This is a genomic window from Spongiibacter sp. (genome assembly GCF_984394615.1).
Window position 1 is genome coordinate 1 of sequence record NZ_CFHTQA010000023.1, and the last position, 54,606, is coordinate 54,606.

General features: G+C 58.6%; 58 protein-coding genes. 34 read left to right on the forward strand and 24 right to left on the reverse strand.

The genetic code is table 11. The features are described from left to right. The 5 genes from AC5DB9_RS09965 to AC5DB9_RS09985 form a co-directional block, all read left to right on the forward strand. A partial coding sequence (locus tag AC5DB9_RS09965; protein WP_483151577.1) for a hypothetical protein occupies positions 1-198 on the forward strand: 198 nt, incomplete at its 5' end. A gap of 38 nt (positions 199-236) precedes the next feature. After that, complete coding sequence (locus tag AC5DB9_RS09970; protein WP_272992045.1) at positions 237-884, forward strand: hypothetical protein; 648 nt, start codon at positions 237-239, stop codon at positions 882-884. A 95-nt stretch (positions 885-979) separates the two neighbouring features. Then, on the forward strand, positions 980-1,303 hold the full coding sequence (locus tag AC5DB9_RS09975) for a hypothetical protein (RefSeq protein WP_272992047.1): 324 nt from the start codon (positions 980-982) through the stop codon (positions 1,301-1,303). A gap of 80 nt (positions 1,304-1,383) precedes the next feature. Next, a complete protein-coding gene (locus tag AC5DB9_RS09980) occupies positions 1,384-1,875 on the forward strand; it encodes a hypothetical protein (RefSeq protein ID WP_272992049.1) in 492 nt (163 codons plus the stop codon). Positions 1,876-2,091: 216 nt separating this feature from the next. Further along, complete coding sequence (locus tag AC5DB9_RS09985) at positions 2,092-2,811, forward strand: glutamine amidotransferase (protein ID WP_272992051.1); 720 nt, start codon at positions 2,092-2,094, stop codon at positions 2,809-2,811. Between the two features lie 11 nt (positions 2,812-2,822). Here the strand turns inward: AC5DB9_RS09985 and AC5DB9_RS09990 are convergent, their stop codons facing one another. Genes AC5DB9_RS09990 through AC5DB9_RS10000 form a run of 3 tightly spaced genes read right to left on the reverse strand, consistent with a single transcriptional unit; the run spans position 2,823 to position 8,444 of the window. Continuing rightward, complete coding sequence (locus AC5DB9_RS09990) at positions 2,823-4,244, reverse strand: efflux transporter outer membrane subunit (RefSeq protein WP_272992052.1); 1,422 nt, start codon at positions 4,242-4,244, stop codon at positions 2,823-2,825. Then, on the reverse strand, positions 4,237-7,314 hold the full coding sequence (locus AC5DB9_RS09995; RefSeq protein ID WP_272992053.1) for an efflux RND transporter permease subunit: 3,078 nt from the start codon (positions 7,312-7,314) through the stop codon (positions 4,237-4,239). Before AC5DB9_RS09995 ends, AC5DB9_RS09990 begins: the two co-directional genes overlap by 8 nt. A 2-nt stretch (positions 7,315-7,316) precedes the next feature. After that, positions 7,317-8,444 carry an efflux RND transporter periplasmic adaptor subunit gene (locus tag AC5DB9_RS10000; RefSeq protein ID WP_272992055.1) on the reverse strand — a complete coding sequence of 376 codons (1,128 nt, stop codon included), beginning with the start codon at positions 8,442-8,444 and terminating at the stop codon, positions 7,317-7,319. Positions 8,445-8,649: 205 nt separating this feature from the next. Here AC5DB9_RS10000 and soxR point away from each other — a divergent pair, with 205 nt between their 5' ends. Next, positions 8,650-9,111: a redox-sensitive transcriptional activator SoxR gene (gene soxR / locus AC5DB9_RS10005; protein WP_022957936.1), complete on the forward strand. Its 462-nt coding sequence runs from the start codon at positions 8,650-8,652 to the stop codon at positions 9,109-9,111. A gap of 18 nt (positions 9,112-9,129) precedes the next feature. Here the strand turns inward: soxR and AC5DB9_RS10010 are convergent, their stop codons facing one another. Then, positions 9,130-10,131 carry an adenosine kinase gene (locus tag AC5DB9_RS10010; protein ID WP_272992056.1) on the reverse strand — a complete coding sequence of 334 codons (1,002 nt, stop codon included), beginning with the start codon at positions 10,129-10,131 and terminating at the stop codon, positions 9,130-9,132. A gap of 78 nt (positions 10,132-10,209) precedes the next feature. Here AC5DB9_RS10010 and mrcB point away from each other — a divergent pair, with 78 nt between their 5' ends. Then, positions 10,210-12,510, forward strand: coding sequence for a penicillin-binding protein 1B (mrcB, locus tag AC5DB9_RS10015; RefSeq protein WP_051151241.1), 2,301 nt, complete (start codon positions 10,210-10,212; stop codon positions 12,508-12,510). A 17-nt stretch (positions 12,511-12,527) separates the two neighbouring features. Here the strand turns inward: mrcB and AC5DB9_RS10020 are convergent, their stop codons facing one another. Together AC5DB9_RS10020 and AC5DB9_RS10025 are read right to left on the reverse strand one after the other, a co-directional pair. Continuing rightward, the gene (locus AC5DB9_RS10020) at positions 12,528-13,991 is read right to left on the reverse strand and encodes an ATP-binding cassette domain-containing protein (protein ID WP_272992057.1); all 1,464 of its coding nucleotides are present in this window, start codon (positions 13,989-13,991) and stop codon (positions 12,528-12,530) included. A gap of 73 nt (positions 13,992-14,064) precedes the next feature. Then, complete coding sequence (locus tag AC5DB9_RS10025) at positions 14,065-14,940, reverse strand: LOG family protein (protein WP_272992059.1); 876 nt, start codon at positions 14,938-14,940, stop codon at positions 14,065-14,067. A gap of 194 nt (positions 14,941-15,134) precedes the next feature. On the opposite strand from AC5DB9_RS10025, the gene AC5DB9_RS10030 reads away from it, so the two are divergent. Genes AC5DB9_RS10030 through AC5DB9_RS10040 form a run of 3 tightly spaced genes read left to right on the forward strand, consistent with a single transcriptional unit; the run spans position 15,135 to position 19,014 of the window. Beyond that, positions 15,135-16,724, forward strand: a complete 1,590-nt coding sequence (locus AC5DB9_RS10030) for a cation:proton antiporter family protein (protein ID WP_022957931.1) — start codon at positions 15,135-15,137, stop codon at positions 16,722-16,724. Between the two features lie 54 nt (positions 16,725-16,778). Then, positions 16,779-18,083, forward strand: a complete 1,305-nt coding sequence (locus AC5DB9_RS10035; protein WP_022957930.1) for a DUF2157 domain-containing protein — start codon at positions 16,779-16,781, stop codon at positions 18,081-18,083. Further along, entirely contained in the window at positions 18,073-19,014 is a 942-nt protein-coding gene (locus tag AC5DB9_RS10040) for a GDYXXLXY domain-containing protein (protein ID WP_272992062.1), read from the forward strand. The genes AC5DB9_RS10035 and AC5DB9_RS10040 overlap by 11 nt, the downstream gene beginning before the upstream one ends. 68 nt (positions 19,015-19,082) lie before the next feature. Here the strand turns inward: AC5DB9_RS10040 and AC5DB9_RS10045 are convergent, their stop codons facing one another. Beyond that, positions 19,083-19,688 (reverse strand): hypothetical protein, encoded by a 606-nt coding sequence (locus AC5DB9_RS10045; protein ID WP_272992063.1) that lies wholly within the window; start codon positions 19,686-19,688, stop codon positions 19,083-19,085. Positions 19,689-19,858: 170 nt separating this feature from the next. Continuing rightward, complete coding sequence (locus tag AC5DB9_RS10050) at positions 19,859-21,076, reverse strand: fatty acid desaturase (protein ID WP_272992065.1); 1,218 nt, start codon at positions 21,074-21,076, stop codon at positions 19,859-19,861. A 230-nt stretch (positions 21,077-21,306) separates the two neighbouring features. Here AC5DB9_RS10050 and AC5DB9_RS10055 point away from each other — a divergent pair, with 230 nt between their 5' ends. Next, complete coding sequence (locus AC5DB9_RS10055) at positions 21,307-22,314, forward strand: 2-dehydropantoate 2-reductase (RefSeq protein ID WP_272992067.1); 1,008 nt, start codon at positions 21,307-21,309, stop codon at positions 22,312-22,314. On the opposite strand, the gene AC5DB9_RS10060 is transcribed toward AC5DB9_RS10055, so the two are convergent. The 4 genes from AC5DB9_RS10060 to AC5DB9_RS10075 form a co-directional block, all read right to left on the reverse strand. Further along, positions 22,300-23,049 (reverse strand): hypothetical protein, encoded by a 750-nt coding sequence (locus tag AC5DB9_RS10060; protein ID WP_022957923.1) that lies wholly within the window; start codon positions 23,047-23,049, stop codon positions 22,300-22,302. The two genes, AC5DB9_RS10055 and AC5DB9_RS10060, sit on opposite strands and share 15 nt — an antisense overlap. 107 nt (positions 23,050-23,156) lie before the next feature. Continuing rightward, positions 23,157-23,402, reverse strand: a complete 246-nt coding sequence (locus AC5DB9_RS10065) for a DUF6868 family protein (RefSeq protein WP_272992069.1) — start codon at positions 23,400-23,402, stop codon at positions 23,157-23,159. A 23-nt stretch (positions 23,403-23,425) separates the two neighbouring features. Next, positions 23,426-23,746 carry an Mpo1-like protein gene (locus tag AC5DB9_RS10070; RefSeq protein ID WP_272992072.1) on the reverse strand — a complete coding sequence of 107 codons (321 nt, stop codon included), beginning with the start codon at positions 23,744-23,746 and terminating at the stop codon, positions 23,426-23,428. A 16-nt stretch (positions 23,747-23,762) separates the two neighbouring features. Further along, the gene (locus AC5DB9_RS10075) at positions 23,763-24,518 is read right to left on the reverse strand and encodes a class II aldolase/adducin family protein (RefSeq protein WP_272992074.1); all 756 of its coding nucleotides are present in this window, start codon (positions 24,516-24,518) and stop codon (positions 23,763-23,765) included. A 138-nt stretch (positions 24,519-24,656) separates the two neighbouring features. Here AC5DB9_RS10075 and AC5DB9_RS10080 point away from each other — a divergent pair, with 138 nt between their 5' ends. Next, positions 24,657-25,340, forward strand: coding sequence for a Crp/Fnr family transcriptional regulator (locus AC5DB9_RS10080; protein WP_157581116.1), 684 nt, complete (start codon positions 24,657-24,659; stop codon positions 25,338-25,340). Positions 25,341-25,343: 3 nt separating this feature from the next. Here the strand turns inward: AC5DB9_RS10080 and AC5DB9_RS10085 are convergent, their stop codons facing one another. The 5 genes from AC5DB9_RS10085 to AC5DB9_RS10105 form a co-directional block, all read right to left on the reverse strand. Continuing rightward, entirely contained in the window at positions 25,344-26,069 is a 726-nt protein-coding gene (locus AC5DB9_RS10085) for a DUF481 domain-containing protein (protein ID WP_272992077.1), read from the reverse strand. Positions 26,070-26,224: 155 nt separating this feature from the next. Further along, entirely contained in the window at positions 26,225-26,737 is a 513-nt protein-coding gene (locus AC5DB9_RS10090) for a hypothetical protein (protein ID WP_272992079.1), read from the reverse strand. Beyond that, entirely contained in the window at positions 26,731-28,956 is a 2,226-nt protein-coding gene (locus AC5DB9_RS10095; RefSeq protein ID WP_272992081.1) for a YadA-like family protein, read from the reverse strand. Before AC5DB9_RS10095 ends, AC5DB9_RS10090 begins: the two co-directional genes overlap by 7 nt. Positions 28,957-29,291: 335 nt before the next feature. Further along, positions 29,292-30,119, reverse strand: coding sequence for a mechanosensitive ion channel family protein (locus tag AC5DB9_RS10100; RefSeq protein WP_272992084.1), 828 nt, complete (start codon positions 30,117-30,119; stop codon positions 29,292-29,294). Between the two features lie 135 nt (positions 30,120-30,254). Then, on the reverse strand, positions 30,255-31,025 hold the full coding sequence (locus AC5DB9_RS10105) for a glucose 1-dehydrogenase (RefSeq protein ID WP_272992086.1): 771 nt from the start codon (positions 31,023-31,025) through the stop codon (positions 30,255-30,257). Between the two features lie 248 nt (positions 31,026-31,273). Between AC5DB9_RS10105 and AC5DB9_RS10110 the strand changes: the two genes are divergently transcribed. The 11 genes from AC5DB9_RS10110 to AC5DB9_RS10160 all read left to right on the forward strand — a co-directional run bounded on the left by AC5DB9_RS10110 (position 31,274) and on the right by AC5DB9_RS10160 (position 41,152). Next, on the forward strand, positions 31,274-31,750 hold the full coding sequence (locus AC5DB9_RS10110; RefSeq protein WP_022957913.1) for a hypothetical protein: 477 nt from the start codon (positions 31,274-31,276) through the stop codon (positions 31,748-31,750). Positions 31,751-31,862: 112 nt separating this feature from the next. Then, the gene (locus AC5DB9_RS10115; RefSeq protein ID WP_022957912.1) at positions 31,863-32,129 is read left to right on the forward strand and encodes a DUF4404 family protein; all 267 of its coding nucleotides are present in this window, start codon (positions 31,863-31,865) and stop codon (positions 32,127-32,129) included. Positions 32,130-32,245: 116 nt separating this feature from the next. Then, positions 32,246-32,653: a DUF1330 domain-containing protein gene (locus tag AC5DB9_RS10120; protein ID WP_022957911.1), complete on the forward strand. Its 408-nt coding sequence runs from the start codon at positions 32,246-32,248 to the stop codon at positions 32,651-32,653. Positions 32,654-32,728: 75 nt separating this feature from the next. After that, positions 32,729-33,733 (forward strand): AraC family transcriptional regulator, encoded by a 1,005-nt coding sequence (locus AC5DB9_RS10125; RefSeq protein WP_272992089.1) that lies wholly within the window; start codon positions 32,729-32,731, stop codon positions 33,731-33,733. A gap of 128 nt (positions 33,734-33,861) precedes the next feature. Beyond that, positions 33,862-35,037, forward strand: a complete 1,176-nt coding sequence (locus AC5DB9_RS10130; protein WP_272992091.1) for an acyl-CoA dehydrogenase family protein — start codon at positions 33,862-33,864, stop codon at positions 35,035-35,037. A 22-nt stretch (positions 35,038-35,059) separates the two neighbouring features. Next, positions 35,060-35,725, forward strand: coding sequence for a glutathione S-transferase family protein (locus AC5DB9_RS10135; protein WP_272992093.1), 666 nt, complete (start codon positions 35,060-35,062; stop codon positions 35,723-35,725). Between the two features lie 37 nt (positions 35,726-35,762). After that, entirely contained in the window at positions 35,763-36,917 is a 1,155-nt protein-coding gene (locus AC5DB9_RS10140) for an acyl-CoA dehydrogenase family protein (RefSeq protein ID WP_022957907.1), read from the forward strand. 40 nt (positions 36,918-36,957) lie between these two features. Further along, on the forward strand, positions 36,958-37,785 hold the full coding sequence (locus AC5DB9_RS10145; RefSeq protein WP_272992096.1) for a helix-turn-helix domain-containing protein: 828 nt from the start codon (positions 36,958-36,960) through the stop codon (positions 37,783-37,785). 103 nt (positions 37,786-37,888) lie between these two features. Further along, positions 37,889-39,691, forward strand: coding sequence for an acyl-CoA dehydrogenase (locus tag AC5DB9_RS10150; RefSeq protein ID WP_272992098.1), 1,803 nt, complete (start codon positions 37,889-37,891; stop codon positions 39,689-39,691). A 63-nt stretch (positions 39,692-39,754) separates the two neighbouring features. Then, positions 39,755-40,213, forward strand: a complete 459-nt coding sequence (locus AC5DB9_RS10155; protein ID WP_022957904.1) for a MaoC family dehydratase — start codon at positions 39,755-39,757, stop codon at positions 40,211-40,213. Between the two features lie 24 nt (positions 40,214-40,237). Continuing rightward, positions 40,238-41,152: an SDR family NAD(P)-dependent oxidoreductase gene (locus AC5DB9_RS10160; RefSeq protein ID WP_022957903.1), complete on the forward strand. Its 915-nt coding sequence runs from the start codon at positions 40,238-40,240 to the stop codon at positions 41,150-41,152. Positions 41,153-41,248: 96 nt separating this feature from the next. Here the strand turns inward: AC5DB9_RS10160 and AC5DB9_RS10165 are convergent, their stop codons facing one another. The 3 genes from AC5DB9_RS10165 to AC5DB9_RS10175 all read right to left on the reverse strand — a co-directional run bounded on the left by AC5DB9_RS10165 (position 41,249) and on the right by AC5DB9_RS10175 (position 42,416). Beyond that, positions 41,249-41,809, reverse strand: a complete 561-nt coding sequence (locus AC5DB9_RS10165; protein ID WP_022957902.1) for a BON domain-containing protein — start codon at positions 41,807-41,809, stop codon at positions 41,249-41,251. A gap of 160 nt (positions 41,810-41,969) precedes the next feature. After that, positions 41,970-42,170 (reverse strand): CsbD family protein, encoded by a 201-nt coding sequence (locus tag AC5DB9_RS10170; RefSeq protein WP_022957901.1) that lies wholly within the window; start codon positions 42,168-42,170, stop codon positions 41,970-41,972. A 69-nt stretch (positions 42,171-42,239) separates the two neighbouring features. Next, complete coding sequence (locus AC5DB9_RS10175) at positions 42,240-42,416, reverse strand: DUF1328 domain-containing protein (protein ID WP_022957900.1); 177 nt, start codon at positions 42,414-42,416, stop codon at positions 42,240-42,242. Positions 42,417-42,626: 210 nt separating this feature from the next. On the opposite strand from AC5DB9_RS10175, the gene AC5DB9_RS10180 reads away from it, so the two are divergent. Genes AC5DB9_RS10180 through AC5DB9_RS10190 form a run of 3 tightly spaced genes read left to right on the forward strand, consistent with a single transcriptional unit; the run spans position 42,627 to position 43,672 of the window. Further along, entirely contained in the window at positions 42,627-42,929 is a 303-nt protein-coding gene (locus AC5DB9_RS10180; RefSeq protein WP_272992102.1) for an ElaB/YgaM/YqjD family protein, read from the forward strand. Positions 42,930-42,975: 46 nt separating this feature from the next. Next, the gene (locus AC5DB9_RS10185) at positions 42,976-43,359 is read left to right on the forward strand and encodes a hypothetical protein (protein WP_272992104.1); all 384 of its coding nucleotides are present in this window, start codon (positions 42,976-42,978) and stop codon (positions 43,357-43,359) included. Further along, positions 43,346-43,672, forward strand: a complete 327-nt coding sequence (locus AC5DB9_RS10190; protein WP_272992107.1) for a hypothetical protein — start codon at positions 43,346-43,348, stop codon at positions 43,670-43,672. The genes AC5DB9_RS10185 and AC5DB9_RS10190 overlap by 14 nt, the downstream gene beginning before the upstream one ends. A gap of 20 nt (positions 43,673-43,692) precedes the next feature. On the opposite strand, the gene AC5DB9_RS10195 is transcribed toward AC5DB9_RS10190, so the two are convergent. Together AC5DB9_RS10195 and AC5DB9_RS10200 are read right to left on the reverse strand one after the other, a co-directional pair. Beyond that, complete coding sequence (locus AC5DB9_RS10195; protein ID WP_272992109.1) at positions 43,693-45,681, reverse strand: SDR family oxidoreductase; 1,989 nt, start codon at positions 45,679-45,681, stop codon at positions 43,693-43,695. Between the two features lie 146 nt (positions 45,682-45,827). After that, the gene (locus AC5DB9_RS10200; protein WP_022957895.1) at positions 45,828-47,213 is read right to left on the reverse strand and encodes a wax ester/triacylglycerol synthase family O-acyltransferase; all 1,386 of its coding nucleotides are present in this window, start codon (positions 47,211-47,213) and stop codon (positions 45,828-45,830) included. 254 nt (positions 47,214-47,467) lie between these two features. Here AC5DB9_RS10200 and AC5DB9_RS10205 point away from each other — a divergent pair, with 254 nt between their 5' ends. The 6 genes from AC5DB9_RS10205 (at position 47,468) to AC5DB9_RS10230 (ending at position 51,027) form a co-directional block, all read left to right on the forward strand. Then, complete coding sequence (locus AC5DB9_RS10205) at positions 47,468-48,313, forward strand: redoxin domain-containing protein (RefSeq protein WP_272992112.1); 846 nt, start codon at positions 47,468-47,470, stop codon at positions 48,311-48,313. Next, a complete protein-coding gene (locus AC5DB9_RS10210; protein WP_272992114.1) occupies positions 48,304-48,987 on the forward strand; it encodes an NUDIX hydrolase in 684 nt (227 codons plus the stop codon). The genes AC5DB9_RS10205 and AC5DB9_RS10210 overlap by 10 nt, the downstream gene beginning before the upstream one ends. A gap of 129 nt (positions 48,988-49,116) precedes the next feature. Further along, a complete protein-coding gene (locus AC5DB9_RS10215) occupies positions 49,117-49,545 on the forward strand; it encodes an EF-hand domain-containing protein (protein ID WP_022957892.1) in 429 nt (142 codons plus the stop codon). Positions 49,546-49,569: 24 nt separating this feature from the next. Continuing rightward, the gene (locus AC5DB9_RS10220; protein ID WP_272992116.1) at positions 49,570-50,115 is read left to right on the forward strand and encodes an RNA polymerase sigma factor; all 546 of its coding nucleotides are present in this window, start codon (positions 49,570-49,572) and stop codon (positions 50,113-50,115) included. Further along, entirely contained in the window at positions 50,108-50,527 is a 420-nt protein-coding gene (locus tag AC5DB9_RS10225; protein WP_272992119.1) for a hypothetical protein, read from the forward strand. Before AC5DB9_RS10220 ends, AC5DB9_RS10225 begins: the two co-directional genes overlap by 8 nt. Then, positions 50,524-51,027, forward strand: coding sequence for a periplasmic heavy metal sensor (locus tag AC5DB9_RS10230; RefSeq protein ID WP_272992121.1), 504 nt, complete (start codon positions 50,524-50,526; stop codon positions 51,025-51,027). The genes AC5DB9_RS10225 and AC5DB9_RS10230 overlap by 4 nt, the downstream gene beginning before the upstream one ends. Here AC5DB9_RS10230 and AC5DB9_RS10235 read toward each other — a convergent pair. After that, positions 51,006-51,614, reverse strand: coding sequence for a transglycosylase SLT domain-containing protein (locus AC5DB9_RS10235; protein ID WP_272992122.1), 609 nt, complete (start codon positions 51,612-51,614; stop codon positions 51,006-51,008). The genes AC5DB9_RS10230 and AC5DB9_RS10235 overlap by 22 nt on opposite strands. Continuing rightward, entirely contained in the window at positions 51,595-53,325 is a 1,731-nt protein-coding gene (locus tag AC5DB9_RS10240) for a proline--tRNA ligase (RefSeq protein WP_272992124.1), read from the reverse strand. The genes AC5DB9_RS10235 and AC5DB9_RS10240 overlap by 20 nt, the downstream gene beginning before the upstream one ends. Positions 53,326-53,420: 95 nt before the next feature. Between AC5DB9_RS10240 and AC5DB9_RS10245 the strand changes: the two genes are divergently transcribed. Beyond that, positions 53,421-53,849, forward strand: a complete 429-nt coding sequence (locus AC5DB9_RS10245; protein ID WP_286846633.1) for an HIT domain-containing protein — start codon at positions 53,421-53,423, stop codon at positions 53,847-53,849. Positions 53,850-53,853: 4 nt separating this feature from the next. Continuing rightward, positions 53,854-54,606, forward strand: a 753-nt coding sequence (locus AC5DB9_RS10250) for an FAD-dependent oxidoreductase (protein WP_491732050.1), incomplete at its 3' end; no start/stop codon positions are given.

Consider the following 54,606-nt stretch of genomic DNA (forward strand, 5'->3'; position numbering starts at 1 on the left):
CTCCTATACGGAAGCGGCTCCTTGAAACCTGACAACCTATGTCAGGACGGGACACTCGAAACAGCACGGCAACGCTGGCTGAATTTCCATTGGTATTTTTCAAAACCAGCCTCTATGCTCATTATTCCTGCAAGCGATACGTGTTTATCCAGCGCCGTCTTCAGGGAAGCTCAGAAAATCAGCCACATGGGGAAATGAGGCAAGAGATATGATGCCCCTCTCCAAGAAATGCGCGCATGTACGCTTTCTCAGCGGCCTATTTTTTCAATTTCCAGTTATTTGCTAAGGAAGCTCTGCACAACTTCCCTAGACAGGGAGTGATCGTGGCTGAAAAGGAAAGGAAGAAACACGGGGTTTTGGCGTTTATTTTTTCGCTGACCTCGTTTATCCCGATGCTCGGGATATTCATCGGGATTATCTGTATTGTTATCGCGGCGACAGCGAAGAAGTCTAACTCCTTGCTGCTCGGCCTGATTGGTGCTGGCGGGATACTGTTCAGTGTGGTCCTGTACGGTTCCTTGGCCTACAACATGTTCAAGGATGACAACTTCTCGAAGGCCTTTGAGCCTCATGCCAAGAGCGCTATGACGTCGTTGATTAAGCATATTGAGTACTACAAGCTTCAATATGGCTATTACCCTGAGTCGATGGACGCATTGCGAGAGAATTTCAACGAAGGAGAGATGGTCTTTGCCTTCGATATGTCTGCGCCCAGACCTATGGGCGGTAAGCCGCGTGATTTTTACTATGAGGTGATCAATGATGGCAGCAATTATTTGCTGTTCGGTATTGGTCTGGACGAGCAGCCGTTTACGGCAGACGATATTTTCCCGCTGATCGATCCGGAGAAGGACAAGAATATAGGCTGGGTCAGGGAGCCCTGAGCTTCGTTGTTATCAGTCGCCGCCATCGCGCTCGCTTTCGGGCTACGACAGTGGTGCTTGAGTGGAAAGCCATCCGTTTTTAATCAGGAGTTCCCATGGCAGAAATTATTCCCTTAATTGTTATCTTCGCCGTACTGGGCATTGTGCTGTTTGTCATGCTCACCCGACGCGGGAAAGGCATGCTGTTCGGCGGACGTATTATCAAGACTTATGACGGCGTGTCGGCGAAACGCCGGATGATCGCCAGCAAGATCAAGGTGCATGTGATTGATGGCGGTGGTGAGAACAAGGTAGGGCTGGAGCTGGTCACGACGTCGCTGGGCAGCTATCAAATGATGCCCGCCACTCTGCCTGCGGCTGAGGCTCGCAAGTTGGCGGCCTTGCTGCTGGAGGCGGCGGATTACCACGTCAAGCATTGAGGCGTTTCCGGCGAGCATTGAATGTCTATGTTTGCCTCAGGCCTCTCCCTTGGCGGCGTTTACTATGGGAAGAATGCCTTATGAACGCTCGCGCACTCGCGCTGATCATACTGATTCCACTATCTCTTCCTGCTTCAGCGGATGAGCAGGCGACATTGGAGCGTATCAGCACTTGGGTTCGGGAGCTGTTTCCCCTTTCTTTCCCCACCAGTGAGCAGCAACTTGCTGCGTTTGGCGACCTCACTTCAAAAACCGTCTCCAGTTACACCATCAATGGCGGAGGAAATCCCGGCCACTATGTGGAGTGGGGACTTGATGGAATAGTGCTGCGTGCTTTTGTCGCCGAGTCAGCGGCGCCGAATATCTATGTTTACGCGATTGAATTGACCTCGTCGTCCTGGCCGCTGAGTAACGGTATCGCGGTGGGCATGTCGTCGTCGGTATTGGCGCAACTGCCGTATGCGGCCAATGACGGTGACTACGGTTACTGCGGGGTTGCTGAGACCTGTGTCCACTTCATCGTAGAGGATGGTTTCATCACAGCCATTCGTTTTCAGTTCTACATCGGCTAGCGCCGGGGGCTTGTATTTTGTCCATTCTAACGATTTTCGTAATTGGTGATGCCTGAGCCTGTACATTCCGCCGTTTTCCTTTATTTTGCTATGGCTGCCCTGCGTGAATACGCTGTGTTGATGCATTGAGGGCAGCACGGCGCCGACTCGCCGCGTTGGTGGTCATCCCATTGCGGTCGGGCGGGTGGTGATAGCGAGCATAGTGTCAGGACAGCAATGAAGCAGATCGTGATTCTCAAGGTGGGTACGACGTTTCCGGCGACCGGCGAGCAGTTTGGTGATTTTGATGACTGGACGCGTGCCGCGCTGGGTGATGCGCTGCCGGTGCGGAGCGTGGATGTTGAACATGGTGAAGCCCTGCCTGCCGTCGCGCAATGCGCGGGCGTGGTGATTACCGGCTCGCACTCGATGGTTACTGACGAATTGCCGTGGAGTGTGGCGACGGAAGTCTGGTTGCGAACATTGCTGGAGACCGGAACGCCGATTTTCGGCGTGTGCTACGGGCACCAGTTGCTGGCAAAGGCCGCCGGTGGAGAGGTGGGCTACCATCCCCAAGGCAAGGAAATTGGCACGGTGCCCATTGAGTTGCTGCCTGCGGCACAGGACGACGTCATCTTCGGTGACTTGCCTTCCTCGTTCCTTGCTCACGTTACTCACTCGCAGACGGTGCTGCAGTTGCCTCCCGGCGCCACGCGTCTGGCTTGCAATGCCTTCGAGCCCAATCACGCCTATCGACTCGGTGAGGTCGCCTACGGTGTTCAATTTCACCCGGAGTACTCCGCCGCCATTATGCGCTCCTACATTGAGCAGCAGGCCGATGCACTGACGGCGGCAGGCCGTGATGTGTCGGCGATACTCGATGGCGTGGCGGACACGCCCGTGGCGGCGAGTCTGTTACATCGTTTCGTTGCCATGGTGATGCACGCCGCCGATTGAACGCTCCGACGTCAGCGCAATGCGGTGCGTTGCGCGCTATCTTCAGTTTCCCAGCCACCGCCCAGTGCGCGGAATACCGCGACGCCTTGGGTCCCCAATTGCCGCGCTGCGGCCACGCTTGAGCGCTGCGCCTCGATTAATGTGCGCTGGGCATCCAGCACCTCGATAAAGGTGGCGGCGCCCGCAGCATGGCGCTGTCTGGCTAGTGTGTAGGCGGTACTGGCATAGCGCTGTGCATCGGCCAGCGTGGCCTGCTGTTGCAGGGTGGCCTGATAGTGGGTCAACGCCTGTTCCACTTCTTTCAGTGCGGTAAGCACCGTGCCATCGAATTCCGCCAGTGTGGCGGCAATGCGCGCCTCGGCCTGCCGGATTTGCGCCCGCGCTGCCAACTGGTTGGGGAAGTGCCAGGACAACAGTGGCCCGATGCTGAAGGACCAGTGCTCGTTGCTGGGCAGAGTGTCGTTGCGGAAGTAGCTGGCTGACGCGCCCAGGGTGATTTGAGGGTAGAGGCTGGCAATCGCCACGCCGATGCGGGCGGTATCGGCCTTCAGGCGATACTCTGCCGCGCGCACATCCGGCCGACGGCGCAACAGGGCGGCCCCGTCGCCCACGGGAATGCTGCTCAGCAGCGTGGGGATTTGTGCGCAGTCCCGCGCGGCGGCAGGAATGTTGGCGGGGGTTTCAGCGAGCAGGGCCGCAAGTTCGAGCAGGCGACTCTGACGATCGGCGCTCAATGGTGAGAGTGTCGAGGTGGTGGCCGCCAGATCGGCAGCCGCTCGGGCCACATCGAGTTGGGTTGCTGCACCGGCGGTCTGGCGTTGTTGAGTCAATTGCAACTGCTTGTCGGCGATCGCCACGGCCTGCTCGGCAATATGCAGCGACTGGCCGAGACCGCAGGCATCAACGTAAGCGCGGGTGGTTTCGGCGACAACGGCGAGACGGGCGGCATCGCGTGCTGCCTCGATGGCGTCGCGGTCTGCATGGGCGGCCTGCACATCCCGGCGCACTCGGCCGAAAAGGTCGACCTCATAGGCGATGTCCATGCCGCCGCTGTAGCTCCACTGCGTCGGCGCGCGATCGGGGCCGCTCCAAACGCGCTGATCGCGCCCATAACTGGCGCCCGCATTGGCGGTGGTCGACGGCACATACTGGCTGCGTGATTCGCGGAAGCGGGCGCTGGCCTCCAGCAGATTGGCCTCCGCGACCCGAAGGTCGGTGTTGGCGGCCAGCGCCTGTTGAATCAGCGTGTTCAGCGCCTCGTCGTTGTAGAGCTTCCACCAGTGTGCGCTTACCGGCGCATCGCTTGCGGGCCACGGCGTGGTGAATGCCGTGGTCGCGGTGTCGGGCACCGCAGGGGAATGGAAGTCCGGCCCGCTGGCGCAGGCGCTGAGCAGGACCGTGGCTACGACCGCGAGGCCAATAGGCTTAGACATGATTGAGTTCTCCTTCGGCCAGTTCCCGCGCGCGACTGGAGGTACTGGCGGCGCGGTGGTCCTTGGCGATAAAGCTGTAGACAGTGGGCAGAATGAACAGGGTGAACAGGGTGCCGATCAGCATGCCCATCACCACGACAATGCCGATGGCGAAGCGGCTGGCCGATCCGGCGCCGCTGGCAAACAGCAGCGGGATCATACCGGCGACCATGGCCGCTGTTGTCATCAAGATCGGGCGCATTCTCACCCTTGCGGCTTTGCGAATCGCCGTGGCGCGGTCGACCTGGTCGTGCACCTGAATTTCGTTGGCGAACGCCACCATCAGAATGCCGTGCTTGGAGATCAGGCCGATCAGCGTTACCAGACCGATCTGGGTGTAGATGTTCAGTGTGGTGAAGCCCAGATACAGCGGAATCAGTGCTCCGCAGATCGCCAGCGGGACAGTGACCAGAATCACCAGCGGATCGCGGAAGGATTCGTACTGCGCCGCCAGAACCAGAAAGATGACGATAAGCGCGAAGACAAACGACACCATCAGGCGGTTGCCTTCACTGACGTATTGCCGACTGTCTGACAGCCAGTCGATACTCGCGCCGGGCGGGATTTGCTGATTTTGCAGAAACGTCACGGCCTGCCCCATGGTGACGCCGGGCGCCAGTACGGCGGACAGGGTGACCGAGTTCATCTGATTGAATTGCGGCAGGCGATTGGCCTGCGGACGAATGCTCACGTCGATGACCGTGGACAGCGGGATCAGCTCACCGGAACCGGCTTTAACGTAGTACTGGCCGAGCTTGTCCGGGGTCAGGCGCTGGGCGGCGGGAACCTGGGTAATCACGTCGTAGGAGCGGTCGTGCCAGTTAAAGCGGTTAATCAGATTTTCGCCCACCAGAATTGCCAGCGTGTCGGCGATGGCTTGCATGGTCACGCCCAGTTCGCCCGCTTTCGCGCGGTCGATGGATACCCGTGCTTCCGCACTGTCGAAGGCGAGGTCGCTGTCGACGAAAACAAACAGGCCACTGCCCCAGGCTGCGCCTTTGATCTTTTCCATTGCCTGATACAGGGCGGAGAAGTCATCGGAGGAGCGCACGACCATCTGCACCGGCAGACCGCCGCTGCCTGCGGGCAGGGGCGGCGGTGGAAAGATCGCCGCGAACACCCCGGTTAATCCGGCCACGCGGGCGTTCAGTTCACCCTGTATTTCGGCGGAGCTGCGTTCGCGTTCCTGCCACTCCTTGAGGACCACACCGCCGAAGGCATTATTCTGCCCGCCCGCACCGTTCACCATGAAGCTGTTGAGGTGTTCGGGCAGGCTGCTGAAGATATCCACGATCTGCTGTGTGTTGCGCTCGGTGTAGTCGGTGTTGGCGTACTGCGGTGCTTTCACCGAGGTGAAGATGTAGCCGTGGTCTTCCTGTGGGGCCAGTTCGCGTTGGCTGCCGGTGAACAGGACGCCGATGCCGGCGAGCACCACCGCGCCCACGGCCAACACGGCCGGGCGCGCAGACAGAGTGTGGTGCAAGACCCTGTCGTAACGGGCTTCGAGGCGCCCCACGTTCTTCTCGATCAGTTTGGCGAGTCGGCCTTCGTGGACTTTGTCGCTGAGCAGCCAGGAGCTCATCATCGGCGACAAGGTGAGGGCGACGATGCCCGAGACAAAGACGGAACCGGCCAGCGTAAAGGCGAATTCCTTGAACAGGGCGCCGGTGAGCCCTGCGGTGAGACCGATGGGGGCATAGACGGCGGCCAGCGTAATGGTCATCGCGATCACCGGGCCGACAATTTCGCGGGCGCCGATGAGCGCGGCCTTGACTGGCGACAGGCCTTCTTCAATGTGGCGGTGAATGTTTTCGACCACGACAATGGCGTCATCCACTACCAGCCCGATGGCCAGCACCATCGCCAGCAGGGTGAGCATATTCAGCGAAAACCCGAAGGCCAGCATCAGAATCGCGGTGCCGATCAGCGACAGGGGAATGGTGACCACGGGGATAATCACCGCCCGGAACGAGCCAAGAAACAGGAAGATGACCAGTACCACAATGATCACGGCTTCGATCAGCGTGTGAGTCACTTCGTCGATAGAGGCGTTGACGAAGTGGGCGACGTCGAAGTTACTGAAGACCTCTAATCCCGGTGGCGCTGAGCGCTGAAGGTCGGGGATCAAGGCTTTTACGGCTTTGACGATCTCCAGCGGGTTGCCGTCCGGGGTGGGCGAGATTGCCATGGAGATCGCCCGGCGACCGCTGCTGGCAAACGTGGAGTCATAGTTCTGCCCGCCAAGCTCAATGGTGGCGACATCGCCGAGGCGTACCAGACCACTGTCGCTTTGCTTGATGACTAGCTGACGAAATTCCTCAATGCTGCTGGCGTCGGTGCCTGCAGTAATATTGATAACGGTCTCGCTGTCTTTCAGTTGTCCCGGTGCAGCCTGAATATTGTTGGCGCGCAGAGCGGCGGCGACCTCGCCTGCGGACATGCCCCGCGCCGCGAGGCGGTTGGGATCAACCCAGATACGCATGGCGAGGGTCTGTGCGCCGCCAAAGTCGACCGAGGCCACACCGGGAATCGAGGTGACCAGGGGCTGCGCCACGCGCGTGGCGAAGTCGGTGATGATGGGAATCGGCAGCTCTTCTGAGACGAAGGCCAGATACTGCACCGCCGAGGCGCCGTCGGTAATCTTGTTGATCACCGGGTCGAGGGTGCCTTCGGGCAGGCGGTAACTGACCTGCTGGACCTTGGCGAGAATTTCCGTCATCGAGCGGTCGGAGTCGGCATTCAGCACCAGCTTGGCCTTGATTTCGCTGTTGCCCTGAGTCGACGTTGAGGTCAGGTATTCAATGCCGCTGGCGGTGGATACCGCCTGCGCAATGGGTGTGGTGACAAAGCCCTGCATGACGTCCTGAGTGGCGCCGGGGTAACCGGTGGTAATTACGATGGTCGCGCTTTCCATGGCCGGGTATTCCCGAATGGGCAGCGAGTACATGGCGCTGCCACCGACGAGCAGCAGCAGAAGGCTGACCACAATCGACAGGATGGGGCGGCGGATAAACAGATCGGTGAACGCCATGCTTATGACTCCTCAGCCGCGCGGAGTTTAGTGACGGTGACGGGGGCTCCCGGTGGGACTTTCAGTTGGCCTTCGGTCACCACGATATCGCCCACTTTCAGCCCGCTGCTGATCACGACCTGATCTTTCAGGCGTCGGCTGATTTGCACCTGCACGTATTCTGCCTGTCCCGCTTTTTCGGGTTCGGCGCCGCGAACCAGCAACACATTCGAGCCAAATGCCGTGGTTTGAATGGCGGTAGAGGGCACGACGAGCTGCTCCTTCTGCTCGGGCAGGCTCAGGCTGGCGTTGACGAACATGCCGGGGCGAAGGTGCTCGCCGGGATTGTCCAGTTGGGCGCGAATCTGAATGTTGCGGGTGTCGGCACTGATGCGCGGCTCGACCGTGGTGACCGTGGCGGTATAGCTGTTATCGGGCCAGGCATCGCTGACGACCTGAACCTTGCCACCCTGTTGCACCCAGCGCAGTTCCTGCTGAGGTACGGTGAAGTCCACATATAGTTGGGAGGTGTCCGTCAGTGTGGCAATGGTCTCGCCGGGATTGAGGTATTGGCCGAGATCGACCTGACGGATGCCGAGCTGACCGGCAAAGGGCGCGCGAATCTGCTTCTGCGCAATGCGGGCGTCCAACTGCTTGACCGCTGCCAGCGCCTGGTCGCGCTCAGCGGTACGCTGGTCGAGAATTTCGCGGGATTCGGCGCCGCTGTTGACCAGCCGCGCTGCCCGTTTGAGTTGCGCATCGGCGAGCTTCACGCGGGCGAGTGCGGCGGCGCGGTCGGCCTGCTCGGGCGCATCGTAGAGTTGCAGCAGTTGCTGTTCTGCCGCCACGGTTTCGCCTGCGTCAAACCCGATGCTGACCACCCGGCCCGCCACTTCCGGGGCGAGCACGACCTCGCGAACGGCGCGCAGTGAGCCCACGGCATGCAGTGAGTTGGGGATATCGGTCGGGGTGACTCGCATCGCGGCGACGGCGGTCGGCGGATAGGGCTGGGCGGCGGCACCGCCCTGGCGCCACTGCTTCCAGCCCAGCAGCAAGAGGAATACGGCGACGGCAATGCAGAAGCTCAGCAGCGTGACGGTCAGCGTTCGCGAATTCTTGGTTGTTGCCTGTTCGGAATGTGGTGTGCTCATCGTGGTTTCCAGCTATCGGTATTTTCAGGCCGTAAGCACCGGAGCGGCTTGCTGTGAAGTCGCGTTCGGGAACGGTGTGTTATCAACCCCCGGGAGCCAGAGTGACGCTACCGACAGGGTTGCGAAGGGGCGGTAGGTGAGTCGATAGTGGGCAGCTTAAAACCTCAATCTTGGTTTAGGTCAATAGATGGGCTATAAATAAAAAATGGAAAAAAGTCCGCCCAAAGTGGCTATGCAAATGCTCAGCGTGGGGCAGATATCGCAGCGAAGCGGTATTCCGGTGTCGACCCTGCATTTTTATGAGACCAAAGGCCTGATACGCAGTCGTCGTAACGCGGGTAATCAACGGCGTTATCCGCGGCATATTCTGCGGCAGCTCGCGGTGATTAAGGTGGCGCAAAGTCTGGGCTTGTCGCTGTCAGAAATTCGCGAACACATGGAAACCCTGCCGCAGGACGCGCCACCCAGTGCGGCAGACTGGAATCGTTTGTCGTCGATCTGGCGGGAAGAGCTGGAAGCGCGCATCGAGAAAATGACGGCGCTGAAGGACAAGCTGACGGTGTGTATCGGTTGCGGTTGTCTGTCGGTGTCGGACTGTCCGCTGCGCAACCCGGAAGATCGCGCAGCGGAATATGGTCCGGGGGCGAGGGCCTTTGACCCTCAATAGCCGTGTTTACCCGGCGGTTCAGGCGCTGAGGATTTCGTCGCGCAGAGCCGAGTGGGCTGCACCTGGAAGGCGTGGGCCGTATTGCGAAACAACTTCGGCTGAGGCGCGGCTGGCGAGTTTGCCTGCCGTGGCAAAGTCGTGGCCGTGGCTGATGGCGTAGAGGAAGGCACCGGCGAACATATCGCCCGCGCCATTGGTGTCGACGGCATCGACCCGATAAGGCGCAATGTTGTGCAGCGTTTCACCGTCAAACACCAGCGCGCCCTTGGCACCGAGGGTAACGGCGAACGTTTTGGCAACGGCTTTCAGGGCTTCCACGGCATCGTCGATGGAATCGGTCTGTGCCCAGCCTTTGGCTTCGTCTTCATTGCAGAACAACAGGTCGACACCGTTGCCCAGCATCTCGGCCATACCCTCGCGGAAAAACTCCACCATGCCGGGGTCGGAAAAGCTCAGCGCGGTTTTTACGCCGTTCTGTTCCGCCACTTCACGGCCACGAATGGCAGCGGCGCGGCCGGTGTCGGAGGTGACCAGATAACCTTCCATGTAGTAGTAGGCCGAATCGGCCAGTGCTGCCTCGTTCAATTCTTTTACCGACAGCTCGGCGCTGATACCCAGGTGGGTATTCATGCTGCGTTCGGCGTCGGGGCTGATCAGTACCAGACACTTGCCGGTTTGGCCGTGATCGCGGTCGTCGTCGAAGTTGGCGTCCACACCTGCCGCGCGGATATCGTTCAGGAAAACTTCTCCGAATTCGTCATTGGCAACCTTGCAGGAGTAGAAGCCTTTGGCGCCAAAGTAGGCGGCGGCCACTACCGAGTTGCAGCCGGAGCCGCCGCTGGCCTGTTTGGAGTGAACCAGATGGCCTTCGAGCTGGTCCAACAGCTCCTGTTGGCGGGCTTCATCGACCAGGGTCATCAAGCCTTTCTCGACGCCCATGGTTTGCAGTTCGCTGTCCTGGACCTGAATCTCGGTGTCCACCAGCGCCGCGCCGATGCCGTAAACGTGATACTTTTTCATCTTATTTGCCAATAACTTGCCGTAAAGTGCGGCTATTATCCGTGCCCAGACCGGATTTGCAATTCAACGAGAGCTTTTATGCCCAAGAAAAAAACATCGCTTCGTACCCGTCTCCGCGCACTTCGTCCACGGAGTTGGCGGGGCTTACTGCTCAAGTTGACGATTGCCGGTCTGGTCCCCTTACTCATTTTCTTCGCCTACTGCGATGCGCAGGTACGCGATGCCTTCGCCTCTGACCGCTACGATCAACCCGCCAAGGTCTATGCGCGACCGCTGGTGCTGGCCTCGGGCGCGGTGCTCACGGCCTATGAACTGGAAGAAGAGCTGCGCAACCTCGGCTACCGTCGCCTGCGTATGGTCAGCGAGCCGGGCAGTTATCGCCGCGAAGGCGATACCTTTACGATCTATCTGCGGCCTTTCGATTTTGCTGATGGTCGCCGCGATGCGCGCAAGGTCACGGTGACGATGGGGGCAACCACTGTTGGCGTGGTGCGCAACGAGCTGGGTGAGCGGATCGCCGAGGAGCAGCTCGACCCGACGGTGATTGGGGGGGTGTACCCGGATCGTCACGAAGACCGGCTTATGCTGTCTCTGGAAGATGCGCCGGAAATGCTGGTGGAAACGCTGTTGCAGGTCGAGGATCGCGGTTTCTATGAACACTGGGGAATCTCGCCGCGCAGTATCGCCCGCGCCATGCTGGTCAATATCAAGGCCGGTCGCACGGTGCAGGGCGGGAGCACACTCACCCAGCAGTTGGTTAAAAATACGCTGCTCACCAATGAGCGCAGCCTGTGGCGCAAAATGAAAGAGGCGGCGATGTCGCTGCTGACCGAAGTGCACTACAGCAAGGATGAGATTCTCGAGGCCTATCTCAATGAGGTGTATCTGGGGCAGGAGGGGAATCGCGCCATTCACGGTTTTGGTCTGGCCGCCCGGCACTACTTTAACCGGCCGCTTAAGGAACTGGACCTGTCTCAGGTAGCGGTGTTGGTGGGGCTGGTCAAAGGGCCCTCGTATTACAGTCCCTGGCGTCATCCTGAGCGGGCGATCTCGCGACGCAATATTGTGCTGGGTGAGCTGGCGGAAGAAGGCTGGCTGACGGAAGAGCAGTTGACCCTGTGGAAAAAAGAGCCGCTGGGCCTGTCGAAAAGCTCGGCGCTGGCGGGGGTGTATCCCGCCTACGTCGACCTAGTGCGTCGCCAGTTAAGCCGCGATTACGCCAGACAGGATTTACAGAAGAAGGGGCTGCGGATTTTTACGCCTTTTGATCCCACCCTGCAGCGGCGCGCCGAGGCGGCTACCAGCAAAGCTCTGAAGCAGCTCGAATCCCGCCAAAAGGATCTGCAGGTGGCAATGGTGGTCACCGCTGTGAACAGCGGTGATGTGGTGGCAGTTATCGGCGGACGCCAACCGCGCTATGCGGGTTTTAACCGTGCGCTGGATGCCCTTCGCCCGATTGGTTCGCTGGCTAAACCGGCGGTGTACCTCACGGCGCTCAACGAGCCCAACCGCTACACGCTGATGACCCCGCTGCGGGATGAGCCGCTGAGCGTACCGAATGCGGATGGCAGCCTTTGGAAACCGCAGAACTATGGGAAGAAAGCTCACGGTCGCGTGCCTTTGCACGAGGCGCTGTCGCATTCCTATAACCTGTCCACGGCCAATCTTGGCCTGGATGTCGGGCTGAGCAAGGTTATGGAGATGTTCAAGCGTCTGGGTGTGCACCGCCCCTTACTGGAAGTGCCCTCCATGCTGCTTGGCGCGGCGGCGCTGGCACCGATTGAAGTGGCAGGGATGTATCAGACTATTGCGGCCGATGGTCGTTACACGCCGCTGCGCACGATCTATGCGGTCTCCGACGCCGACGGCAAACCGCTGGCGCGCTACCCGCAAAAGCCCCGGCAGGTGATCGATTCGGCGCCGGTGCATCTCTTGCAGTACGCCATGCTGGAAACCATGCGCGAGGGGACCGGCAAGACGGCCTACAATGTGCTGCCCAAAGACTATCGGGTGGCGGGAAAAACCGGCACCAGTAACGACACTCGCGACAGTTGGTTCGCAGGCTTCGCCGGGGATTATCTTGCCGTGGTGTGGATGGGGCTGGATAACAATGCCTCAACCGGCCTGACCGGGGCCAGCGGTGCACTGCGGGTTTGGCGTCAGTTTATGGCCGAGGCCAGCACGGAACAGATGCCGTTTATGCGCCAGTCCAATATCGAGTATGTGTGGGTGGACAGCGAGAGCGGCAGACTCAGTCAATCCTGGTGTGACGGGGCGCGCTATATGCCCTTTATCAAGGGCAGCGAACCACGTGATCGCGGCGGTTGCGCACCCGATGGCGAGAAGATGTTTAACTGGATAAAACAGCTCTTCGATTAAACGACTTGCCGCCGCGCTTATCGGCGCGGCGCGTTGACGACCTCGGCGGTGTAGCCGCCACCGTCAGCGGGTACCAGCCGCAACTGCTGGTTGATGCAGTCGGGAATCTCATCTTCCCGGTGGCTGACAAACAGCATGCGGGTCTGGCCCTGCGCGGCGATCTGATCCACGGCGCCCAGCAGCCGTGCCTTCTGTTCTTCATCAAGGCCGATACAGGGCTCGTCGAGAATCAATACCCGGGGTGATTTCACCATGGCCCGCGCCAGCAGAATCATGCGCTGCTGACCGAATGAGAGGCGCTCAAAACGCTGCTCCCGCAGTGGCAGCAGCTCCAGGGCGTCCAGCCATTGCAGCACCAGTTGCTGTTGCGCGGGGCTCGGGTCTTCGTAAAGCCCCACGGAGTCGAAGAAGCCCGAGGCGATCACATCCATCGCCTTTACGCGCTTCAGACTGTTGAGCTGCATGCTGGTGTTGAGCAGGCCGAACCAGGATTTGATCTCCCAGATGCTCTCGCCACTGCCGCGACGACGACCGAACAGTTCGACATGCTGGCCGTAAGCCTTGTCATTTTCGCCGCACAGCAAGCCGAGTAAGGTGGATTTGCCCGCGCCGTTGGGACCGCTGATCCAGCAATGCTGATCGGGCATCAGTCGCCAGTTGATATCGCGCAACACCGGCGTGCCGCGAAAACTGACCTCAACATTTTCCAGTGCAAACAGCGGTTGATCTGCGGGCCAGTCTATACCCGGCTGAACCGGCAGCGGCTTGCTGAAGTGCGCGCGGGGGGCAAAGCGTTCGCGGGCCTGCTGAACGCTGCAGTGATCGCTGATGCGGCCGTTCTCCATGATCTGTACATCGTCGATGCCGTCGGGAATATCGGCTGCCGACTTGGTGAGCAGCAGTACGGGTGTGGGCGAGGCCACCAGCTCATCCAGCAAGCGGCGCATTTCGCGCTGGGCCTTGGCGTCCAGCCCTTCCAGCGGATTGTCGATGATCAGGGCCTTGGGCGATGAATACAGGGCGCGGGCCAGCAGTGTTTTGCGGCTTTCGCCAGTGGAGATAAAGCGGATGCCGCGATCGAGAATATGCGCGATGCCCAGACGTTCGCACAGCGCGTCAAACCCCGCCGAGGCGGGATGTCCCTGCAGGATGGCATCGCGTACCCGAGTGCCGATATCAAAGGCATCTGCGCGGTTTTCACTGTCATCAAAACGGCGGTCGTGCTCCATCAGTTCCCGGTGCTGATCGAAGGAGATGTGCGCAATATCGCCCGGTGCAATGCCGTCGGCATAGTGGCGCTCGCCGCGGTTGGGACGCAGTTGGTCGGTAATCAGTTTTGCGAGGGTGGTTTTACCGCAGCCGTTTCCGCCGAGTACGGCAATGTGCTTGTGCGGCGGCCACTGCCAATCAAAGTCGTCGAGAATGGGGTCTAGCCGATAGGCAAAACGGATATTGTCGAGTTGGACGAGGGATTCAGACATGGAAACTCAGGCGCGCTGTGAAAGTCGCAGGCGACTATATCACAGCGCGACCGCGCTCCGCTTGATGGCAGGGCTAGCAGCGGGGGCATTGCCCCGGCGTAATTTCATAGTGCTCGACAATTTCCTGCCAGGCTTGATCGGCGGTGTCGACCACTTTGATCAGGTTGACGTCTTCCGGGCTGATCAGGCCTTCGTCCCGAAGAAACTCGAGGTTAAGCGCCTGACGCCAGAACTCATGTCCGACCAGAATCACCGGCACCTCCCGTGATTTGCCGGTCTGGATAAGCGTCAGTGCTTCAAACAGCTCGTCCATGGTGCCGAAACCGCCGGGGAACACGACCACGGCGCGTGCGCGCAACATGAAGTGCATTTTGCGGATGCCGAAGTAGTGGAAGCGGAAGCAGAATTCCGGCGTGATGTAAGGGTTGGGCTGCTGTTCGTGCGGCAGCACGATATTCAGGCCGAGCGAGCGTCCGCCTGCCGCCTGTGCACCGCGATTGCTCGCTTCCATAATGCCGGGACCGCCGCCGGTGCAGATATACAGTTGGTCATTCTCGGCGCAGTTGAGCGAGTGTTGGGTGACTAATTCCGCCAGCCGTTGTGCCTGTTCGTAGTAGTGACTGTTGCGCTGCTGGCGTTTGGCAACGCGAATGCGGGCCGGGTCGCCGCTGGCCTCGGCTTCTTCCAGAGCTGTGCGGGCATCATCGGGAGATAGAAAGCGCGCGCTGCCGAAGACGGCAATCGTCGATTCCACGCCGGCTTCCTGCAAGATCATTTCGGGTTTCTGCAGCTCAAGATGAAAGCGCAATCCCCTGAGCTCATCACGCAGCAGGAAATCTTCATCGGCGAAGGCCAGACGATAGGCGGGAGGGAATTCACTCTCGTGGGGGTGTCGGTCTTCCCGTGCTGAAGGGAAGTTGGCCCGGCGTAGGGGGTGTTTCTCTGACATAGTGCTGCTTCCTGTTATTGCTGGCAGGCGTCGCGGCGTCGTTGTCGCGGAACGCTTTTGCAGTATACGTTAGCATTGCTGCGAATCGCGCTTGGCCTGCGATTTAAACTGCGTGCATCTGTGTGCATAATAATTGCTTATCCGGTGCAGAAGCGCCGCGCCGCATTTTTACCCACCACTGCATGGATTCAGCAATGATCGAGCCCCTGTTACTTGCCCTGGCATTTCTCGCTGGCCTGATCTTCCGGCGCATGGATATGCCTCCGCTATTGGGTTTTCTGCTTGCCGGTTTTATGGCTGGTGCGCTGGAACTGGGTGACAGAGATGTGATCAACCAGTTGGCGGATATCGGCGTGGTTCTGCTGCTGTTTACGATCGGCCTCAAACTTAAGATACGTGAATTGCTGGCGCCGCAGATTTGGGCGACCGCATCGCTGCATGCGCTGTTAGTGGTGCCTCTCACCACGCTAGTGCTGCTCAGCCTGCATTTTCTGCTGCCCAAATACACGGCATTGCCAACCGAAACGGCCTGGGTGCTGGCGTTTGCCCTGTCCTTTTCCAGTACGGTCTTCGCGGTCAAAATTTTTGAACAGCGCGGCGAGGGCGCGGCACTGCACGCGCAGATTGCCATCGGCATTCTTATTGTGCAGGACATCATGGCGGTGGCTTTTCTGCTGTTCTCCTCCGGTGATTGGCCCAGTCCCTGGGCACTGATGCTGGTGGCGCTGCCACTGCTGCGCCGGCCGCTGCTGAAACTGCTGGATATGGCGGGGCACGGCGAACTGCTGGTGCTCTATGGGCTTGCTATGGCACTGGCCAGTGCCTGGCTGTTTGAGGCGCTGCACCTCAAGGCGGGGTTGGGCGCACTGGTGTTTGGCGTGTTGCTGGCGAACAGTGACAAGAGCGTGGAGCTGTACAAGGGGCTGCTCACCCTGAAGGATATCTTTCTCACCGCATTTTTCCTCAGCATTGGTTATTACGGTCTGCCGGATGCCGGCATGCTGGCACTGGCGCTGCTGTTGGCGATCTTGGTGCTGCTGCGGCCGATTATCTATTTCGGGCTGCTCATGCTGTTTCGGCTGCGTGCCCGGACGGGCTTGTTGGCGGGCCTGTCGCTGAGCAACTACAGCGAGTTTGGTCTGATCGTCGCTGCGCTGGCGGTGAAAGAGGGATTGTTGCCGGAGCAATGGTTGACGATTCTGGCGGTGTCGATGGCGATGTCGCTGTTTATATCGGCGCCGCTTAACAAGCTGGCACATCAGTTTTACGGGCGTCACGGCGCACGCTTGCAGGGTTTCGAGCGTCAGCAACTGCTGGCCGCGGAGCAGGGCGTTGATCTGGGCGATGCCGAGATTGTGATTTTTGGTATGGGTCGCATTGGCGGTGGTGCCTATGAATACCTGAGCCAGCACTATCCTGGCCGCATTATGGGGATTGAAGAAAGTGCCGAGAAGGCGGCGCAGTTGCAGCGCGAAGGTATGCGCTGTGTGGCGGGGGATGCCAGTGACCGGGATTTTCTCGAGCGCGCTGAATTATCTCGCCGTCGCTTGCTGCTGGTCTGCCTGAGTAACCACAGCGAAAATGTGCGGGTGGTGAGTATGCTACAGTCGCTGGGCTATCGCGGCGACATCGCTGTTATTTCCCGTTTTGCTGACCAGCAGCGAGAGTTGCGTGACATGGGGTGTATCAGCTTCAATCTGTATGCGGAAGCCGGTCACGGCTTTGCGGAGCGTGTGCTCGACGCATTGGACGACACGCCCGAAGGCGCGAATGCGGTGGCCTGAGCGGGCGCACTCCGAGATCGATAAAAACTATTTGTTAAGAGAATCACCGCCATTATGGATAACCACAAGCCCTGGCTGCGTGCCGAAATTGCCCAGTGGCTGCGCGAAGGATTGATCAATGACGAGCAGGCTAACCGCCTGTACGAGCGCTACCCGGATACGGCGGTATCGCGCGTAGAGCGACCGCGGGCGCGCAGCATTTTTGCGTCGCTGGGCGCCATTATGCTGGGGCTGGGGGTAATTCTGCTGATTGCCTACAACTGGGAGGCCATGCACCGCTACAGCAAACTGGGCATGATTTTCGGTGGTTTTGTGCTCAGCCATCTGGCCGCCGCAGCCCTGCGCAGCCAACCGCGTTTGAGTCAGGCCCTGCACTTGTTGGGTACAATGATTTTCGGTGCCGCCGTTTGGTTGATTGCACAGATCTATCATGTCGATCGCCACTATCCTGACGCGTTTATGTTCTGGGCCTTTGCGGCGCTGCTGATGGCGTGGCTGCTGCCCTCGGTGGGGCAGGCTCTGCTGGCGGTTGTGCTGATCACCTGCTGGACGCTGGCCGAGGCGGGCGATTTCGAACGTTTGCATCTGCAGGGCAGTGTTCTGCTGCTGGTGGGCGTGCTTCCCCTGGCGCATATCCTTCGCTCTCAGGCACTGTTGAGGATGGTGTTGCTGGCACTGCCCCTGTGTTTTCTGCCCAGCGCCTGGCGTGTGGATGAAGACGCAGCGTTATTCTACGGCCTGTTGCTGGGCGCGATTTACCTCAGTGCCGAACGTCTGGCCCCACGGCTGCCGTGGACCCAGAGTGTCACCCCGCTTTACCAAAGCGGCATGGCACTTTGGTGGGCGACCCTGTTGCTGCTGAGCTTCAGTAAGCTGGCGGAGGTGGTTGCACTGCCCTCGGCGTTGGCGGCACAGCCGCTGGCGCAGGCCTTCACGGCGACCATGGTGCTGTTGCTGTTTGCCGCAGCGGGCGTGACTTTGTTCGATCAGCGATTGCGGCCCCGCAGCCTGCAGCAGTGGCTGGAATATCTGCTGCTGTGGCTGCCGCTGTTAGCGATTTTGTACAGTCGCATCAGCTCGCCAATCCCCGGCGTGTTAGAGGCCGTGGCCAATCTCGCTTTGCTGGCCTATGCGCTCTTGTTCATTTACCGGGGGAGTGAGGAAATTCGTCCCGGCAGTCTTGCGGCGGGTAGCATCTTGCTGGCCGTGCTGACCTTGCTGCGCTTCAACGATCTGTTCCACAGCTTGTTAGCCCGGGCTTCGGTCTTCTTGCTGCTGGGTGTGCTGCTTTTACTGGCCGGGCTGCGCTACAGCCGCCAGCAGGAACGTCGTAAATTGGAGAAGCCCCATGCGCGCTAAGTTGCTGACGGCGGCAATCCTGCTGCAATTGTTGTTTCTGGCGGTGTTCGCTCTGATGTGGGAGCGCCTCTACCACGACGGCCATACCGTGTATCTGCGCACCGAACCTCTGGACCCCCGCGATCCCTTTCGCGGTGATTACCTCACCTTGAATTACGATATTAATCTTGTTGCGGCCAGTGCCTATCGCGGTCCGGCGCCGTTGGACGTTCTCCAGCGCGGTGACAAAATCTATGCTGCCCTGCGGCCAGGGCAGGAAGGGGTTTACCACCTGAAAGCTTTGTATTCAGAACCGCCTGCCGGTGACATCTTTATTGAGGGGCGTGTCGATCGTCGCTTTGATGAGCAGCTGCGGCTTCGCTACGGCATTGAACAGCTCTATCGGCAGCAGGACAAAGCCAAGGCAATGGAACTGATGCAGCGTGGCGGCGAGTCGGTTCCGAGACCACTGGATATTGAGCTGGCCGTCGATGAGCAAGGGCGTGCCCTGATCAGGGGCTATCGCTGGGCTGACCTCGGTATCTCGGTGAATTGGAAAGAAGGCGACAAGCCGCTTACCGACAATGCAGTGAACGTACTTGAGGTGCGTATCCATAATTTTGCTGATAAGGCGGTCTGGCTGATCGATGATCCTCAGCATTGTGCCTTCGCCTTTACCGGTGAACAGACGGCGGCGGTGGTACAGCGTTCTCCCTGCGAAACACCGGAGCCGCAGCGTATCGATGCCGGTAGTGATTACCAGTTTTCGCTGAGGGTGCTGTCTCGCCAGTGGCAATTGAGTGAGACCGACGCAAAAGGCAATGCCCCCGCACTGCAGCGACGTAGTGCGCCCCTGCGTTTGCAGTTGCGTTACCGCAGCCCGGCTTCCAGTCTCGATGCCTGGCAAGGGGAGTTGCTGTCAGCGCCGGTCTGGTTGCCGGTCGCCCAGTAAGCTGCGCCGCAGAGCAACGCTCACCGCTTGCGGTGAACGTTGCTCAATACAGAGTTTGGAGGCGAGCGTCAGAAAGCGAAGTGGGCGGTCAGACCGAAATGGTCACCATCCACCTCGGCGCCGCTGATATCGCTGACCTCGTAAGTGATAGAGGTGTGCCGCAGCCCCAGCCATACCCGCTCAGAGAACTCGTAGTTGTACTCAACGACAAAGCCGGTGGCATCGTCGAATTCGACGGTTTCCTTGGCAACGTCATCGAAATCAAATTCCACTTCTGGAGACAGGTGGTGGCTCACGCCCAGGCCGAAGCGGTGCTGGCCATTGTTGTAAAACACCAAGGCCTCCAGCGGAAAGCGATCGAAGCTGGCGTCGCCATTCTTCGCAGTAATGCTGTCGAAATGGTAGTTGGCCGTAAGCTGGTAGGAAAAAGCGCTGCCACGAGGCTGAATCAGTACGCCGCCACCCAGCATCAGCAAGCTACCGGCTTTAATTTTCTCGCTGCTGGCATTCTTGAACTGCACTTTGGCGAGGTCATCACCGCCGTCAGTGACGGCCGCATTTACGATGCCGCGAAACACCGGTTCTGGCGACGTTGGCGATGAGACTTGTGCCTGTGCGGCTACGGGTAGAATGACGGCGCTTGCCAGTGTGATGGATCGAAAGAGTCCCTGCATAGTTATTGCTTCCTTGAAAAAACGCCAATAGAAATTAACGGGTTTGACGAGGCGCGACAAGTGGAACTTGACGGATATCGATCGACTTAGATAATGCGGCAGGCAGAAACAACAAGGCCCTACGAAGAGGGCCTGTTGAGGCGTTGCTTTGTGCGGCGCTTGCGCCCCGCTTATGCCATTTGTGCGCTGAGCAGTTGCAGGCGTTTGCGCTGCATTTTCAGGGCGTACTCCAACTCTTTGAAGCGGCTGCGCAGCGTGGCGTGTTCCCAGGCTTCAGCCAGATTGTGTTGAAGCTGTTCTTTGTGTTCGTGCAGGTTCTGTTGCAGGGCATTTTTCTGCGCGGCCAGCGTGGCGCGCTTGGCATCCATCCACTGCTGGCTAACGGTGTTCCAGTCGGCCAGCGTCTGGCGGAACTGCTGGTATTCCTGCTCCAGAAACTCTTTGAGGTGCGGGGCTTCCACCACACGTTTGCGCAGGGCCTGCTCGGTGCGTTTGAACTGCATGGTCAGCACTGCGCGTTGAATTTTGAAGTCGGGTACTTGCTTCAGATCCCAGGTCAGGCCCAACCACGAAGCACTTTTGATCAGCCACTTGGTGGGATCGTAGTGCCACCAGCGAATGCCGTTGCGGTAGTCGTTCTGAAAGATGTGATGGTAGTTGTGGTAGCCCTCACCATAGGTAAACAGGGCCAGCAGATCGTTGTCGCGGGCGGTGTTTTCGTCGGTGTAGGGACGGCGACCCCAGTAGTGGGCCAGCGAGTTAATAAAGAATGTGGTGTGGTGGCTGACCACCAGGCGCAGAACACCGGCCAGCAGCACGTGCTCCAGCATATTGCCGGTGGCAAAGCCGAGCGCCAGCGCGGGCGCAAAGTTCATGATGACTACCAGCGCCAGATAGTTGCGGTGCTGCCACATGACAATTTTGTCGCGTTGCAGGTCGCGGGCATTGGAGAAATCTTCGCTGCTGGCCGGGTAGTCGCGAAGCATCCAGCCGATGTGAGAGAACCACAGACCCCGCTTGGCGGAGTAGGGATCGTGTTCAACATCGTCGACATGACGGTGATGACGGCGATGGCCGCTGGCCCAGATCAGGATACTGTTCTGAGTCGCCGCCGCACCGAACAGTGCGAAAAACAGGCGCAGACTCCAGTGGGCTTTATAGGCGTTGTGTGCCCAGAGGCGGTGATAGCCAGCGGTGATCGACATGCCGTTGGCGCCCAGTACCAGTACAAAGGCAATCCAGCCCGCCGCGGTAAAACCGTGGGTCAGGCCGTACCAGGGCACGCCGATAGCGGCGATCAGAAAGGTGCTGCTGAACAGGATAGTCTGCAGCCACAGGAGGGGCGGCTTGCTATCGTGTTGGGCAGTCTGCGGAGTGTTCTCGGACATGGGGTCACCGTGTTGATGCTAGAGCTATCGCCGTTTAGCGTTCAATCTCAGAATTTCAGCGGCTCAGTGTAGCGAATGCCTGAAACCAATGACAGTTACAAACAGATGACATTGTGCTGTTCGCGTCACAGCAGTGTTGCCCGGTGGCGCCAGCTTGCCAATAGGGGATTTGACCGACGGCTGCCTGGTAATGGCCGTATAATGTCGATCATGATAACAAGCAGAGGGTCGTGCCTGTGAAGGTGGGAATCGTCGGTGCGGGCAGCATAGGCTGTTACGTGGGAGCGGTAATGCAGTTGGCGGGCGCAGAGGTGCACTTTCTGCTGCGCCCGCGCATGGCGGAAACGCTGTCGGTGCACGGGTTGCGAGTGAGCGATCTGCGTGGTCTGGATCGGCAGTTGGGCGCGGAGTCGCTGCACCTGCACACCGAGGCAGCGGCGATGACCGGGCTGGATTGCCTGTTTGTCACCGTAAAGTCTGCCGATACGGCAGCGGTGGCAGAGCAACTGGCCGGCGTGCTCAATGGCAGCGAAACGATTGTCAGCCTCCAAAATGGTGTGGGTAATGCTGCCCAGCTTCGTCAGTCGCTACCCAATCAGCCGGTGCTGGCGGGGATGATTGCCTTCAATGTTCTGAACTGTGGTGAGGGGCATTTTCATGCCGGTACCGACGGCGCGATTATGGTGGAGGAGTGCGCCGCGATGGATGAGCTGGCCTCGCTGTTTGCCGCTACGCAGACGCCGTTTGAGTGGCAGCCGGATATGGTGGCGGTGCAGTGGTCCAAGCTGCTGCTCAATCTGAATAATCCCATTAATGCGCTGTCGGGCTTGCCGCTGAAGGACGAGCTGTCGCAGCGGGCTTACCGTCGTTGCCTGGCCCTGCTGCAAACCGAGGCACTGCAGGCCATTCGTGCGGCGGGTCTGCCGCTGTTGAAATTGACCGCGGTGCCGCCGTCGGTGTTGCCCTGGGTCTTGCGCAGCCCGGACTGGCTTTTCCGTAAAGTGGCTCAGCCCATGTTGCGAATGGACCCCCTGGCGCGGTCGTCCATGTGGGAGGACCTGGAATTGGGTCGCCGCACCGAGGTGGACTGGCTAAATGGTGAGGTGGCTGATTTAGCCCGGCGCCACGGTTTGGTCGCGACGGCGAACGAGCGGGTGCGGGAGTTGATCAAGGCGGCTGAGCAGGGCGGACGCCGCGATTTCAGTGGCGAGGAACTATTGACCTTACTGCGCGCTTAGGCGCTGATCCGGGCGGCTGGCGATGCGTCGCTGACCGTCGGGATAGCTGACTACCAGGCGGCCACCCATCAGCCGGTAATCAAATTTCAGTGACCAGTTGCCGTTGTCGTCGGCGACATGAATTTTGCCGTTCTCGGCTTTCCAGAGGTGTTTGCTCCCCTGCTCACAGGGAGAGTAGTCCTGCGGAGGCTGGCGGCTGTCAACGCGTCGCGAATCCTCACAGAGACTGCCGTCGTCTTGAAACTGAATACTCCACTGCTGCCCCATATAGGGATTCTGCGCGTCGATGCCGGGTGTGACATCGCTGTACCAGCGACCGACCAGGGCGTCATCCACAGGGTTTACGTTTGCGTCGGCGCGCAGGGTAATACCATGTCTGGCCAGCGCATTGGCGCCGTCGAGTGTCAGGCGTACGCTGCGATCATCGATCCATTGCAGCGTAAAGATTTTCTCGTCGGCCATGGCGCTGACGCGCAGCGGCTTGTAGGTGCCGGTGATCAGGCCCTCGTCGATATTGCCGAGTAAAATCATGCGGTTGAGGGCGTCGCCCATTTGCAGCTTGGCGCTGATCATCGATGCGAAGCTGCGGCGACTGTCCAGGTTCAGTACCCAGGTCTGGTCGTTCACTTCTGCGATATAGCGATTGCGAAATTCCTTGTCGCTTGCTGCTGACAGTGTGCTGCTGAGCCCGAGTATCCATAGTACGAGCAGTCTGCCAGCCTGTATCTGTCGCATAATTGCCCCTGTTCATTATGAAATTATTGGCGGCCGGGGTGATGGCAAGTGTCACACTTTAGCGTATTTGCCACGTGCTGCCGAGTTTTTCATGGGGCGCGGAGTCATCAGCTCATCAGTCGTAAAGCCAGATAGGGACTGAGGTTGAACAGCAGGAAGAGAATTTTATAGGCGGCGAGCCACTGCACGTACAGTACCCGCAAGCGTGCTGGCGGCACGCCGAGTAAACGACTGTGCAGCGCCAGCAGCGAGTCCTGAAAGCCCATGAGCAGCCCCGCGCTGATCAGCAGCAGACCGCCGTTGATCAAACAGCAGTAGTAGAGCAGGGCTTCCAGTGCATGCAGGTTCATCATCGGGCTCCGTTCATGGTGCTTTCTTACAGAGGGATTTTACCCGTAAGCAGGTCTTTGGCCATCACCCAGTCGCCGATAAAGCTGTAGAGCGGATGTTTGAAGGTGGCGGGTTTGTTGTGCTCGAAAAAGAAGTGACCCACCCAGGCGAAACCGTAGCCCACAACCGGGAGCAGCCACAGCCATTGCCACTGGGCGGTGGCTATGCCGCCAAACAGCAGCGCCAGTACCAGCAGGCTGCCAATCAGATGCAGGCGGCGGCAGGTACGGTTCTGGTGCTCGGACAGATAGTAGGGATAGAACTCCGCAAAGCTGTTGAAGTGTGTTGGCAGTGTTTGGTCGTTCATATCTACCTCCTGACGGTTATTCATCGTAGCCGGGGTTTTTGCGATCGAGTCGGCGCAACAGCCCCGGCCAGGCGAGGTCGCCAAACAGCCCCTTTGTCACGATGCGAGCCGCTTCTTTCACACCGTCGACGATCTCCGGCTGAACCGGCACCAGTTCCCGATTACCGGCCAGTGCGCGTACCTGAATCATACAGCTCGCCTCAAAAATATACATGGCGAGAAAGGCATCGGCAGGCGTATTGCCTACGGTCAGCAGGCCGTGGTTGCGGAGCATCAGGAAGGTATTATCGGCAAGGTCGGCCACCAGTCGCGGCTTTTCGTCTTCATTCAGGGCGATGCCCTCGTAGCCGTGATAACCCAGAGCCGCCAGTACCAGCGTGGATTGCTGGGAAATGGGCAGCAGGCCTTCGCGCTGGGTCGAGACGGCGACGCCGTTGAGCGAGTGGGTGTGCATCACACAGTGAGCGTCTTCGCGGGCGGCATGAATGGCGCTGTGAATGGTGAAGCCCGCGGGATTGACGGGATAGGGGGAGTCCATCACCTTTTCCCCATTCTGGTCGATTTTTACCAGCGATGAGGCGGTGACTTCCTCGAACAACATGCCGTAGGGGTTAATCAGAAAGTGCCCCGGCTCGCCGGGTACCCGCGCCGAAATATGGGTAAAAACCAGGTCATCCCAGCCAAACAGGGCGACCAGCCGGTAGGCGGCGGCCAGGTCGACGCGGAGTTTCCATTCCTCTTCCGAGACTTGAGATCGAACATCTGCGGACATTGTGTTGCTCCTCTTTTATTATCCAGTAGAAGATAGCGTTATTTTGCGGGCTTTGCCCGAGTAGAACTGTCACTCCGTTGACAGTTTGCCGAAAGTGGCCCCTCGGCTGGAGGGCGCCGCCGGGCTGTGGAGGGTGGCTTGGTCGACAAACGCGATATATTGCGGGGGAATCCGCTGATGGTGGGGCTGCCGGCGGAGCTGGTGGAAGCGCTGCTGGCCCGCTGCAAGTTTCGCCATCTTGCAGATGGTGAATACCTCTACAAGCAGGGGGATGCCGGGGAAGCCATGTACGGCCTGCTGAGTGGCCGCGTGTCTTTGGGCAACAGCAGTCGCAGTGGGCGCGAATTGTTGGTGATGATGGCAGAGCCGGGGGACTGGATTGGTGAGGTCTCGCTGTTTGATGGCGGTCCACGCAGTCATGATGCGGTTGCCAGAGGCGCCTCGCAACTACTGAGCATCGCCAAGAGCGACCTCGATGAACTGTTGGCCAAACGCCCGGAGCTGTATCGTTATTTCCTGCCTATGTTGTGTCGAAAATTGCGGTTGGCGCTGTCGTATGTGGAAGCGGCGGCATTGCAACCGCTGGCCTCGCGGCTGGCACTTCGACTTCTGGATATCAAAACCTTCTACGGCTGTGATGAGCACGGCCAGCTGGCGGTACATCTGCCGCAGGAGGATCTGGCAAAAATGCTGGGGGTATCGCGACAGGCGGTCAGTCGTGAACTGAAGCGTCTGGAAAAGGCGGGGCTTGTGGCGCTGGCTTATGGGCGCCTGCGCATCCTCGATGAAGATGCGCTGCGCCGTGAAGCCAGTGAGGGCTGAGCCTTAGAAGCTGTATACCAGCGTAACGGCTGTCTGGCGGTCCATGTGCACAACGGCTTGCGGAACCGTCTCGTTGTACTCGATGGTGTAGCTGATTTTCAGGCCAAAGCCGCCGACAATTTTGGTTTTCAGCGCGGTAACGGATTTGCTATAGGTGTTTTCGTCGCCGCTCTCTACCGACAGTGTCTGCTCGAAACTGGCGGTTTCAGAAAGCTTGGCGTTCAGCTCGGTAGACAGGCGCACGATGAGTTCTTCAACCATGCCGTCTTTGCCGTCTTCACCCGCGCCGTCAAACTCGCTGATCCGGTAACCGGGGCCGATTTCGGCGTCCCAGGTCACGCGCTCGTTTTTCAGCAGGCGTCGACCATAACCACCGGAGAGAGTGGCCTGATAGACGTAACCACTGAAGCGGTCTTTGTTCATCGAGGCGTAGCCGAAGGTGTAGTTGTACTCGCTGACATCGTAGGACAGGCGGTCTGAGAGGAAGTATTGCTCGTCAGAGCGCACGCCTTCAACTTCACTGTTCTGTGCGTTGCCTTTGATTTGATTTGTCCACAAACCGTCCTTGCGATTTGCCTGACCTTTCGCCAGAACACTGGTTTCGTTGCTGTTGCCATCGGTCTGGTAATAGCCGAATTCAATATCGCCTTCCCACTTCGGGGGCTCACTTTGGGCGATAGCAGTGTTTGCCGCCAGCATGGACAGCAGCAGGCTGGTTTGAAGTTTCATGGTTCTTCCTTAGTTGGTCGCCGGTCACGTACGGTTGGCTGTGCATGTTAATGCGCAAAATGACCGCGTCAATAAGCGGGGGCGTCAGAGGGGCAGATTTGTTCGGGAAAGTGGAGAAAATGCGCGGCAGCGAGCTGCTGTCGCGCAGTGGACGTCTACCACCGGCGTTTTCTGAACCAATCTTCGGCAATTTTCTTGTCGTTGAGTTCGCCTGTGACGACCGCAACACCGATCATCCGCCACTCGCCGTAGATTCGCTGGTACAGCAGATCGAATTTCAGCGTTACCGGGTTCAGATCGAACTCGCCGCGCATGCGCAGCAAGCCACTCTCACGAACCTGGGGCTCAATTTCGAACTTGGGCTTCATCAGCAGCGTTTGCCGCAGGCTGATGCGGGCCTCGCGCAATTCCTCAAACATGGCGCGAAGGTCCGCTTCCGCATTGGTTTTCTGGAAATCGGGGGCGGCGATCCCGATCAGTACGGCGTAGTTCTCGCTGTCGTTGGCCTGGTCTATGGCGATCATTGTGGACCACAGCAGCGGCAGCGCCTCGCCATATTCCAGAAAGCGAATATCGGCCTGACCGCGAAGCGGTATCAGTGTGAGCAGGGTGGCAAGGAACAGCCCTGCGCCGAAGCGCAGGACTGATGGGCGGGACGGGCTTACCATGCTGCAGTAAACCCGACGCGGCCACCGACGGTGGACTCGCGCGCGCTGCCGACAGCGAACTCAAATTGCACCGACTCCGAGGCGCGAAGGGCCGCAGACAATGCCGCCGCTTCCTCGCTTTCGAAGTAGCCACCTCCCACACTCAAGGCAAAGCGCTTCCCGGTCGGGACGTAGGGTGCCTTCATGGCCATGGCCAGTGCGATACCGCGACGGTTTTCTTCAATATCGCGACGGGCACGGTCTGACTCTGTGCTCAGTGACTCAATTGCGGCGAATGTTGCGCCACCATCGGTAGCCAGATTGCCATTGGCGTCACTGGTGACGATTTGCGTCGGCCCGGATTGTGCGTTGCGGCTGGCCTGCGAGGTGATGCCCGGCATGGTGTAGGTGCTGCTGCTGGTGCCCAGCGCGACCTGATTGGCGCGGGTTGTAGTGGCACCTGCACCCAATGCAACAGAATCGTCGTGGGCGGCAACGGCGCCATCGCCAATGGCCACGGCGCGCGCGCCATCGGCCTGAGCAGCTTCACCGACGGCAGTCGATCGCAGTCCGTTCGCGGTGGCCAGGTGACCCAGGGCCGTGGAGCGCTCGGCATTTGCGGCTGACCGCCAGCCATATGCCGTGGCACCCGGACCGGTGGCTACGGACTCACCGCCGACGGTGGTGGTGGAGTTCCCGTTAGCGACAGCCTGTGTACCGATTGCCATGGCATCGACGCCTGTGGCTGAGGACTCGTTACCAATGGCGACAGATTGCTCGCCCACGGCATTCGCGGCTTCACCAACAGCCGTTGAGCGAACGCCATCAGCTTGTGCCAGATGGCCAAGGGCTGACGAGCGCTCGGCATTGGCCGCTGAACGCCAGCCATAGGCAGTTGCGCCTGGACCGGTCGCGACAGATTCTCCGCCGACCGTGGTGGTGGAATTGCCGTTGGCGATGGCTTGCGTACCCATGGCCATCGCATCGATACCCGTGGCGGAGGATTCATTACCTACTGCGACGGATTGTTCGCCGACGGCGCTGGCGGCTTCACCCACGGCGGTGGAGCGAATACCGTCAGCCTGAGCCAGGTGACCCAATGCGGTTGCGCGCTCTGAGTTGGCGCCGGACTGCCAGCCAAAAGCCGTGGCACCGGGGCCGGTGGCCACCGATTCGCCACCGACAGTGGTGGTGGAATTACCGTTGGCGACGGCTTGTGTACCCATGGCGATGGCATCCACGCCAGTGGCGGAAGATTCATTGCCCAGAGCGACAGATTGCTCGCCCACCGCATTCGCGGCTTCACCAACAGCCGTCGAGCGAACGCCATCAGCCTGAGCCAGGTGGCCCAGTGCGGTCGCACGCTCAGCATTGGCAGCCGATTGCCAGCCGTAGGCGGTGGCGCCCGGACCGGTTGCCACGGACTCGCCGCCGACAGTAGTGGTGGAATTACCGTTGGCGACGGCTTGTGTACCCATGGCAATGGCGTCGACACCCGTGGCAGAGGATTCATTGCCCAGTGCGACAGATTGTTCGCCCACGGCACTGGCGGCTTCACCAACAGCTGTTGAGCGAACACCATCGGCTTGAGCCAGATGCCCCAGTGCGGTGGCGCGCTCAGCGTTGGCACCGGATTGCCAGCCGTAGGCGGTGGCGCCCGGGCCGGTGGCGACGGACTCGCCGCCGACGGTGGTGGTGGAGTTGCCATCGGCAACTGACTGGGTGCCGATGGCGATGGCGTCAACGCCGGTGGCGGAGGACTCGTTGCCTACTGCGACGGATTGCTCGCCGACGGCGCTCGCGGCCTCACCCACGGCGGTGGAGCGAACGCCATCGGCTTGCGCCAGGTGGCCTAGTGCCGTGGCGCGTTCCGAGTTGGCACCGGAGCGCCAGCCAAACGCCGTGGCGCCGGGGCCGGTGGCTACCGACTCACCGCCAACGGCACTGGTTGAGGGGCCGGTGGCTGTGGCAATAGTACCCACGGCCAGCGCGTCGGTGCCCGCTGCTGTCGCATTGTTGCCTATCGCTGTGGCCTCGGTGCCACTGGCATTGGCGCCATCGCCGCAGGCGGTATTGGTGGCATCGCCATTATCGTTCGGGGCGATCGTGGCGGCAGTGCCGACATTGTCACATTCGAACGCGTGAGCGCTCGGCGTATACAGTGTCGTTGATCCGAATGCGCCAGCGCCGATTATTGCGGCCGCCAGCGAACGGATTCTGAATCGCGTCGTTATCATCATTGAAGCCTCCATAGGCACGATTGGGGGGTGCAGCGAGAGCGGATGCCCGCTGTGAGGTGGCTGTCGTGCAATGAAGGAGGCAGATAGGGGAGCTTGCTGCGAGCAGGAGTCGCCACTCAGATGTGTCGAGTATCCGATGCGTCGCTTGCGTGAGTCTTCTAACCCTATGGCAGTGCGCAGTATCCATGCGTCCATCTTATCGTTGTGAGCATCCAGACAGCCTTACGGTTCACTACGAGTTTATTGCGCAATTGGATTTGGTTTTTTGCAGAAATACAGCGGGAAAAAACAGGGAGGGAACAGCGAGGAGAGGGCTCTCCCCGCTGTGACCGCGCTTATTGCTCGGTTTTGTGGAAGTGAACATCCATTTGTGGATAGGGAATACCGACACCGGCTTCGTCGAAGGCCAGTTTGATTCTCTCGGTCAGGTCCCAATAGGTGGGCCAGTAATCGTCAGTTTTCACCCAGGGGCGGCAGATCAGGTCTACGGAGGATGCGCCCAGAGCCGCAACGGCAATGCGGGGTGCGGGATCTTTCAGGACGCGTTCGTCCTCGTTCACCAGTCGCTCAAGAATTTCTTTGGCCAGCTTAATGTCGGCGTCGTAAGAAATGCCAACCAGCAGGTCTACGCGGCGGCGAGGCTTCATGCTGTAGTTGGTGATGGGGCCAGACATGATCTGCGAATTGGGGATCACAATGCGTTTGAAATCGCCGCTGGTCAGAATGGTGGAGAACAGGCTGATACTCTCGACGGTGCCTGAACAGCCACCGGCATCCACCCAGTCGCCCACCCGGCAGGGGCGGAACGCGATCAGCAATACGCCAGCGGCAAAGTTTGCCAGTGAGCCTTGAAGGGCGAGACCAACCGCCAAGCCGGCAGCACCCAGCGCGGCGATGACGGATGCGGTTTGGATACCTGCATGGGCCAGGGCCGGGATCAGTGCGACGGCAAAGATGATGATAAAAACCAATTTGCCGATAAACGCGGTCAGCGTCGGATCAAAACTCTTTTTTTCCAGCGCTCCACGGGTAAAGCCGGATACCAGCTTCGCCAGCCAATAGCCCACCAGAACAATGGCGAGCGCGCCGGCGGCGCGGATACCAATGTCGACAAGTTCCGGGCCGTATTTATCGAGTAAGTCTTGAACTGCTTGCTGGTCCATTCAAACCTCTTGTGATGATTAAAGGGAATGGCCGTGATTATAGACATGTCTGCCGTCGGCGCTTCAAGCAAATTTCGTGATCTACCTCTAGTTCGCGGTGCTCAGAGAATGTGCGATGAGCGCATGGCTCTGCGCTCAAAATGGCCAGGTCGTCGACTCTGCTCCCCCGTCGACCTCCAGAATTTTTCCCGTCACCCAGCGCCCTGCGGGAGACGCGAGATACAGCGCAGCGGAGGCAATATCCTGCGGCTCGCCGAGGCAGGCCATCGGTGTGAGGTCAGACATTTTGGCCTGTGTGTCCGCGTCGAGAAATTGCTGTAAGGCGTCGGTCAGAATGGTGCCGGGCGCGATGCCGTTAACACGAATATCCGGCGCAAAATCAGCGGCCAGCAGTTTTGTTAGCTGGGTGAGCGCGGCCTTGGCTGTGCCATAACTGCTAAAGCCCTTTTGCGCGTAGCGGGCGGATGCCGAGGTAATGTTGATGATGTTGCCCTTGCGCTTCAGTAATTCCGGCTGAGCGAGTCGGCAGAGATTGAACGCTGTGGTGACGTTGAAGTCGAAATCGCGGTTGAAGGTTTTGGCATCGGTCTTCAGCGGGTCGTTGGGCCAGGCGCCCCCGGCATTGTTCACAATAATGTCGATGCCACCGTATTTTTCGACGGTGGTGTCGACCAGCGCCTGTAGCTGGGCCTCATCCGCGACATCACAGCTTACGGCGATGGCATCACTGCCCGCCTGCTGGCACAGCGCTGCTGTGGCATCGATATCGGCCTGTGTGCGTGCGGCGCAGACCACACGGGCCCCGGCTTCGGCAAATTGCAGAGCAATGCCGCGACCAATACCCCGGCCCGCGCCGGTAACAATGGCCACGCGACCGTTCAGAGAAAACAGAGATTCCGGGTTCATAAACGTCACTCCTCTTGTTTATTGCTTTTTTCGAGATGAGCTTGAAACAACTAGGGCGCAGCTTGCCCGCACCGACAAACCGCGACAATGACCAAAGCGGTCTTGCCATAGTCATTTGAGAGCAGCGGTCATTTGAGTGAAACAGTCATTTGCTAACAACCAGAAATAATACTTGATATCATCAAATGATAATCATTATCATTTGTGCAAAAGGGGAACGCGAACAACAACTGCCGGGAGTGCCAACTATGAGTATTCGATTTCTGTGTGATGCCCATCGAGAACAGCTACAGCAAAGTCAGGCGATCGCTTGTCAGCGCTGGGATGAGTGGATGGAAGCGGGGCGTGAGGCGTACAGCCGCCGCGACTGGCTGCCGGCATTGCGATTCCTAGGGTGCTGTTTTGAGCTGAGTGAACTGATGATGAAAGGCAATCATCAGCCGGATGTCCCCGAGCTCGATCGTCATATGATTTCCGGACACTATCTCGCCGAGTGCTTTGCCCGCTGTGGCGAGAGTGATTTGCAGCGTCACTGCTTGCTCGCCGTGCATTACCGGCTGTTGCAGGCCCTGAGAAATGCCCGGGGACGGCGATTGCCATTGAAACACAATGTGGATATTTCCCTGCAGATGCTGGAGCGTTACTACCGCGATGCGGGCTGTCTGGACGAATTGACCCACTGCCGTCGAGAGAGCAAGCGTTTGTTGGCACGCTGCTATCATTGAGTCGATTGCGGTCGCTGGGTCGATTGCGGTCACTGGGTCGATTGCGGTGTTTCCGAGTAGGCGAGCTGTCGTGCTCTTGCTATGCTGCGCGTAAAGCCATAGGAGTCACGAAATGGACCTTAAACACCTGCACGACCAGCTGAACCGCCTGCAGACTGAAATCGACAGCCTGCCCGTGGGCAGCGATGAACACGCCAAATTGCACGCCCTGATCGACGATATTGATCGCGAACTGGGCAGCGGTCCGGAGCTGGTGCTGGAAGATACCGGTATCCAGGACCGCCTCGACGACATGGTGTCGACGTTTGAAGTAGAACACCCGACGGTTGCCGGTATTCTCAAGGATATTATGGTGAAGCTCGCCAGTATTGGTGTGTAAGCGCTTCAGCGCCGCAGCGGGGCGAGACCCTGTTTGCGGCGCTGCCTCTGTGGTGGCCTGTGTGCCGCCCAACTCAGGGAAGACTGACGCAGCCAATAATAATAAATGGAGGCCCTATGCCCAGTATTGATCCCCGCCGTGAAGATATTCATTCGCTGTTGGCGCGCGTGCCGCCCGGGCAGCCGGTGACCATGCTGAATCTGCTGCGATTTCGCGACAGAGCGGCTTATGCTGACGGCGATCACGGGCAGAGCGGGCGAGAAGCCTATCGGGAATACAGTCGGCAGGCCGAGCGTTGCGTGAAGGCGGTGGGCGGTCAGGTGATCTGGGCGGGCAGGGCGGTGTCGCCAATTATCGCGCCGCTTGAGGAAGACTGGGATGCCTCTTTGCTGGTGCGTTACCCGGATATCGCGGCGTTCGAGGCGATGCTGAGCAATCCCGATTATCAGGCGATCACGCCGTTTCGCAGTGCGGCGCTCAGCGATGCGCGATTGATTGCCATGCTTGATGAGGCGCCGTACTAGCGTCGCCGTTATCGCAACACTATTCCGACCGCTCGTCCCTTGCCGTACACTTCTGCGCTATAGAGGCGCAGAGTAGTGAATAACGTGATTCATCCCGGCTGGACGGTGAACAGCACCAGCATCAACAGCATTGTGCAAGCCAGTGTGGCGCTGGGCGGCGACGCGGACGCCATGCTGCTGGCGGCCGGTATCGACCCCGACAGTCTGCTTGACCCCGAGTCGCGACACCCGTTTTCGGCGATGCTGGCCCTCTACAAACAGGCCTCACAACTGAGCGCCGATGTGGGCATTTACGTCGGGCGTATCGAATATATCAGCCGCATGAATATGCTGCTGTATGCCTGCAGCGTTTGCGAGACGCTGCGCGAATATCTCAATCTGATGCCGAGTATTCTCCGCTTCGCCGGGGATATTGGGGAAACCCGCATCCGCCGCGATGGTGAGTATCTGTGTTTGGACTGGTTGCCTCTCTGGAAAGGATCCCGCGCGCTGCGCTACCCGGCCGACGCCGTGCTGACCACGGCAATAGGCATACTCGGCTCGCTGTGCGTGCAGCCGATTCCTCTGTTGCGGGCGCAATTCAGTTATGCGGAACCCGCTGAAAAACGCTTGTTACACAGTGTGTTTGGCGACAATCTGCAGTTTGGCGCTGAGGAGAGCCGACTGTATTTCGATCGCGCCTGTCTCGACTATCCGCTGATCCAGCTCGACTCCGACTGGGGACGCGCTGTGCGAGCGTCCACCCGCCACCTTTTCGACAGCGCAGACAGTGACCCGGTGTTGCGTTCATTGCGTGCAACACTGATGGGCATGTTGCCTGCGGGAGGGGTGACGATCGACCGCACGGCGGCGGCCCAGAATATTTCCCGGCGTACCCTGCAACGGCGTCTGGCGGAACGCGGCACGCAGTTCGCGCAGGTGCTGCAGGGGTTGCGCGCAGAACTGGCGCTGCAATATCTGGCCGACGAGCGGCTGAGTATTACCGATATTGCCTTGCTGCTGGGTTATGCCGACCACGGCAGTTTTTCCAGTGCGTTCAAGAGCTGGTACGGACGCTCTCCTCGCGACTATCGCCACTGATCTCCCATTCTGCGCAGCGCGTCCTCGTGTCTGGCACCAAATCCCAAGCCGCTGGCACCAAATCCCAAGCGCCAGTTGCGCACTTTTATAGACTGTCCCGACAAGAGCAATAAACGAGACGGTGAACCATGGCTTTGGATTTTGACAGTGCTCGACTGCACAACCCCTATCTGCGTCCCGAACATGAAGAGTGGCGCAGTCAGTTGCGAAAATTTCTGGAGGTCGAAGTGCGGCCCCATCTGGATGACTGGGAGGAGGCCGGCAAGCTGCCGGATTCCCTCTGGGCGAAAGCGGCCGATATTGGCCTGTTGCAATTGGGTTACCCCGAGGCCTATGGCGGCATCGCTGAAGGCATTGATCAGTGGCATGTGAACATCGCCAATGAGGAAATTACCCGCTGCGGCTCGGCAGGTGGTCTGGTGAGCAATCTGCTGATCCACGGCATTGGTCTGCCGCCGGTGGTTAACTTTGCCAGTGAGGACATCAAGCAGGCGGTCATTCCTCCGGTGCTGGCCGGTGAAAAGCGCATTTCACTGGGCATTACCGAGCCATCTGGTGGATCCGATGTTGCCAATATCACCACAACGGCCAGGCGGGACGGTGACCACTACATTGTGAACGGCAGTAAAACCTTTATCTCCGGTGCGATGGGGGCAGACTGGGTCAGTACGGCGGTGCGTACGGGCGGTGAAGGTGCGAAAGGCGTATCGATGTTGTTGATTCCCACCGACTTGCCCGGCGTGTCACGGACACCCCTGGATCGCAAACAGGGCTGGTGGTGTGCCGACACCGGGACGTTTTACTTCGACAATGTGCGAGTACCGGCCAGTCACCTAATCGGCGACGAAGGCGCGGGTTTCTGGGTGATCATGAGTAATTTTAACCCCGAGCGACTGAGTCTGATTGTGACCATGGAAGCCGCGGCGAGGGCCTGTCTTGAGGACGCGGTTAACTGGGCGCGTGAGCGCAGTACCTTTGGCAAGCGCCTGGCCGATCATCAGGTGATCCGCCACAAAATTGCTGCCATGAAGCAGCGTATTAATGCCACGCAGTGTTATACCAACTACCTGACGCAGGCTTATATCGAGGGCCGTTGCGATCCGGGTGATCTGGCATTGGCGAAGGTGCAGGCCAGTGAGACGATGGAGTTCTGCGCGAGAGAAGCCAGCCAGATTCTCGGCGGCGCCAGTTACTTGCGGGGCAATCGCGTGGAGCGTTTTTATCGTGAAGTGCGGGTGAACGCCATCGGCGGTGGCTCCGAAGAAATCATGCGCGACCTCGCCGCGCGACAATATCGATTGTAAGGCCTTAGACAAGGATACCCGAATGACTGATAAGCCGACCCTGTGGCACAGCTACCCCTCCCGTTCGCTGCGTCCGCTCTGGGCGCTGGAGGAAATGGAGATTGACTACGAGCTGGTCACGCTGCCTTTCCCGCCGCGCCTGTTTCAGCGCGAGTACCTGGACGTGAACGCGTTGGGTACCGTGCCGTTTTTTCGCCACGGACAGGTGGAAATGACCGAGTCCACCGGAATTTGTCTCTACCTTGTAGAGCAGTATCAGCGCTACGATCTTGGGCTGCGCAGTGGCGATGCCGATTACGGCAATTATCTCAACTGGCTGTTTCATAGCGACGCCACGCTCACCTTCCCGCAGACGCTGATCCTGCGTTATTCGCAATTTGAGCCCGAAGAGCGCCGCCAGCCACAGGTGGTCGAAGATTACCGGCTCTGGTATCTGGCGCGGCTGAAACGCCTGAATGCGCACCTGCTGGACCACGATTATCTCTGCGAAAACCGTTTCACCATTGCCGATATCGCCGTGGGCTACGCCCTGTATCTTGGCGAGGGGCTGGGGCTGGCTGGCTTTTATGAGCCGCAGGTGCAAGCGTATCTTGCAAGGCTTAAAGCAAGACCGGCGTTTCAGCGAGCAGAACCGATGGGCGCCGGCCCCGACAGCCTGGTCGTCAAGAAATACCCATTCAGCGATTAATTGATCACAGCGCCGCTGCAGCGGCGAGGGAGCAAAAATGATTCTCAGCGAAGAGCACCAGAAACTCCGCGATACCGTCGCACAATTTATTGACCGCGAAATCAATCCCCATGCCGATGAATGGGAGGAGGCGGGTATTTTTCCCGCTCACGAGCTGTTCAAAAAAATGGGCGACCTCGGCCTGCTGGGGATCAGCAAACCCGAGGCTTACGGCGGCCTGGGGTTGGATTACAGTTACCAGACCGTCTTCTCCGAAGAGCTCGGACGGATTAAAACCGGCGGCGTGTCGATGGCTATCGGTGTGCAGACCGACATGGCCACACCGGCGCTGGCCAAGTTTGGCAGCGATGCATTGCGCGCGGAATTTCTCGCCCCGGCGATCAGCGGCGAAGCGGTCTTTTCCATTGCGGTGAGTGAGCCACACGCTGGCTCGGATGTGGCCGCGATCAAGACCACAGCCCGTAAAGAGGGCGACGACTACGTGATCAACGGCACCAAGATGTGGATTACCAATTCCACGCAGGCCGACTATCTCTGCCTGCTGGCCAATACCAGCGAAGGCAAACCTCACAGTAATAAATCGCTGATTATCGTGCCGACCAAAACCCCCGGCGTGAGTTTTTCGCCACGGCTGAACAAACTGGGGATGCGCTCGTCCGATACGGCCCAGGTCTTCTTTGACGACGTGCGGGTGCCGCAGCGTTACCGCATCGGTGACGAGGGGCAGGGCTTTATCTACCAGATGCTGCAGTTTCAGGAAGAGCGGCTGTTTGCGGCGGCGGGAACGTTGAAAGGGATGGAGGATTGCATTCAGCAGACCATTGCCTACACCCGCGAACGGGAGATTTTCGGCAAGCCGGTGCTGGACAATCAGGTCGTCCATTTCCGGCTGGCGGAGATGCAGACTGAAGTCGAGGCACTGCGCGCCTTGGTGTATACCGCGGTTGAGCAGTATATCCACGGTCAGGACGTGACCGAGAAGGCATCGATGGCCAAACTGAAAGCCGGGCGGCTGGTGCGGGAAGTGACCGATGGCTGTCTGCAATACTGGGGTGGCATGGGCTTTATGTGGGACAATCCCATCTCGCGTGCCTACCGAGACACGCGCATCACGTCGATTGGTGGCGGCGCCGATGAAGTGATGTTGAGTATTATCTGCAAAATGCTGGGAACCTTGCCCGGTAAGCGTTAACACCGGGCTGATCGCGAGCCCGTCACTTGAGGGAAACGGGGTGAGCAAAAGCACGGCTTTCGGGCGCTTATTGCGCTTCTGGCGCGGGGTGCACAGCCTTAGTCAGGAGCAGTTGGCCGATCGTCTGGACAGCTCGCCACGGCACATCAGTCGGCTTGAGAATGGCAGCAGCCGACCCAGCGAAGCAATGGCGATGGATATCGCCCGCGCCCTGTCGCTGGGGCGTCGGGATCAGAGCCATTTACTGGTTGCTGCTGGATTTACGCCCCGGGAGGCGCCGATCGATTTCTTCGCCCCCGATATGAAGTGGCTGCGCACCGCCATGACCCGCAGTCTGCGTGCCCTCGACCCCTATCCGGCTTCACTGCTCGATAGCGCCTCGAACATTCTTATGGTCAATCGCGCCTGGGTCGGTTTTCACCAGCGCCTGATGCCCGCCGAGGAGCTGCGTGAGATGAAAAACTTTTACGAGTTTATGTTCAGCTCTCAGTCTGCCGAGAACGCCGTCAGCAACTGGCCGGATACTCTGTCGGCAATTCTGCTGTCGATTCAGCAGAATGCCCTGCTGCGGGATGATCCCGCGACCCAGGCGACGGTAGACCGTCTCAGCCGGTGTCCCTCGGTGCCGCGGGACTGGCGCCAACGGGCCGCTGCGGTGGAGCCGATGGCGAGTTTTCGTGTGCAGATTCCTGTGCATGGCGAGCTGCAGCGCTTTTTCAGTGTGAATACCACCGTTGGGGCGCTGGGCCCCACGGCCTTTGTCTCTGAGCCCATGCTGAGTATCAGCAGTCTTTATCCCGAGGATAGCCGTCTGAATCTCGATGAGTTACTGAACGGCAATCTTGAGCATCCGCTGCTGTTTTACTGAGGGCGACACGACCGGACATAGCTTGTCGTGGCAGGCCGCCGCAACTGGGGCCAAACTAGGGCATAAATCGTTCTAGCGTCCACGCCGGACAGGAGAGATTGCCGTGACAGCCCCGCTTCTTAATGAGCGCGATATTGCGTTCATGCTCTATGAATTCCTCAACTGCGAGTCATTGTGTGAGCGGGAGCGCTACGCCGACCACAATCGCGAGAGCTTTGATGCCGCCATCGCAACGGCCAGATCCATTGCCGAACGCTATTTCCTGCCCATCCGTGGCAAGGTGGATCGCAACGAGCCGCGCTTCGAAGACGGGCGAGTGGTGATGCTGCCGGAAGTCCAGCAGGCGGTGCAGGCGGCGACCGATGCCGGCTTTGTTTCGGCGACGGCCGACTACGATGTGGGCGGCATGCAGCTTCCGCTGGCGGTCGCCGCGGCGGCCAACGCCTGGCTGTCGGCAGCGGGCAGCACCACGATTGGCTATCTGAGTCTGAGCAGTGCCAACGCCAGTCTGATAGAGGCCCACGGCAGCACTGAGCAGATAGCGAAATGGGCCGCACCGCTGCGCAGTGGCCGGTTTGCGGGCACTATGGCGATGACCGAGCCCGGGGCGGGCAGTGGCCTGGCCGATTTGATTACCCGCGCGGAACCGGCCGGCGATGGCAGCTATCGCATTACCGGCAACAAGATTTTTATTTCCGGCGGTGATCACGAGCTGAATGACAATATCGTGCACCTGGTGTTGGCAAGGGTGAAGGGCGCGCCGAAAGGGGTCAAAGGCATTTCGCTGTTTATCGTCCCCAAGTATCTGGTCAACGAAGACGGCAGTTTAGGGGAGCGCAACGATGTGGCGCTGGCCGGGCTCTTTCACAAGATGGGGGGGCGGGGCCACACCTCCACCTCGCTGAATTTTGGCGAGCAGGGCGGCGCGGTGGGCTATTTGATCGGCGAGGAAAATCGCGGTCTCAGCTACATGTTCCACATGATGAACGAGGCGCGGATTATGGTGGCCAGTGGCGCGGCCACGCTGGCACTGGCGGGTTTCCAATACTCGCTGAACTATGCGCGTGAGCGTGCCCAGGGACGTCTGCCCTCCTGTAAAGATCCTCACTCACCGCCGGTGAGTATCGTTGAGCACGCGGATGTACGGCGTATGCTGCTGACCCAGAAGGCCTATGCGGAAGGTGCATTTGCGCTCTGCTTGTATGGCGCGCAGTTGGCGGACGATCAGCATACGGCGGCCGATGCGGAGACCCGAGATGCCGCGCGCCTGCTGCTGGATTTTCTCACGCCAATCATCAAAACCTGGCCGTCGGAGCAGGGGCCTAAGGCCAATAGCCTGGCGATTCAGGTGCTGGGGGGCGCGGGTTACACCAATGAACATCCGGTGGAAATGTTCTACCGCGATAATCGCCTTAACCCCATCCACGAAGGCACCACGGGCATCCAGTCGCTTGATCTGCTGGCGCGCAAAGTCCCCATGCACGGCATGGCGGGGTATCAGGCCTGCCTGAAGGCCATCCGGGAAACCATCGCCGAGGCGCAGACGCTGCCACCGTTGGCGGCCTTCGGCGGAGAACTGGAGGCTGCGCTGCGGTGTTTGGAAGAAACAACGCAGTCGCTGCTTACTGCCATGGGTAGTGAGTCCATCGACCGGGTACTGGCGAACTCGGTGAGTTATCTGGATATGTTCGGTCAGGTGGTAATGGCGTGGATTTGGCTCAAACAGGGCTGTGCGGCACAGCAGCGACTGGCGACGGCACAGAGCAATGACGCGGACTTCTATCGCGGAAAATTGCAGGCGCTGCGCTATTTCTTCGCGGCTGAATTACCCAAGATCCGACACTGGTCAAACTTGCTGAAAAATCTTGAAAGTTCGGCTTTTGAGATGCAGGACGCTTGGTTCTAAACTGTGGCTCGGCACCGCGTTAACGTGGCGCCGACCATAACAACAATAAAATAAGGATGCACTATGAAGCAGATACGTCGCGCGTCAGTGGCTGAGTACATTGGCTACGAGAGTGAACCTACCGACTGGCACACGGTGACTCAAGAGGCCATTAATCAGTTTGCCGACTGTACCCTTGATCACCAGTTTATTCATGTTGATCCCGAGCGCGCCAAGCAAACGCCTTTCGGCGGCACCATCGCCCACGGTTTTCTGAGCCTGTCGATGCTCTCCCACTTTGCCGAGCAGTTCTCGCTGATGGTCGAAGGTCTCACCATGGGCCTTAACTATGGCTTCGACAAGGTACGGTTCATGGCGCCGGTGCGTGAGGGAAAACGTATTCGCGCGCTGAGCAAAGTTCTGGATATCGACGAGACCAAGCCGGGGCAATACCGCTTCAAAGTTCAGGTGACCATTGAAATTGAGGGTGAAGAAAAGCCCGCACTGATTGCCGAGTGGCTGACTATGCAGCTCGTGGCCTGATTGATTACTAACAGGAGATAAGAAATGGACGTACGTTTTGACAAGCAAGTTGCTATCGTGACTGGCGCCGGCAATGGCCTGGGCCGCAGCCATGCATTGGCACTGGCGCAGCGTGGTGCTCGGGTGGTGGTGAATGATTTAGGGGGCGCCCGCGATGGCAGCGGTGCCTCATCTCAGGCCGCACTGGACGTAGTGGCGGAAATCGAAGCCATGGGCGGCGAAGCGCTGGCACATGGTGCCAATGTCGCGGTGATGGCCGAGGTGGAAGACATGGTTGCGCAGGCCATGGAAAAGTGGGGGCGGGTAGATATTCTGATTAACAACGCCGGTATTCTGCGCGATAAAACCTTCGCCAAAATGTCGCTGGATGATTTCAAGTTGGTCATGGACGTCCACCTGATGGGCTCCGTCAACTGCACGAAAGCGGTTTGGGACATCATGCGAGAGCAGGAATACGGCCGCATTGTGATGACGACCTCTTCCTCCGGTATGTATGGCAACTTTGGGCAGAGCAACTATGGTGCTGCCAAGATGGCGGTGCTGGGCTTTATGAATACCCTGGGCCTGGAAGGCGCGAAGAAGAATGTCCGGGTAAACGCCTTGGCGCCCACAGCGGCAACCCGCATGACGGAAGATTTGATGCCCGAAGAACTGCTTGCCTTGTTGTCGCCCGAGTCAGTGACCGCCGGCGCTTTGGTGTTGTGTCACGAAAGTGCACCGAGCCGACACATTCTGTGTGCGGGGGCGGGCGGTTATGCGAGTTCGCGCATTTTCGAGACAGAAGGCGTTTTCCTGCCCGCTGACCAGCAAACTCCGGAAGTGATTCTTGCTAACTGGGATGCGATTACCAGTACCGAAGGGCAGCGCCCGATGGAAACCGGTGGCAAGCAAAGCGAGAAGTTCCTGGGTAAAGCCATGGAAGCGCTCCAGGCCAAATAAGCATTTCTGGAGATGGTGCTAAAAAGCCGACAGCCACTTGAGTGACTGTCGGCTTGGTGCCGAGTAATTGGTCTACGACTCGTTGCGAATCGCGCCCTAGCTGTTGCGAACGACGAGTTTGTCTTCGACGTCGGTCACCTTGTCGAAGCTTTTGGCAATCTCAATGGCAAGATCGCGCGCTGCATCGCTTTTGACGGTACCGCGCAGGGTCACAACGCCGTCCTTGGTATCAACGTCAATGCTGGTGGCAGCAATATCATCGTTCGTTGCGTACTTCATATTAATCGCGGCGGTTGTGGTCAGGTCATTCCACGTGCCAGCAAAGTTCTCACCAGCCTGCTTCATCTTCCCGCGATAGTCTTTCTCCACATTCAGTTTATTATCCACTGATTGGACGCCATCGACGTTGTGAGCAATCTGCCCCGCCAAATCTTTCTCAATGTCGCTCGTGACTGTACCACTGAGCGTTACCTTGCCCTGTTTGACGCCGGTATCGATCTCAAAATTGTTTAGCTCGCCGTTAAGCATGATGGCGGTCTCGACTTTGCCATCGATCCAGGCGTCGTTCGCTTTGCCCTGCCAGGTTTCCGCCAGTGCGGGAGTGCTTGCCAGGGCGCTGAGAGTCAGTGTGGTGATTAGCGTTTTCTTGATAGTCATGGTTGACCTCCGTTTCGCTGCTCATGAATCGCATGGTTTTATCTCAATAACGTTGGCGTCGTTTTCTACATCGTTATTGACGTGGTGACAGGCACGGTTTTCGTACCGTCAGTCTTTTCCTAAGATGCCTTCTTGAATAAAAACTTGAAGAAAAATTCCTCTAAGAAACTTTCTTTTTCAGTTCTTCAAATTGCTTTTTAGCCTCTTCGCGAGCGAGGCCGTAGCGCTCTTGCAGTACGCCGATAAAGCGATCACTGCTGCCTTCTACTTGGTCTATATCATCGTCGGTGAGTTCGCCCCACTTTTCTCGAATTTGCCCTTTTAACTGCTTCCACTTACCTTCTGCAATATCTCTATTCATACTTCGCTCCTCGTGAGTGACGTGATTAACGATGTCAGTTTTGTTAAGCCAGAATGCCGGTTTTCAGCGCTATATTCGCGGCGGTTTTCCGCGTAAAGCCTGGGCGACAAGAGAAATTATCAGCAGTGCAATAAAGATAAAGAACAAGACTTTTGCGATGCCCGCTGCGGCACCCGCAATGCCCCCAAAGCCCAATACGCCGGCGATAAGCGCAATTATTAAAAACATTAACGACCAGCCAAGCATGTTTCCTCCTTGTCATTTCTGCCTACAGTTTTTCTGACACGCTGAGTAAAAACAGTTCAATATTTTTATTTTCATCAATGATTTTTTATGCGGTAGATGATTTATAAATTGCCAGTGTCATTTTATTTAATCGATTTTGAATCTTTTTGTTTTTGCGTTTTCAGCAACAGGGTAAGACGCCGAAAAATTCGTTGAATAGGGAGGTGCAAAATGGCGACACAGCAGAACCAGACTGACGTAAGTTCGAATCGTCACGATAAGGTCGACGCCGCGGCCAGCAAAGCCCACGAGGCCGTCGATCGGGCAGCGGCAATGGCGGGCAGCAGTGAAGAACGCTTGCATCAACTTGCTGAAGAGCTACGGCTGCAAGCTGAGGGGCTGGTCAGCTCGGCACGCAAGCATTCCGAGGCAGCCAGTGAGGCCGTTGGCGGTTATACCCGTGAACACCCGCTGAGAACCGTGGGACTCGCATTTCTGCTCGGTGCGGTGGTGGCGTTCTTATTCCGCCGCTGACGGGGGAGTGGAGTGGTGATTATCCGCTGTCAGAACAGGAGGGCGTATGCGCGGCGAAACAGATTGCGCATCTGAAAGGGAACAGAAGGCTGAGCCCCAGTATGGTGATCTGCTGACCGAGTGCTTGGCCTTTGGTGCAGAGGAAATAGAGCGCCTGCAGTTGCGAGGACAATTACTGTGCTTAGCCCTGCTGAAAATGCTGATCTTTGCGCTATTAAGCGTGATCTCGGCGACAAGCGTTTGGTTGCTTGCCATGCTGGTTCTCGCTCGCGTAATGGTGCAGGCAGGAGTGCCAGACCCCTTCGCAATGTCTCTGTTACTGCTGCTGAACCTGCTGGCGTTCTGGTATTGCCAGCGACAATTGCGAGGCGCCTTGACCGGCGCACGTCCTCGCCGGACAGCAGTGGAGGGTCAGCATGCTCAGCGGTGAAGAAGCGCGGCTGCGCTCGGCGCTGATCCAAGTTGATCAGCGTCAGCGAAATCGCCGTTTTCGGCTCCGGCAACGCTACTGTGAGCAGCGTGTGGAGGTGATTGCGTTTTTCGGCATGGCGGGGCTGTTATTCGGCTTGCTGATGGGGCAGCGCGGAGAGCCCGTAACGAACTCCAGAAAGCTTGCTCGTCTGCGCGCGATGATGCTTGATCTGCTTAAGCAGGAGATCTATCAGCGTATATTGCGCCAGCCTCGCCAGCAGCCCCTCGCGGCGGATGGTCACCACGAGGGGCACTCGGCAAGTAATAGCTGAGGAACAGCGACGAAGTGCGCTTAGACGTGAATTCCTTTCAGCACGGCGGCCAGTGCCACCTGTTCTGAGGACGCCTCGGTTTTCGCCTCTTCACCTTCTCCCTTTGCCGCTGCGGAGTCAGGGAAGGTTCTGAACACGGTGTTCATGATGATTTCCGTGGCCTTGGGCGCTACCGCATTGAGTACCTGCATGCTGATCCCCAGACCGGTGGCGATACGCTTGGGGCGCTTCACGATCGCTTCGCAGATCATGTCCGCAGCTTCTTCGGGAGATAGCGTGGGCACGGCGTTGTAGATTGAGGTGGGGCCGATCATCGGCGTACGGACCAGTGGCATATTGATAGTGGTGAACGCGATATTGCGGTCGGAAAACTCTGCGGCTGCACTCCGGGAGAAGGCATCCAGTGCAGCCTTGGACGCCGCATAGGCGGAGAACCGGGGCGAGGTGCCAACGATGACGGCGATCGAGGAAATGTTGATCACGTGACCGGCGCGACGCTCAAGCATCGACGGTGCCAGACCCATGATCAGTCGAATCGCGCCGAAGTAATTGAGCTGCATGGTGCGCTCGAAATCGTGGAAACGGTCAAAGGTCAGTTCCAGCGAGCGACGGATTGAGCGGCCCGCGTTATTCACCAATACATCCACATGGCCGTGGTTTTTCAATAGCGTGGCGACCAGCTCGTCGCAGGCCTCAAGGTCTGAAACATCGCAGCTATACGCATAGCTCTTGCCCCCAAGGTCGGCGATTTCTTTCTGGGTTTCCTCCAGTTTTTCAATACTGCGCGCCACGAGCACGACTTCGGCACCCGCCTCGGCGAGCTTTAGTGCGCTGGCCTTGCCGATGCCGGAGGACGCGCCGGTGATCACAATGACTTTGCCGCTGACGTTGCCGCGCAGGCTGCGGTCCTTGAATAGATCCGGGTCGAGGTTGCGCTCCCAGTAGTCCCACAGCTTATAGGCGTAGTCTTCCAGAGCGGGCAGTTCGATACCGCTACCTTTCAGCGCTTTGACGGTATCGCGGTTGTCGAAACGGGTGGGCATGTTCATGAACTGCAGGCCATCTGCAGGAATCTGGTAATCGGCCAGTACAGCGTTAGTCAGCCGTTTCACCGGGGGCATGTTCTTGACGATTCCGGTAATTGACGAGGGCACGAAGGCAAACATGCGCGAATCGATACGCATGGCCATTTTCGGCGCGTGGGCGGCTTCGGCAAAGATATTCAACACTTCACCGACTTTGTGAGCGTTGGGGTTTACCAAGTGGAAGCACTTGCCGTCCAGCTTGGGTTTGTGTGACAGGTAGTCGATGGCGTCGGCGACATAATCCACCGGGACAATATTCATTTGCCCGCCTTCAATACCAATCAGCGGGCACCATTGAGGCACTCGGTAGCGCAGTTTCTGAATCAGCTTGAAGAAGTAGTAGGGGCCATCAACCTTGTCCATTTCGCCGGTTTTGGAGTCACCGACAACCATCGCCGGCCGGTAGATGCGGTAGGGAATTTTGCACTCTTTGCGCACCAGCCCTTCGGAGACATGTTTGGTGCGGAAGTAGGCGTGCTTGAGTCCCTCGGCTTCTTCGAACATGTCTTCGCGGAAGATGCCTTTGTAGAGTCCTGCCGCGGCGATGGAACTGGCCAGGTGGAAGCTTCCAGCCTGCATGGCTTCAGCCGCTGCAAGGGCATTGCGAGTGCCTTCAATATTGGTGATTTCCTGACTTTCTGCGTCGGCCTTCAGGTCGTAGATGGCGGCCAGGTGATAGAAGTGGCTGACTTTGCCTTTCAGCTTGCCCATCTCCCGGCTGCTGATGCCCAGTTTGCCCTTGGCAAGGTCGCCCCAGACGGGAACCAGTTGCTCTTTACTCAGCCCGGTTTTTTCCAGTAGTTCCTGATACTTGTGTTTAGAACTGCGGCGCACAAGCACGAAAATCGTTTCGTTGCGCTTGGCCAGGCGGGTGATAAGAAATCGTCCGATAAAGCCGGTGCCGCCAGTAACAAAGTAGCTCATAGTGCCTCTCCAGATAGTACAGAAATACGCCTGCTGCAGCTCCGAGCCAATGCGGAGCTGCACTGCTTTCTGTCAGCGAAAGCGTGGGTTTGTGTTGTTGTCAGGTCGTTCTGTATGGTTTTGCCTGTTGTTATTGTAGTGCGTTATTACGCAAGTGCCGTTGGTGAAACCGCATCGTCAAGTTCAGCAAAAGCATCGTGAATATAGTCGCTCAGAATCTCCAGTTTGGGCAATGCCGAACTGGCCACCAGTCCGAACTGCAGCCGACCATCGTAGCTGTACAGCGTAATGTTCAGGTGACAGCCCGGCGTCAGTGCGCTGATCGGGTACATTTCCTCAAGCTTGGCGCCGCGCAGATACAGTGGTTTTGACGGCCCGGGCACATTGGAGACCAGCGTATTACCCAGCGGCGGCAGTCGGTCATCAATTTTCAGGAATTCAGTTAGCTGAGCAAAGCTGCCCAGCAGTACGGTGTAAGCGATGACCGATGCCGGGGGGACGCCATCTACTTGGTAGCGAACATTGCGAAGCGTAAAGCCAATTTCCCGCAGCCGCTCGTAGGGATCGGTGGTTTTCTTGGCGAGTTCAACCAGCACGATGCCGATTTTGTTGCCCATGCTGCGGTCACCGGGGCGGCGGAGGTTTACGGGCATTTGAATGGTGATGGGCTCGCTGATATCGGCGCCACATTCTTCCAGATAGCGGTGCAAGGCGCCGTCAATGCAGGTGAGGGCAACGTGGTTAAGCGTCGAGCGTGTCTGCTTGCGAATCTTGTTAACGCGGGTCATCGGGACGGCGGCGGTGGCCACTTGACGACCGGCCACGACATGACCATTCAGTGGTGTTTCCGGCATGGGCTTGTAGGGAACCGCCACGGCATTTTTAGTCAGGTTGACTGCCTCCAGAGCCAGCTGGGCGCTGAGCTTTGTCAAACCCAGTACCGAGCGCAGATAGTTGCCGGACAGGCCGAGCATCTTGCGCAGCAGTGCATCCTCTTCGCCTTTGCGACGTCGACGATTGGGGAGTGCTGCCCATATTGGCGATACCTTCCTGGCGCGTGACGATTGGCTCAGGCTTTTGGCAAGGATGGCCGACATCGTAACGCCGTCTGCGTAGGCGTGGTGCAACTTGATATACAGCGCAAAGCGCTGGTCGTCGATGCCCTCAATAACGTGGACTTCCCACATCGGCTTTTCGCGATCCATCTTCGGGCTGTGTAGCTCGCCCGCCAGGACATAGAGTTCATCCCGAAAGTCGTCGCCTTCCAACTGGTGGTAGTAGATGTGGTCGTTAATATCGAAGTCGGGAGCATCTACCCAGCGGGGTGTGGACAGGCCGCCGAATTTGATGATCTGGTTGAACGGCGCCTGGATGTCTTCGTTACTGCCCACGTATTCGCGGACGGCCTTGTCCACGAAGTCCGCCCCTGCCTTGGCAGGTTTGCGGAACATCATCATTCCGCCTACATGTTTGGGGCTGTCTTCCGTCTCGGTGAGGAAAAAAGCCAGATCCATGATGGATAGTTTTGTCATAGCCGCCACTGTTTCCTGTGTTGCTGGGGTCCTGTACACAGGCGAATTAATACAACCCTGATTTAAATCGCACTGGTGGGGTCTCCACGATTGAAGTCAAAAATAGTCTATGTCCTAATGGCTGCTTCCGCTATTGCCGGGTGTGCTCACTAGATAAAAAATTGGGTCAATGCCATAGGGTTACGCTAGCGCAGAACCCTTGCCCTGAACAAGAGTGCCAGTTCACTGCACTGACACTCTCTAACTGAGATGCGATGAATTTACTCAAAGCGCTGGCTAAACGTTACTTTGTTACTCCCTACGTCCTGCTCTGTGGGGCAGCCTCGCTGCACGCACTCTGGCAGATGTGGGTGGAGCCAGGGTTTAGCCTGTCCTGGTTTGCGGCTTGGCTGGCTGTCACGCCCGTCCCGGTGTTCGTGTTGCTGTTGTATCTGGTGCCGTTCGTTAACACCGGCCGGTTTGTGGTGATACAGATTCTTGCCGCGATGATTGGCGCGGCGCTGGCCGTGGTCGAGATGCATCCCCTGCCAACGTTTTATGCGTTGGTGCCGGGACTCGCTGGCGTGCTGATTTATGTCTACTGGTATTCCTATCTGGATCGCGACGATAATCCGCGACTGACTGTCGGTCAGGCGCTGCCCGCCTTCCATTTGCAGGATCGCACAGGCGAACACGTTGACTCCGCGAGCTTTGTTGGCAGAAAAACGCTGCTGTTGTTTTTTCGCGGCGGTTGGTGCCCCCTGTGTCGCAGTCAGCTTTACGAATTTTCAAGCTATTTTGACGCGCTGCGTGAGTACGGCCTTCACATTGTATTGATCAGTGATCAGGCGGTGGACGAGAGCGAAAAACTGGTGGGGACATTGCCACAGGGGGTCGAGGTCTATTTCGACAGTGGTCTGCAGGCGGCGAGGACGCTCGGGCTGGTTCACCCGTTTGGCGTGCCTGCCGGGGTCTTCGCGAGAGGCCCGCATACCTCGCTGCCCTCACTGATACTCAGCGATGAGTCCGGCACCATCCGCTACGCGGACTTGCCAGAAAATTTTCGTGTTGGACCGCGTCCGGCACAGCTTATAAAGGTTCTTGAGCAACAATGGCTGTAAATATTGAACAGGAAATACGCCCTTCATCCACGGCCGTGGTACTGCGCGACGCGGCGTCGGGCTTGGAGGTGTTATTGCTGCGTCGTCACCGGCAGCTGAAGGTGGGCGGTGGGCACTGGGTTTTCCCCGGTGGCACCGTTGATCCCGACGATGTGGCAGATGCCAAGGGCGACCGCATGACGGCCTTTCACCTTGCTGCGGTACGTGAGACCGAGGAAGAGGCGCAGATCCAACTGGATCAGCGTCGGTTGCAGTTGATCTCCTGGTGGACGACGCCGCCATCAATAAAACGTCGCTATGAAACCGCCTTTTTCATCGCGGACTGCCCCGGTCAGCAGGTTGTCGTGGATGGTGAGGAGGCCGACGATTATCTCTGGTGTCACCCGGGCGAGTTGGTGGGCTCCCATCAGCAGGGGGAGCTGGCTCTGATGCCGCCGACTCTGGTCACGCTGACCGAGTTGTCCAGCTGTGCAACGGTTGCGGACGCTCGCGCGTTTTATGACCGTCGTCCGGTGCCGGATATCCACCCCAAAATCAGCGATGCCGATGGTCGCGTGTGTATGCTCTACGGCGGCGATGCGGGGTATGACAGCGCCGACCCCAAGGTGCCGGGTGCGCGCAATCGCTGCTATCTGGAAAATGGGAAATGGCGCTATGAGTTCTCTGCTTCGTAAATAGAGAGCCGGGCTGTGGCAAGGAATGCCAATAAAATAATTGTCTGTTGTGCGAGGGATTTGTCCGCCGGCGGTGTTTAAACAGTAACGGCCGTTAAAACCCTCTTACTGTTCGTGGAGCACAACGTGATGAAAACTTCAGTAACGCTTTTCGCTGTATTGGCAATGACGGGTGCTGCCAGCGCCTACGCTTTTGGCCCCGGTAAAAATGGTCCCTTTGATGGCGCCAGAACGCCCCCCAGTATTGAAGAAATGGCAGACCGCCAAGCGGAGCGGTTTATGAAAATGGACTTGAATCAAGACGGTCAGGTCAGCCGTGAGGAAATTGAAGAGTTTCGTGCCCAGATGCGTGAGAAGCGTAGCGGGGAGCGTGCGGACCGATTTGCAAAAGCGGATGCCAACGGCGATGGACTGGTTTCCCAGATGGAAATGAAGGCCGCAGCAAAGGCGCAGATGGAAAAGCTCGATACCGACGGTGATGGCGTTTTGTCGAGAAAAGAGGCCCGTAAAGCCTTTGGTCGCGAGGGTATGCCCCCGCATGCCCCGGCTGAATCGTAAACGCCGATAGCGAGCGCAGCGAGTATGCCGCTGGTCAGTGACTCCCGATTATTAGCGCGTGTAGCCGACGGCGACAGTCGCGCCTTTAATCGGCTTGTGGAGCGTCACAGCCAGCGGGTACTCAATGTCATTTACCGAATTGTGTTGTCCCGAAGTGATGCGGAAGATCTGTGTCAGGACGTTTTCGTGCGCCTGTGGAAGCAGGCGCCGGACTGGCAGGACGATGCCAAAGTCAGTACCTGGTTGCACCGGGTAGCCAGCAATCTGGCGATTAACCACAGTCAGCGAGTCCAGCAGCGCCAGATCGTAGATAGTGAGCTGACCGAGCAGCTGCTTGAGGGTCAGCGTGATGAGGCGGATGACGAGGCGAACGCCCTCTCTGAAAAAATGATGGCGGCGCTGTCCAGCCTGCCCGCAGAGCAACGCGCTGCGATGGCATTTCGCTATTACCGCGACCTGCCCGTCAAGCAAATCGCCGATATTCTTGATAGTAGTCCCAAGGCGGTCGAATCCTTACTGGGCCGTGCGCGCAAACAGCTTAAGCAAGTATTGGGAGAATCCGATGATTGACTATGCACAGTGTCTGGAGCGCTACGGCGATCAATTGCGCAACTGGCCGCTGTGGCTCTGGCCTTTCGCGCTGCTGGCGCCGATGTCAAAGGCGGGGGCGGCCTGTTTGAAGGAATACCGGCAACGAGAGGTATTCTGGTCGCAACGGATGGATGGCGAGCTGCGGGTCAGTCCCGGCTTGCAGCAGCGTCTTGTCCGGATTCCCGAAACCCACCGACAGGCCCACGTCAGGCGTTTGCCGCTTTGGTCCGCGGGCATGGCAACCACCGCCGCGCTGATACTTGGCGTCGCGGTAGGCATGTCCGGTCTGCCCAGCCAATATCCATTGCTGGATGAGGATTATCAGGCCTTTACCGAACTCGATTTTACCGGCTCTCTGGAAGTGAGTAGCTGGCTGGAGGAAGAACAATGACACGTCGCACGGGTTTGTTGATTGCGCTCATCGCCTCGCTGGTGGTGAACGGTCTGCTCATCGGCTTGTGGGCGGGCAAGGCACTGGACCGCGATCGCGGCCTGTACATGATGAGCCAGCATATTTTAAAGCGCCGTCCGGATCAGCTCAGTGATCAGGCAAGGGCTGTACTCAGGGCCAAGCGTGGAGAAATGCGCAGTGCCTTTCGGCAGTTGCGTCTCGCGAGACGAAATCTGGACCAGATTATTGCCGAACCCGAGTTGAATATTGAGAGTGCTCGTCAGGCGCTGGCAGATTTAAGAGAGGCAGACCAGTCACTCAAGCGGCTGGTACATGACGTGTTGCTGGAAGTCTTGCCGACCTTGTCGCCAGACCAGCGGCTGGAGATGATGCGCCATGACAAAGGGCCGCGCGATGGCGATCGCAAGGGGCCAAAACCCGATGGGGCTGAGCGCGGGATGCCTCCGCCGCCTCCGCCTCAGTCGTCGATGCCACGGTAAGCTAGCGGGCCGTTATACCAACGCTTGCGCCAGGCATTAAATACCCGGTCAGGATACCAGTTCTTTCCCAGGCTGCCGTTGTAGCGGGCGAGGGCGCGTCGCATATTGCCCTTTTCGCGCTGCAGGTAGAACTGCAGAATCTGGCAGCCGTAGCGAAGATTGGTGTCCGGGTCGGTGAGATTGTCGTCCGGGCGGCCAATTTCCTTTTTCCAGAATGGCATCACTTGCATCAGCCCCTGGGCGCCAACGCGGGAGATGGCAAAGCGGTCAAAGGCGCTTTCCACCTCAATCAGTGCCAGTACCAGCTCCGGGGGCAGTGAGGCCGAGCGTGCCTCGCGGTGCACGCTTTGCAGCAGGGCCAGACGGTCTTCTGGCTCTGGGAGTCGCTTGCTCAGCCGCTGGGACATATCCAGCAGCCACACCTCGGCGTCGAAGCGATCTTTAAAACTGTCCTCATGGTGAAGGGCGTCTTTCAGATAGGCGGTCAGCGCGGCCCTCTCGACGGGGTCGCTTGGCTGGGCGAGAGCGGGTAGCGCAACGGCCACCAGCCCCGCCAGCAGCAGACGCTTAAGCAGAGAGTGGAACACGCTGACGGACGAAGTCCATAATGCTGTCGATAGCGACGTCTTCGTTGTCGTCGGCACGACGATGACGGTATTCTAGTTGGCCGTTGTCCAGGCCGCGGTCGCCGATCACAATGCGGTGGGGGATACCCATCAGTTCCATATCGGCAAATTTCACGCCGGGCCGCTCGTTGCGGTCATCCAGCAGCACATCGTAGCCTGCATTTTTGAGCTGCGCGTACAGGGCTTCTGCCGCCTCGCGCACGCGCTCGGATTTCTGCATGTTCATCGGCACCAGCGCAATCTGGAACGGCGCGATGCCGTCGGTCCAGATAATGCCTTTGTCGTCGTGATTCTGCTCAATGGCTGAGGCCACTACGCGAGTAACGCCGATGCCGTAGCAGCCCATGATCATCACCTGCTCTTTGCCCTGCTCGTTGAGTACGGTCGCTTGCAGGGCTTCCGAGTATTTGGTGCCAAGCTGGAAGATATGGCCCACTTCAATGCCGCGTTTGATTTGCAGTGTGCCTTGGCCATCGGGGCTGGGGTCGCCGCTGACGACCTCGCGCAAGTCGGCGATCTCGCCAAGAGCCAGATCCCGTTCCCAGTTGCCGCCGCGCAGATGATAGCCGTCTTCGTTGGCACCGCAGATAAAGTCAGCGCAGTGCGCGGCGCTGCGATCCACAATCGTGCGCAAGCCGAGATCGACCGGACCAATGGAACCGGGTGAGCAGCTCAGCGCCGCTTTAATATCGTTTTCTTCGGCCAACGTCAGCGGGCTGGCAACGCCGTCCAGCTTCTCGGCTTTGATTTCGTTCAATTGGTGGTCGCCGCGCAGCACCAGGGCAACCAGCGGCTGCTTACCATTGTCGTCGGTCTCGCCATAGACCAGCAGGGTTTTCAGGGTTTGCTCGGGCGTGCAGTTAAAGAACGCGCACACCTGCTCGATGGTGCCCACGTTGGGCGTGGCGACTTTCTCCAGCTCGGCGCCGGGGGCGGCGCGCTCGCCAGCCGGTGCCAGTGCTTCGGCCATTTCTACGTTGGCGGCGTAATCTGAGCTGTCGGAAAAGGCGATATCGTCTTCGCCCGATTCGGCTAATACGTGGAACTCATGGGAGGCGCTGCCGCCGATCGAGCCGGTGTCGGCGATCACCGGGCGGAAGTCCAGGCCCAGGCGAGTAAAGATGCGGGTATAGGCCGCGTGCATGACGTCGTAGGTGGCCTGCAGTGACTCCTGGTCATTGTGGAAGGAGTACGCGTCTTTCATGATGAATTCACGCGAGCGCATCACCCCGAAACGGGGGCGGATTTCATCGCGGAACTTGGTTTGGATCTGATAGAAGTTTGCCGGCAGCTGCTTGTAGCTGCGGATCTCGTTGCGAATCAGGTCGGTGATCACTTCCTCGTGGGTGGGGCCAAGGCAAAACTCGCGCTGATGACGGTCATTGATGCGCAGCAGTTCTGCACCGTACTGTTCCCAGCGACCCGATTCCTGCCACAGTTCAGCGGGCTGGACCACGGGCATCAGCACCTCTTGCGCGCCTGCCGCGTTCATCTCTTCACGGACAATGTTTTCCACTTTGCGAAGTACCCGCAGGCCCAACGGCAGCCAAGTGTAGAGGCCGGTGGCCAGCTTTCGTATCATGCCGGCACGGAGCATCAGTTGGTGACTGATAACCTCGGCATCGGCGGGGGTTTCCTTTACAGTGGCAATAAGAAATTGGCTGGCGCGCATAGCGGATCTGGCCTTAAAGCTGCGAATGAAGTCGCCGCATTTTACGATTGATAGGCGGTCCGGTACAGGGCGCCACCGCTTTATTGGAGAACATCATGTTTACATTACACCCCCAACTTGCTGCCGACTGCTTTGTGGTCGGCGACCTGCCCTTATGCCGAGTGCTGTTGATGAACGACGCCCAGTATCCCTGGCTCATTCTGGTACCGCGCAGCGATGCCGAGCTGCGGGAACTCTGTGAGCTGAGTGAGGAGGACCGACTGCAGTTCTCTCGGGAGTCTGATCTGGCCGCAGGTATTCTCAATACCGTCTTTGCCGCAGAGAAGCTGAACATTGCCGCGCTGGGTAATATGGTGCCGCAGCTGCATGTTCACCATATAGCTCGTTTTGCCGCGGACCCCTGTTGGCCGAAGCCGGTATGGGGGCAGTTGCCGGCAAAAGCCTATGCCGATTCCGATCGCGAAGAACGTCTGGCGGCATTGAGACACGCCTTTGCCGCTGAGCCACGCTTTATTTCGGGCTGATGCGATGGCGAGTGCCGGGAGTTACGATGTCATTATTGTGGGGGCAGGCATTGTTGGTGCTGCCTCGGCATGGCAGCTGCTGAAGCAAAAGCCGGACAGCCGAGTGCTGATTCTGGAGAAAGAAGCGGCGCCGGCCCGCCATCAATCAGGACGTAATAGTGGTGTACTCCATGCGGGGGTGTACTACCCGGCTGGCAGCCTCAAGGCACGCATGTGCCGGGAGGGGCTTCAGCAGACTGAGGCCTTCTGCCGGGAACACCAGCTTCCGTTCTCGCGCTGTGGGAAGTGGATTGTCGCCACCAACGCCCATCAGCTGCGAGGGCTTGGGGAGTTGCAGCGGCGGGCAAAAGCCAATGGTTTGAACCCTGAGTGGCTGGTGCGCGACGCCATGCGCGAACAGGAGCCCGAGCAGAGGGGGGAGGCTGCTCTGGCGGTCAGCGAATCGGCGATTGTTGACTATTCGGCGATTTGCCAAGCACTACTGGATCAGGCTCAGGCGGCAGGCGCGGAGCTGAGGACTGAGGCAGAAGTGCTCGGTATCACCGAGAGCCAGCGAGACATTCGTGTGTTCACTCGTGCCGGAGAATTTACGTCGTCACAGCTACTCTGCTGTGCCGGTTTGATGGCCGACAGGCTGGCGAGGTTGCAGGGACTCGATTGCCCGCTGCATATCGTGCCGTTTCGCGGAGAGTTTTATCAGCTTGCTGCTCGCTGCGAGTCCTGGGTATCGCGCCTGATTTACCCCGTTCCCGATCCG

Coding starts and splice junctions, on each gene's coding strand:
- AC5DB9_RS10075 (WP_272992074.1), bottom strand. CDS start 24,518: ATGTCCGCAGATGTTCGATCTCAAGTCTCGGAAGAGGAATGGAAACTC.
- AC5DB9_RS10020 (WP_272992057.1), bottom strand. CDS start 13,991: ATGTCTGAATCCCTCGTCCAACTCGACAATATCCGTTTTGCCTATCGG.
- AC5DB9_RS10060 (WP_022957923.1), bottom strand. CDS start 23,049: ATGCGACAGATACAGGCTGGCAGACTGCTCGTACTATGGATACTCGGG.
- AC5DB9_RS10170 (WP_022957901.1), bottom strand. CDS start 42,170: ATGAATAGAGATATTGCAGAAGGTAAGTGGAAGCAGTTAAAAGGGCAA.
- AC5DB9_RS10010 (WP_272992056.1), bottom strand. CDS start 10,131: ATGAAAAAGTATCACGTTTACGGCATCGGCGCGGCGCTGGTGGACACC.
- AC5DB9_RS10185 (WP_272992104.1), top strand. CDS start 42,976: ATGCGCGGCGAAACAGATTGCGCATCTGAAAGGGAACAGAAGGCTGAG.
- AC5DB9_RS10215 (WP_022957892.1), top strand. CDS start 49,117: ATGAAAACTTCAGTAACGCTTTTCGCTGTATTGGCAATGACGGGTGCT.
- AC5DB9_RS10230 (WP_272992121.1), top strand. CDS start 50,524: ATGACACGTCGCACGGGTTTGTTGATTGCGCTCATCGCCTCGCTGGTG.
- AC5DB9_RS10070 (WP_272992072.1), bottom strand. CDS start 23,746: ATGAACGACCAAACACTGCCAACACACTTCAACAGCTTTGCGGAGTTC.
- AC5DB9_RS10225 (WP_272992119.1), top strand. CDS start 50,108: ATGATTGACTATGCACAGTGTCTGGAGCGCTACGGCGATCAATTGCGC.
- AC5DB9_RS10120 (WP_022957911.1), top strand. CDS start 32,246: ATGCCCAGTATTGATCCCCGCCGTGAAGATATTCATTCGCTGTTGGCG.
- AC5DB9_RS10030 (WP_022957931.1), top strand. CDS start 15,135: ATGATCGAGCCCCTGTTACTTGCCCTGGCATTTCTCGCTGGCCTGATC.
- AC5DB9_RS09985 (WP_272992051.1), top strand. CDS start 2,092: ATGAAGCAGATCGTGATTCTCAAGGTGGGTACGACGTTTCCGGCGACC.
- AC5DB9_RS10160 (WP_022957903.1), top strand. CDS start 40,238: ATGGACGTACGTTTTGACAAGCAAGTTGCTATCGTGACTGGCGCCGGC.
- AC5DB9_RS10085 (WP_272992077.1), bottom strand. CDS start 26,069: ATGAAACTTCAAACCAGCCTGCTGCTGTCCATGCTGGCGGCAAACACT.
- AC5DB9_RS10135 (WP_272992093.1), top strand. CDS start 35,060: ATGACTGATAAGCCGACCCTGTGGCACAGCTACCCCTCCCGTTCGCTG.
- mrcB (WP_051151241.1), top strand. CDS start 10,210: ATGCCCAAGAAAAAAACATCGCTTCGTACCCGTCTCCGCGCACTTCGT.
- AC5DB9_RS10175 (WP_022957900.1), bottom strand. CDS start 42,416: ATGCTTGGCTGGTCGTTAATGTTTTTAATAATTGCGCTTATCGCCGGC.
- AC5DB9_RS10050 (WP_272992065.1), bottom strand. CDS start 21,076: ATGTCCGAGAACACTCCGCAGACTGCCCAACACGATAGCAAGCCGCCC.
- AC5DB9_RS09995 (WP_272992053.1), bottom strand. CDS start 7,314: ATGGCGTTCACCGATCTGTTTATCCGCCGCCCCATCCTGTCGATTGTG.
- AC5DB9_RS10180 (WP_272992102.1), top strand. CDS start 42,627: ATGGCGACACAGCAGAACCAGACTGACGTAAGTTCGAATCGTCACGAT.
- AC5DB9_RS10090 (WP_272992079.1), bottom strand. CDS start 26,737: ATGGTAAGCCCGTCCCGCCCATCAGTCCTGCGCTTCGGCGCAGGGCTG.
- AC5DB9_RS10220 (WP_272992116.1), top strand. CDS start 49,570: ATGCCGCTGGTCAGTGACTCCCGATTATTAGCGCGTGTAGCCGACGGC.
- AC5DB9_RS10095 (WP_272992081.1), bottom strand. CDS start 28,956: ATGATGATAACGACGCGATTCAGAATCCGTTCGCTGGCGGCCGCAATA.
- AC5DB9_RS10210 (WP_272992114.1), top strand. CDS start 48,304: ATGGCTGTAAATATTGAACAGGAAATACGCCCTTCATCCACGGCCGTG.
- AC5DB9_RS10240 (WP_272992124.1), bottom strand. CDS start 53,325: ATGCGCGCCAGCCAATTTCTTATTGCCACTGTAAAGGAAACCCCCGCC.
- AC5DB9_RS10065 (WP_272992069.1), bottom strand. CDS start 23,402: ATGATGAACCTGCATGCACTGGAAGCCCTGCTCTACTACTGCTGTTTG.
- AC5DB9_RS10140 (WP_022957907.1), top strand. CDS start 35,763: ATGATTCTCAGCGAAGAGCACCAGAAACTCCGCGATACCGTCGCACAA.
- AC5DB9_RS10190 (WP_272992107.1), top strand. CDS start 43,346: ATGCTCAGCGGTGAAGAAGCGCGGCTGCGCTCGGCGCTGATCCAAGTT.
- AC5DB9_RS10155 (WP_022957904.1), top strand. CDS start 39,755: ATGAAGCAGATACGTCGCGCGTCAGTGGCTGAGTACATTGGCTACGAG.
- AC5DB9_RS10100 (WP_272992084.1), bottom strand. CDS start 30,119: ATGGACCAGCAAGCAGTTCAAGACTTACTCGATAAATACGGCCCGGAA.
- AC5DB9_RS10115 (WP_022957912.1), top strand. CDS start 31,863: ATGGACCTTAAACACCTGCACGACCAGCTGAACCGCCTGCAGACTGAA.
- AC5DB9_RS10045 (WP_272992063.1), bottom strand. CDS start 19,688: ATGCAGGGACTCTTTCGATCCATCACACTGGCAAGCGCCGTCATTCTA.
- AC5DB9_RS10025 (WP_272992059.1), bottom strand. CDS start 14,940: ATGTCAGAGAAACACCCCCTACGCCGGGCCAACTTCCCTTCAGCACGG.
- AC5DB9_RS10040 (WP_272992062.1), top strand. CDS start 18,073: ATGCGCGCTAAGTTGCTGACGGCGGCAATCCTGCTGCAATTGTTGTTT.
- AC5DB9_RS09970 (WP_272992045.1), top strand. CDS start 237: ATGTACGCTTTCTCAGCGGCCTATTTTTTCAATTTCCAGTTATTTGCT.
- AC5DB9_RS10105 (WP_272992086.1), bottom strand. CDS start 31,025: ATGAACCCGGAATCTCTGTTTTCTCTGAACGGTCGCGTGGCCATTGTT.
- AC5DB9_RS09980 (WP_272992049.1), top strand. CDS start 1,384: ATGAACGCTCGCGCACTCGCGCTGATCATACTGATTCCACTATCTCTT.
- AC5DB9_RS10165 (WP_022957902.1), bottom strand. CDS start 41,809: ATGACTATCAAGAAAACGCTAATCACCACACTGACTCTCAGCGCCCTG.
- AC5DB9_RS10035 (WP_022957930.1), top strand. CDS start 16,779: ATGGATAACCACAAGCCCTGGCTGCGTGCCGAAATTGCCCAGTGGCTG.
- AC5DB9_RS10110 (WP_022957913.1), top strand. CDS start 31,274: ATGAGTATTCGATTTCTGTGTGATGCCCATCGAGAACAGCTACAGCAA.
- AC5DB9_RS09975 (WP_272992047.1), top strand. CDS start 980: ATGGCAGAAATTATTCCCTTAATTGTTATCTTCGCCGTACTGGGCATT.
- AC5DB9_RS10195 (WP_272992109.1), bottom strand. CDS start 45,681: ATGAGCTACTTTGTTACTGGCGGCACCGGCTTTATCGGACGATTTCTT.
- AC5DB9_RS10205 (WP_272992112.1), top strand. CDS start 47,468: ATGAATTTACTCAAAGCGCTGGCTAAACGTTACTTTGTTACTCCCTAC.
- soxR (WP_022957936.1), top strand. CDS start 8,650: ATGGAAAAAAGTCCGCCCAAAGTGGCTATGCAAATGCTCAGCGTGGGG.
- AC5DB9_RS10000 (WP_272992055.1), bottom strand. CDS start 8,444: ATGAGCACACCACATTCCGAACAGGCAACAACCAAGAATTCGCGAACG.
- AC5DB9_RS09990 (WP_272992052.1), bottom strand. CDS start 4,244: ATGTCTAAGCCTATTGGCCTCGCGGTCGTAGCCACGGTCCTGCTCAGC.
- AC5DB9_RS10200 (WP_022957895.1), bottom strand. CDS start 47,213: ATGACAAAACTATCCATCATGGATCTGGCTTTTTTCCTCACCGAGACG.
- AC5DB9_RS10245 (WP_286846633.1), top strand. CDS start 53,421: ATGTTTACATTACACCCCCAACTTGCTGCCGACTGCTTTGTGGTCGGC.
- AC5DB9_RS10130 (WP_272992091.1), top strand. CDS start 33,862: ATGGCTTTGGATTTTGACAGTGCTCGACTGCACAACCCCTATCTGCGT.